Here is a 56868-nt window from a genome sequence, read left to right on the forward strand (position 1 = left end):
ATCAGGATGCGGCTGGCGTCCTTGTCGAGGATGATCGCGCCGTCCATCTTGGCGAGCTCGCGCAGGCCGGTGGCGGTGAAGGGCACGTCGAGGCGGAAGCCGCCGGTCGAGATCGCCTCGATCTGGCGGTCGAAGCCGACGACGATGAGGGCGCCGGTGCGTCCGCGCAGGATGCGCTCGAGTCCTTCACGCAGGTCGGTGCCGGGCGCGACGGACGCCAGCGTGGCACGCAGCCGCGCTGCGGAGTCTGCCTTGTCGGCGCCGCGCTCTGCCGGAGTTGCCATCTCGTCCTTCACCCCCTCACCTGAGTCCACGACAGTCTAGGCGACCTCAGTAAGGCGGAGGCGAATCGAGGCAGCTGACCGCCTCGGCAATGGTCTGGACGGCGGAGATCTTCATCGACCCGGTGAAGTCGCCGATGCCCTCGGACCCGGCGGGCACGACGGCACGCGTGAAGCCGATGCGTTCGGCCTCCCGCAGCCGGACCGTGAGGTTGCTGACCTTGCGCACCTCGCCGGCCAGACCCACCTCGCCGAACGCGACCAGGTCGGCGGGAGCAGCCTTGCCGTTGTGCGCGGATGCCGTGGCGATCGCGACGGCCAGGTCGACCGACGGATCGGTCAGCCGGGCACCGCCGACCGTCGCGGTGTAGACGTCGTGGCGGGACAGGTCGATGTGGCAGTGCTTGGTGAGCACGGCGAGGATCATCGCGACGCGGGAGGAGTCGAGCCCGCTGGACGTACGCCGTGGCGACGGGTTGGACGTCTCGACGCTGAGCGCCTGCACCTCCGCGAGGAGCGGTCGACGGCCCTCCATCGTGACGGTGACGCAGGTGCCGGGCACCGGCGTCTCGTGCCGCGACAGGAACAGGCCGGTCGGGTCGGGCACCTCGACGATGCCGTCGCCCGTCAGGTCGAAGCAGCCGATCTCGTCGACCGGCCCGAAGCGGTTCTTGACGGCACGCAGCAGCCGCAGCCGGGAGCTGCGATCGCCCTCGAACTGCAGCACGACGTCGACCAGGTGCTCGAGGACGCGCGGACCGGCAACCGACCCGTCCTTGGTGACGTGTCCGACGAGCAGGGTGGCGATGTTGTCGTGCTTGGCGCGCTGGATGACGGCTGACGCGACCTCGCGCACCTGGGTGACACCACCGGGCACGCCCTCGACGTCGGCCGAGCCGATCGTCTGCACCGAGTCGACGATCAGGAGCCCGGGCCTGACCTGCTCGACGTGGGTGAGGAGGCCGCCGAGGTCGGTCTCGGCGGCGAGGTAGAGGAGGTCGTGGACGGCGCCGGTACGTTCGGCGCGGAGCCGCACCTGCGCCGCTGACTCCTCGCCCGAGACGTAGAGCGTGCGGCGGCCGGCGCGCGCCCACCGTGCGGCGACCTCGAGCAGCAGTGTCGACTTGCCGACACCGGGCTCACCCGCCAGCAGGAGGACCGCGCCGGGCACGACGCCGCCGCCGAGCACGCGATCGAGCTCGCCGATGCCGGAGGTCTCCGACCGTGCCGACTCGATCGTGACCTCGCTGATCGGGATGGCGGGTGAGGTGACGGGCGCCGCCTGGGTGCGGCCCGTACGGGCGGGGGCGGCGATGTCGACCGTGCCCCAGGCCTGGCACTCACCACACCGGCCGACCCATTTGCTCGTGGTCCAGCCGCAGTCGACGCAGCGGTAGGCCGGTCGAGCGGTCTTGGTCGTCGCCATGCCCACACGCTAGGCGAGACCTCTGACGAAACCGTTCAACCGTTGGCGCGCTTGCGAAAGATCAGGTAGTGCTCGCCGATATCGACCTTGTCGTAGTGAGCGTAGAAGTAGTCGACCAAAGGCTGATCGGCCCTCCATTGTTGCTCCCCGAGGTCTGCCACGCGGGTACCGCCCTCGCTGATGAACACAACGTCTGGGAAATCGTCCGTGCGTTCGAAGAAGTCGATGGTGAACTGGGTGCTGGGACCGTCCGTTGGCATCCAGATGATGTTGGTGTCGATCCGGCCGCGTACATACAAATACGCGCTCACGCTTCCGTAGGCGAACACGCTGTCGTCGGGCCCCGACCAACGTCGGATCACTCTGCGCTCGGTCTCGGCCAAGGTGGCGTGCTCGGAGGTCGTACGAATTCCGGCGTACGCGCCCGCTGTGATTCGCGTGGTTGTGTTCCACGGTGCCGGATCGCGGAAAGAGAACAAGGTCTGCACGCCCATGGCGGCAACGAGGGAAACCCCCACGAAGCAAGCCGCGACTGCTTGCGTTCGATGTGGCGCCAGTATGGCTGGCATCGCCACAATCGCCCCGAAGGCGGGCGCAAGACCTAGGACGGCGACTCCCCAGAGGGGGGAGGCCGAGCTCACGGCGGCTGTCACCGGGAGGGAGAGCAACGCCGGTGGGAGGGCTAGGACCAATAGGGTCCGCACGTGGCCGTCGCGCGACCGGAACCCCTCGACAGCCACGGGGACAAGCAACACAATCATCACGATCGTCGCGTAAACACCGCTGTACCGGCCGAACGGAAATGGCGGCAGATCGGTTGCACCTGATAGGAGAAGCGACGGCACCGCCGCGGCAACGACCACTGCTACCAGGAGAGTTGCTCGCACGCGCTCGCCGATCCTCGGCACAAGAGCCATCACGGCAAGGATCCACATCGGTAGGTAGCGCCATGAGACCAAACCGTTCTCGAAGGTCCGTAGGAAGACCTTGATGCGTTCGACTGGGTGCGGCCTCACTGCTTGGTAGTCCGACGTGTAGGTGAGTGTGTCCCGGACGTTGGACACTCCGACGACGACTACCAGCCAGGCAAATGCCACAAGTACGACGGCAGCCGCGCCGACAGATAGCAGAAGGCGGACACGCCGGTCGCGAGCGACCACGAAGCAGATGACGAGCAACAGCGCAGCAGGCGGGATCGCGGCAGGATGGGAGAACCCCGCAATTGCTGCGGAGGCTCCTGACACTGCCGCCCATCGACCAGAATGCCGGACGATCGCCGCATGTGCGGCCGCTGTGGCGACCACCAATGTGATGCTCGGAGCAGTTGTGTAGTTGACCAGCATGAGGTTGAAGCTGGTCGGTACCAGGGCCGCGGCGGGAATCGTGAAGGCGACCCAGGGCCGGAAGCTGGGGCGCAACGCGCGGTAGGCGATGTAACAGGCGGCCGCTGACAACGCCACGAAGAACAATCGGGAGGCAAGAACGATGCCGTCGAGGCCTACGACGTGGACCCACAACCAGGTGAACGGTACGGCGAGGAACGACCCGGTGGCCTGTGCGTTCATCTCGTCGACGAATGGCACAGCACCGTCGGCGAGGCGGATCGCCATAACGACAGAATGGGCGCCGTCGCCTCGGTCGGCCCCGAACTGTGTGCGCCACAGTGCCCACACAACGAGGATGAGCGCAGACGAGGCGACGCCGACTCGTTCTGCGCGGGACGCCTGTTCCCCGCCCGCTTTGATCTTCATTTCATCCCGTCGCGTTCCACGATGTCGGGACGAGCATAGTCTGCGGCGATACTGCTCAGGTCGTGAGGAACGGCGCGATGCGTTCGGCGACGATGTCCCCGGCGACGTCGTGACCAGCCCCGACCATGTGATCGAGGGCGCCGTTCGGCAGCGCCTCGACCAGCTGTCGGGCAACATCGATCATGAACCCGTGATCGGCCCCACCGACCAGCACGAGGGTCGGTGCCGTGACGCGGGCCAGCAGGTCGATCGGCACGACTCCGCCGTGCTCGTCGCCCATGGCGGCCGAGTCGTACGCGAGGGTCGGCGCCACCTCGGTCATCGTCGCCCAGCCCAGACCCTGCTGCATGCCTGTCACGACCTGCTCCGGCACGCCGACCAGCTTCATGAACTCCACCATTGCGTCGCTCGGTCGGTCCTCGGCGAGCAAGGTGTGCAACCGGGCGTGCCAGTCGACACCGGCCTGTTCACCGCCGGCGAGGTTGTAGGGCGCATCGTGCATGACGACACGGTCGATTGAGAGTCCGCGCGCTGCCGCGTTCATCGCGAGGGCCGCACCCGAGGAGTGGCCGTAGAGCGAGGCGTGCCCGCCGACCGCCTCGATCAGGGCTGCGATGTCCTCGACCTCGCGCTCGACGAGATAGGGCGGGTGCTGACTCGCATCGTCGCTCTCACCGCGACCGCGGCGGTCGACGTTGATCACGCGGCACCGCGCGGCGAGGGCATCAGCCAACGGGCGCGTCACCCCGCGAGTGCACGTGGCGCCGGCGAGAACGATCACCGCCGGGCCGTCGCCGAGGTCGTCGTACGCGATCCGGGTGCCGTCGGCGGATGTCACAGATGCCATACGCCGACACCAGGTGACTCACTAGACTCGCCGGGTGGATTCGGTCCGGTTGCAGCGAGTTCTGTCTGCCGCCTCGGCCGTGGTCAGCGCCGTGATCGTGGGCGTGATGCTCGTCGCGTGCACCCGTGGATTCGACTTCACCGATGAGGGCTACTACGTCGTGTCGATCGCGGATCCGGGCCTCTACTCGGCCGGTGCCACACAGTTCGGCTTCGTCTACCATCCGCTGTTCGAGCTCCTCGGATCCGACATCGTCCGGCTGCGCCAGGCCAACGTGGTGCTGACATTCGGGCTGGCCTGGCTGCTCGCGTACGTGTTGCTGCGCAAGCTCGTCGACGTACGCGCGCAGCGGCTCGCGATCTCGGCCGCCGTCGCCACGGCCTCGATGATGATCTTCGCCATCTGGGTCATCACGCCCAGCTACAACAGCCTGGCGCTGCAGGGGGTGATGGTCACGATGCTCGGGGTCGCCCTGGTCGAGGAGCGCTGGTGGGCGTGGGCGTTGATCGGGCTGGGAGGTGTGATCGCCCTGCTGGCCAAGCCGACGACCGCGTTGGCACTCGCCGCGCTCGTGCTGCTCTGCCTCTTCGCGATGCGTACGTTCCGCTGGCGGGGCGCGCTTGTCGTGGGGGCCGTGGCCGTCGGAACGCTCGCGGCCTGCGCACTCGCGATCGACGGATCGCTGGTGGAGTTCTGGCAGCGCACCGCGGACGGTGCCGACCAGATGAAGCTCCTCGACGCTCGACATGACGTGTCCGCGGCGGTGCGCATCGATGCGATCGAGCCGGGCGAGCGACTGCTCCTGCTGGCGTTGGCATTCGCCGGGATCGTCGTCGCCGTTGCGTACGCCAGGCGCCTCACCGCGGCGGTGATCGTGGTCGCCCTTGCGGCAGTTGCGGTCCTCGCGGTGTACGGCCACGTCGCCGAGGTACTCGGCACCAACCCGCAACGCGCGCTGCTGTTCCTCGCCATCCCGGCAGCGGCACTACTCGTCCTCGACCTCAGGCGTGCGGCGCTCGCCGTCACGCTCCTGCTGCTGCCGCTGGCGTACGCGTTCGGGTCCAACGGCAACTACTGGCAGGTCGGCGGCAGCGCTGCCGTGCTGTGGGTGCTGGCTGGCGTGGTCGCGGTCGGCAGGCGTTCACTGCCGGCTTTGGCGGCGGTCGGGATCGTCAGCCAGGTGGCGATCGTGGCGCTCCTGGCAGCAGGCGATCCCTACCGTCAGCTCGACCCGCTCGCGGACCAGACCATCGCGACCGGGATCGGCTCGTCGACGATCCATCTTGGCCCCGGCGTCGCCGCCTACGTACGTGAGGCGTCCCGGGTCGCCCGCGATGCCGGGTTCGAGCCCGGCACGCCCATGATCGACCTCACGGGGAAGTCGCCAGGCCTCCTGTACGCACTCGACGCCGAACCGATCGGGCAGGCGTGGATGATCGGTGGCTATCCCGGCAGCGACGAGCTCGCCATCGAGTCGCTCGAGCTGTCAGGGTGCAAGGACGTCTCGACATCCTGGATCCTCACCGAGTTCAGCGGCGCCCGGAGCCTCTCGGAGTCGGTACTCGTTCCGTTCGGCGCAACTCTCGCCGACGACTATGAGGTCGCCGGCTCGTGGGACACCGCACCCGGCGTCGCCGGATTTGCCGACCCCGTACGGCAGGTCCTGTGGCGGCCCACCCGTTCTTCGCAGGAGGCGCTGTCGGCCTGCCAGAGCGCGAGTTGAGTCCGTCGCCTCACGCTGGGATATTGTTCGGAGTCGACCGCGACCCTCACCGAGAAGGCACCTGTGACCACTGACGAAGTCTCGACGCCGATCTCGGTGTCCGTGGTGGTTCCCGTCTACAACGGGCAGGCGACACTGGGCGCCCTGGTCGACGAGCTCGCCGCCCTGACGACGCCCCAGCAGACGGGGGGCGGTCTGACGTACGTCGTCGATTCCGTCGTGCTCGCCTGGGACCACGGCAAGGACGCCAGCGACGAGCTCATCCGCGAGCTCGCGGCCGAGCACTCGTGGGTCAGGCCGGTGTGGCTGTCGCGCAACTTCGGCCAGCATCCCGCGACGTGCGCCGGCATCCTCGCCACCGGGTCCGACTGGGTCGTCACGATGGACGAGGACGGCCAGCACGATCCCGCCTACATCGGCGCGATGCTCGACCGCGCCTACGAGACCCGCTCCCAGCTCGTCTACGCCAACCCGTCCAACCGGCCGCCGCACAGCTTCCTGCGCAACCTCGCATCGCGTACGGCCAAGCGGGTCTTCAAATGGCTCATCGGCAATGCGACCGTCGACGTCGACTTCCACAGCTACCGGCTCATGGCCGGAGGCGTGGGCCGGGTCGTCGCCGCGTCGATCGGCCCCGGCGTCTATCTCGACGTCGCGCTGGCCTGGGTCGTGCCGACCGTGACCAGTGCCGACGTGCCGATGCGCACCGAGGGCCGCCCGGCCACCAGCTACACCCCTCGCCGCCTCGCCTCACACTTCTGGCGCCTCGTGCTGTCATCGGGCACCAAGCCGCTGCGCGTCATCTCCGGTGTCGGCGTGATCTCGGCCTTCCTCGGTTTCGCCCTCGGCATCTTCTACGTGATCCAGAAGGCGACGGGTGACGTGCACGTGCAGGGCTGGACGACCGTCATGGTCGGCGGCCTCGTCGGCGGTGGCCTGATCCTGCTCTCGCTCGGTGTGATCGCGGAGTACCTCGGGATGATCGCGGCCCGGTCGATGGGTCGTACGAGCTATCTCGTCGTCGCCGATCCCCAGACGGCGTTCCCGGGCGCGACCGACTCCAAGTGACGCTCAAGGCCTGGGTCATCGGCGCCGGCGGTCTCGTCGGTTCGGCTGTGGCCCGCAGCCCGGGCCTCGACGTGTTCGCAGCGGCCCCGGTCCCGTGGGGCACAGCCGAAGCCGCCGACGTGCTGGGCGCAGAGCTGGACCGGTTCGCCGACTGGACCGGTGACGACGAATGGGGCATCGTCTGGGCCGCCGGCGCCGGGGTGATGCTCACCAGCCAGGAGTCCCTCGACCTCGAGCTGGAGCTCTTCGACTCGTTCTGCGCGAGTCTGGCCGCCAACCTGCCCACGGGCCGCGGTGGCTTCTATCTCGTGTCGTCGGCCGGTGGCGTCTATGCGGGTTCGTCGCAACCACCGTTCGGCCCGGCGACTCCGCCCCGGCCGCTCAACGCGTACGGGCGCATGAAGCTCGCCCAGGAGCAGCGCGCCGTCGACACCGTGGCCTCGCTGCTGCCCGTGACGATCGGACGGCTGTCCAACGCGTACGGGCCGGGCCAGGACCTGTTCAAGCAGCAGGGCCTGATCACCCAGCTCGGGCTCAGCGCGCTGCTGGGCCGTCCGGCGACGATCTTCGCGCCACTGCCCACCTTGCGCGACTACATCTACGTCGATGACGCGGCACGCTTCGTGGTCGCCGACCTGCATCGCATGACGGGTGCCCGACTCGGCGCCACCCGGCGGGTCGTCAGCTCGGGGCGGGCCGCGAGCATCGCCGAGCTGATCTCGATCGTCGAGCAGGTCACCGGACGTACGTTCCCCGTCATGCACCGTCTCGCCGGAGGTCCGTACTTTCTGGACCTGCGCCTGCGGACCTCCGACCAGGTCGGCGTCGCTGGACAAGCCACGCTGCTCGAGACCGGCGTCGCGCTGGTCTATGACGACCTGGTGCGTCAGCTCGCCGACGGCCGTCTGGCCGCCCTCGTCTGAGCACTAGAGTTCTCTCCATGGATCCCGTCGAGATAAAGCAGATGGCTGTCATCGAAGAGAGCCACTGGTGGTTCCGCGAGAGGCGGGCTTTGATCGCCCGCGAGCTCCGACGGGTGACCCCCGGCAAGGCGATCGACATCGGTGCCGCAGCCGGTCGCAACACCAGCGTGCTGGTCGATCTCGGCTGGCAGGCATACGCCCTCGAGTACGACGAGTCGGGCGCCGAGATGGCCAAGGAGCGCGACATCAACGTGGTCCGCGGGGATGCCACGCTGCTCCCGTTGCCGTCGTCGACGTTCGACCTCGCGGTCTCGTACGACGTGCTCGAGCACATCGAGGACGACGCCGCCGTGGCCCGCGAGATGCTTCGGGTGCTCAAGCCCGGTGGCCGGGTGCTGATCGCCGTGCCGGCGGACCCCAAGCTGTGGAGCGAGCACGACGACGCCGTGAGCCACCTGCGTCGCTACACGCGCGAGTCGCTGACGACGTTGTTCGAGGACGCCGGATTCGACATCGAGAAGGTCAAGTCGTGGAACGTCATACTGCGCCCCGCGATCGCCTGGAAGCGCGGCCGTGAGTCCAACTCCGGCAGCGACATCGAAGCGGTGTCGAAACCGCTCAACCGGGTGCTGCACGCGATCGTGGGCGCCGAGCGCTACTTGCCGACCGGCAAATTACCTGGCGTTTCACTGATGTTGCGGGCCCGCAAGCGCTAATCTGCGGCGGTGCGCCCGCCGGTACCCGCGTCGAGACCTGAACGGTTCGGCGCCTATTCCTTCGTCTGCGGCGCGGTGGGTCCGCCAGACCCGGCGGTGTGGCAGCGGTTGATCACATCCGCTCCTGTCGCTCTGCCGACGTTGGAGTCCGGGCCGACGTTTGCCTTCGCCTCATCGGCGGCCCCAGACCTGGTCTGTGCCGGCGGTCGAGCCTGGACCTGGGGCAACGCGCGGCCCGATCCGTCCATACCGGCGAACTGGCGTGGGGCGGCACACGATCGTGGTGCGGCGGGATTGTGGGTCGAGGTCGACTCCGTACGCCTCCACACCGATGGCTTGGGGATGCATGACGTCTTCATACGTGAGGTTGGCGAAACCACCTACTTCGCCAACCGCATCACACCCCTGACAGGGATCGCCGATGCGCTCCTGACGACCGACTGGGACGCCTGGGGTGAGCACCTTGCGTTCGGCGGCATGATCGGGGATGCGACGGGCTTTTCCGAGATCCGTCGGCTCAGGTTTGGCCAGTCCGTGGTGCGTGCTGGCGCAAGCCAGACGATCGAGACCGAGCTGCCCCCATGGGCAGAAGGCAATGGGCCGGAGCTGTCGTCAGCCGCGCTGGCTGCTGCGCTACGTGATCAGCTTCCGGGAAGAAATGGTGAGGCGACTGCGATCGCCCTCAGCGGTGGGTGGGACTCGCGCGTCATCGCCATGGCCCTGGCAAGGAACGGCGCAAGGAGGCCTCTCGCCTGGACCATCTCCCCGGACAACGGTTTCGACGATGACCTCCTCATGTCGGCAGGTGTCGCGAAGGCGCTTCGCCTGAAGCAGAGGGTCGTCTCGCAGGCCGCCGAGAGCTGGACGGTGCATCGCCCCGCAGCGCTGCTGCGTATGGAGCACCAGTCGTGGATGCACACGTGGATGGCTCCACTCGGGACGGCGGTCGCGAGAGCCGGCCGGCCGGTGTTCGACGGGCTTGGTGGTGACCTCCTCCTGCGGAACCGGTTTGGAACAGAGGCTGTCCTGGATGCCCCGAACCCGGCGGTTGCCGAGGAGCTCCTGTTCAGGTGCTTCGGTGGTGCGCGTGTCGCGGCTGACAACGTTCTTGCCGAGCCCTGGGCAGATCGCTGGCGGACGACGACGAGAGAGAGCTCCCGGCGTGAAGGTCGGCTGTGGGACGGACACCCGTCCTCCGTGACGATGCGGGTTCTCGCCGGCCGGACCAACCGGTTGATCTCGATCGCGCCCCTTCGCCATTTCGGTCCAGAGGTTGCGGTGCTGCTGCCGATGGTCGCGGGGGACTTCATCGGAGCGGCGCTTCGCGTGCCGACTGAACGCAAGCGAGACGGCAACTTCCTTCGCGAGGTCATGGCACATCTCGATCCGAGGACTGCTGCGCTGCCCTCGACCAACGATGGGTTGCCCAAGACCACTGCCCGCAGTCCCCGGACCGAGCGGACCGCGACGGCGTTCGCCTGGATCGCCGAACAGATCCATGCAGATCCGCAGGTGCAGGAGATCCTGCACCCGGTCCTTCTGGACGCGATGGTCGATCAGGAGCAGCAGCGCAGGCTGGGAGACGGACCGCTCCGGGTGCTGCAGTGGGCGAGCACGGTGGCGCACTGGCGAGCGACACACCAAGGAGTGCTTGCCGAGGTCTGAGGACTCAGACGCGTACGGTGCCGGCCGCGGTCGCGAACTCGGCCGCGAGGATGCCGGGGGTGCCGTGCGGGGCGACCCAGCGGACCTCGATCTGCTCGAGTGCCTCCACCGCGGGCTCGCCGAGGTAGGTCGCGAGTCGCTGCGGGTCGCCGGCGATCTCGAGCGCAGTGAGGCTGATGCCGGTGTCGGCGGCGGTCGACGGGTGCTCGGACATGTCGATGTCCCAGCTGATGACGAACGGCAGCTGCGGGTCGGACTTCATCCCGCTGGTGCCGATCTGGCGCCACTCGAGGTTGAAGCCGTCCGGACGGCGCCGGTTGCCCGGCACGGCGTGGCGGCCCATGCGCTTCTCGACCTCGCTCATGTCGTCGACGGCGAGGCACCAGCCGAGCCAGCCACCGCCGGCGTCGGAGCGCTGGCGTACGGCCTGGCCGAATGCGGCCTTGTCGGCAGCAGGGTGGTCGAGGACTTCGACGACCTCGAGGTACTGCTGGTTGTCGAGCGGCAGGATCATGTTGCGCGTGCCGAAACGGGGGTGCGCGCCGCCGTTGACGAAGGTGGCACCCAGCAGCTCTTCGAGCTTGGCCGTCGTGCCGGCAAGGCCGTCAGCGCCGACGGCGAAGGAAACGTGATCGAGGTGCATACGGCATTGTTGCCTGACCCGGGAGCACGCTATTCCGGGGGGTTACCGGTCGATAGCGAAATGGCGTGGTGTATTGCGTCTCACAGGCTTGCGGCGTGGGGGTTCGGCGCCCCGCCGGCTTCGTGTGCCTCGCACTGGCGGACCAGCTCGGCGTAGCCAGCTTCGCCCATGAGCTCGGTCAGCTCGTCGCGGTTGGAGACGTATACCGGCTCCATCCCGACGTGCGCCTCGGTGTTGGAGGAGCAGTACCAGTCGAGGTCGGCGCCGCCCGGCCCCCAGCCGGCGCGGGTGTATTCGCCGATCTGCACCTCGGTGTAGGTCGATCCGTCGCCGCGGTCGACGTCGCGGAACTGGCGACGCAGCGGCAGCTGCCAGCAGACGTCGGGCTTGGTGGTGTGCGGCTTGATGCCCTCGGCCAGCGCATAGCCGTGCAGCGCGCAGCCGTAGCCGCCCTCGAACCCCTTGGAGTTGTGGAAGATGCAGGCACCCTCGTACGCGCGGGTCTTGAGGTCGCCCTCGTCGTCCTTCTCGGTCCAGCCGCGGGCGTGGCCCTCGTCGTGGTGCTCCCACTGCGCCGGAGTGAGCTTCTCCATGACGGCCTCGACACGCTTGGCGTCGTCGTCGTCGGAGAAATGCGCGCCGAGCGTGCAGCAGCCGGCATCCGGGGAGGTGTCGTAGATGCCGGGGCAGCCAGCGCCGAAGATGCACGTCCAGCGCGACGTCAGCCAGGTCAGGTCGCAGCGGAACACCTCCGTCTCGTCGGACGGATTGGCGAACTCGACGTACGTACGGGGGAATCCGAGCTCTACTTCAGGCACCACGCCACAGTAGTCGCGACGGTCAAGACCAGCGCGCAATGAGACAATGGGGCCCATGCGCATGGGTGTGCTCGACATCGGGTCCAACACGGGCCACCTTCTCGTGGTCGACGCCTTCCGTGGTGGTCCTCCCGTTCCCGCGCACTCCTACAAGGAGCCCCTGCGGCTGACCGATCATCTCGACTCGACGGGTGCCATCAGCGAGGACGGAGTCGCCCGGCTCGGCAAGTACATGATCGAGGCCAAGGCGGAGGCAGAGGACAAGGGCTGCACGCAGATCCTCGCGTTCGCCACCTCGGCCGTACGCGACGCGATCAACGCCGATGACGTCATCAAGCAGGTCAACAAGGCCAGTGGCCTCGACCTCGAGGTGCTCGGCGGTGCCGACGAGGCGCGGCTGACGTTCCTCGCCGCGCGTCGCTGGTTCGGCTGGTCGTCGGGACGTCTCGGCGTGTTCGACATCGGCGGCGGCTCCCTGGAGCTCGCGGTCGGGTCCGACGAGTCGCCCGACGTCGCCACGTCGGTACCCCTCGGTGCCGGCCGGCTGACCCGCGAGTGGCTCAACGCCGGCAGGAGCGGCGCCGACCTTCGTCTCCACGTGCGCTCCTCGATCGCCGACGAGGCGGGCGCGATCCTGCGCGGCGGTGGCTTCGACCGAGCCGTCGCGACCAGCAAGATGTTCCGTTCGCTGGCGCGCATGTGCGGCGCACCAGCCTCGAGCGAGGGCCAGTACGTACGCCGCACGTTGCGCCGTGACGACCTGGTCCCACTCGTCGAGCAGCTCGCGGAGATGCGACCGGACGACGTGGCAAAGCTCCCCGGTGTCTCGGTCGACCGTGCCGACCAGATGTATGCCGGCGCGATCGTGGCCACGGCGACGATGGACCTGTTCGATCTGGAGGAGCTCGACATCTGTCCGTGGGCGCTGCGCGAAGGCGTTCTCCTCGAGCATCTCGACCAGCTGTAGGCCCGGCGATCTAGTCTGGACAGCGTGCCCGAACCCATCCGCGTCTCGATGTCGACCTCCTCGGTGTATCCGGGGTCGACGGCCAGCGGCTTCGAGGCGGCGGCGCGGCTTGGCTTCGACGGTGTCGAGGTGATGGTCGGAATCGACGACGTCAGCGCCGACATCACCGCGATCAAGGCGCTGAGCGCGTTCCACGAGATACCCGTCGTGTCAGTACACGCTCCCTGCCTGCTCGTGACGCAGCGCGTGTGGGGGAGCGACCCGTGGGGCAAGCTCGACCGCAGCGCCGACATGGCGCACGAGGTCGGTGCCACCACGATCGTGGTGCACCCGCCGTTCCGGTGGCAACGTGACTACGCGCGCGGGTTCGTCGAGGGCATCGCCGGCATGGAGGCCAAGCACGGTCTCACGTACGCCGTCGAGAACATGTACCCCTGGCGCACCGGCAAGCGTGAGTTCCAGGCCTACGCGCCGGGCTGGAACCCGGTCGAGCAGGACTACGCCCACGTCACGGTCGACCTGTCCCACAGCTCGACGGCGGGCCAGGATCCCGTGCAGATGGCCGAGGACCTCGGAGACCGGCTGGCCCATGTCCACATCACCGACGGCTCCGGCTCCGCCAAGGACGAGCACCTGGTGCCCGGTCGCGGGACCCAGCCGTGCGAGGCATTCCTGGCCGCGGTCGCCGCCTCCGGCTTCGGCGGCGAGATCGTCGTGGAGATCAACACCCGCAAGGCGTCCGACCAGTCCGCCCGCGAGGCGGACCTCCTGGAGGCCATGGCGTTCACCCGTCTCCACGCCGCACGAGAGGTCTCGTCATGATCACCGCTGACCAGCTGCTGGCGTTCGGGCTGGCCGCGCTCATCCTCATCGCGATTCCCGGGCCCAGCGTCGTCTTCGTCATCGGGCGTGCCCTGTCGTACGGGCGTGGCATCGCGCTCGCCACCGTCGCCGGCAACTCTCTGGGCCTGCTGGCGATCGTCATCCTCGTCGCACTCGGGCTCGGTGTGATCGTCCAGGAGTCGGTGCTCGTCTTCACGATCCTCAGGTTCGCCGGCGCCGCCTATCTCGTGTGGCTCGGAATCCAGGCGATCCGCCACCGCAAGGGGTTCGACGTGGGCAGCGCCGGTACGGGTGTCGCTCCGGGGCTCTCGACCGCCACGGCGGTGCGCCAGGGCTTCATCGTCGGGTTCTCCAACCCCAAGGCGTTCATGATCCTCGGCGCCGTCCTCCCGCAGTTCGTCGACCGGGGAGCCGGCCACGTGCAGATGCAGATGCTGCTGCTCGGTCTGCTCGCATTCGGCATCGGCATCGTGTCCGACAGTCTGTGGGCCGTGATCGCCAGCCAGCTGCGCTCGTGGTTCAACGCCTCGCCCAAGCGCGGTGAGGCGATGGGTGTCATCGGCGGCACCTCGATGATCGGCCTTGGCATCGGTCTCGCAGCGACGGGCAACAACCACCACTAGTCGCGCCATGGTGGAGGGCGGTGGATATGCAACCCCATGGCGGCTCATACGGTTGACGCTGCACCGATCGAGGCTGCAAGCCTTCATACGGTTGAGGATCCACCGCTCCCGGGCCGGATCGTCTGACTAAGGTGGATCGCATGAGTCAGCGCATCGCGGTCCTCGGCGCGGGCGTGATGGGCGAGACGCTCCTCGCCGCGATCCTCAGCCAGGGACACCCCGTCGCCGACCTCGTCATCAGCGAGAAGCGTGACGAGCGCGCCGCCGAGCTGCGCGAGACGTACGGCGTCGAGGTCACCGGCAACGCGGAGGCCGTCACCGGCGCCGACACGATCCTGGTCGTGGTCAAGCCGCAGGACGTGCCGGCGCTCCTCGCCGAGATCAGCTCGTCCGTGGCCGCGAGCTCGACCGTCGTCTCACTCGCCGCCGGCATCCTCATCGAGACGCTCGAGTCGGCGCTGCCCGATGGGGTCGCGGTCGTACGCGCGATGCCCAACACGCCGGCGCTCGTCGGCGAAGGCATGTTCGGCATCTCCGGCGGCTCGGCCTGCTCGGCGGAGCAGCTCGCTGCGGTCACCGCCCTGCTGGAGTCGGGCGGCAAGGTCGTCACGGTCGACGAGGCGCAGCAGGACGCCGTCACGGCGGTGTCCGGATCCGGTCCGGCCTACGTCTTCTACCTCGCCGAGGCGATGATCGCCGGTGGCGTCGAGGCCGGGCTCGACGAGCCAACCGCCCGTACGCTCGCGGCCCAGACCCTGGTCGGCGCATCGAAGCTGCTGGCGGAGTCCGACGACACCGCCGAGGAGTTGCGCCGCCGCGTCACCTCACCCAACGGGACGACCGCAGCGGCGATCTCCACGTTCGACGACCGCGGTGTCAAGGACGCACTCATCGCCGGCGTGAAGGCAGCGGCCGCGCGATCCACAGAGCTGTCGAAGCCATGACGGACGCCAAGGCGGTGCTCGTCTTCGACGAGACCATGACGAGCTACAACTTCGGCCCGTCGCACCCGATGGCGCCCGTACGCATCGAGCTGACCATCGAGCTGGCCACCGAGCTCGGCATCCTCGACGGCATGAGCGTCGTCGGCGCAGCGGCGGCAACCGAGGACGACCTCAACCTCATCCACTCGGCGCAATACATCGAGAAGGTCCACAAGCTCAGCGACCACCCGATACACGCCGACCCGTCGATCGGGCTCGGCACGTCCGACAACCCGGTGTTCCTGCACATGCACGAGGCCAGCGCCCTGGCGGCGGGCGCGAGCGTCGAGGCGGCGCGACGTGTCTGGACCGGTCAGGCGCCTCGCGCGGTCAACATCGCCGGTGGTCTCCACCACGCGATGCGCGACCACGCCAGCGGCTTCTGCATCTACAACGACGTGGCCCTCGCGATCCGCTGGCTGCTCGACAACGGTGCGCAGCGGGTCGCGTACGTCGACGTCGACGCCCACCACGGTGACGGCGTGCAGTCGATGTTCTACGACGATCCCCGGGTGCTCACGATCTCGATCCATGAGGGACCGCAGACCTTGTTCCCGGGCACCGGCTATTCCACCGAGACCGGGGGAGAGGGTGCTGAGGGTTCATCGGTCAACGTCCCGCTCCCACCCGGTACGTCGGATGCCGGCTGGCTGCGGGCGTTCCACGCCGTCGTGCCACCGCTGGTTCGCGAGTTCAAGCCCGACATCCTGGTGACGCAGCACGGCTGTGACTCCCACATGGACGATCCGCTGACCAACCTGATGCTCAGCGTCGACGGCCAGCGCGCGTCCTACCTGGCGTTGCGGGAGCTCGCCGAGGAGGTCTGCGAGGGCAAGTGGGTCGCCACCGGAGGCGGCGGCTATGCCGTCATGGACGTCGTGCCGCGGGCCTGGGCACACCTGCTCGCGATCGTGTCGGGCGAGCCGCTCGATCCGCAGTCCGCGACTCCGGCCGAGTGGCGAGCTCGCATCCACAAAATGCGCGGCATTGCAGGTCCGCAGCAGATGACGGACGGCCGTAGCCCGGCTTATCGCGCGTGGGAGAACGGATATGACCCCGACAGCTGGCTCGACCGTTCCATCCAGGCCACCCGGACGGCCGTGTTCCCGCTGAACGGTCTCGATCCGCAGCCCTGACACCGCCGAAAACAGGTGACGTTCCCCACCTGGACCGATTTTGGCCAACTACTGTCACCGGGGCCTCATTTGCCACTAGTGTCGACGCAAGCACGCGCGCTGCATCTCCGGTGGGGAAGCCGGAGAGCGCGCGTGCCCTGAGTCGATATCCCCAGATAGTAGGTGGCGAGATGGCATCCGGCCCGACATTCATGACGGTCGCGGAAGTCGCGACGCAGATGCGCGTGTCCAAGATGACCGTCTATCGCCTCGTCCACTCCGGTGAGCTCGAGGCCGTACGCGTGGGTCGCTCCTTCCGGGTGCCTGAGAGTGCCGTCGAGGAGTTCCTCGCCAAGTCCTACTTCCAGGCCGGCTGAGACCGCCGGGCACGTGCCCGTCATCACGTGGTCGGCCGGATTCGGCGCCGCTGGCGGCGTGTAGGCTGTGGGACAGCCAAAAGTGGCTATTGAGACGTTGCCGCGCAGGCTCGGCGGACCATCTTTCGTGCACACAGCCACCACCGTGTGGCCAACAGGAATTGAGTAGTGACCCGTGGGTTCAGTCATCAAGAAGCGTCGTAAGCGGATGTCGAAGAAGAAGCACCGCAAGATGCTGAAGCGCACCCGAGTGCAGCGCCGCCGTCTGGGCAAGTAACCCCCATGGGCAGGGTCGTCCTCGTCACGGGAATCGCCAGCAGCTTTGCTTCCCAGTTCGCCAACCGCATTGCCGAGTCCAAGGGCATCGACAAGGTGGTCGGCATCGACACGATCCTGCCAAAAGGTCAGCTTGAGGGCGTCAAGTTCGTCCGCGCTGACATCCGCACCCCGGTGGTTGGCAAGGTCATGGCCGTCGAGGAGGTCGACACCGTCGTGCACCTGGGGGTCGGCCCGCCGACCAAGGGTCGGTCGAGTGCTGCCAAGGAGCTCAACGTCATCGGCACGATGCAGCTCCTGGCCGCCTGCCAGCGCGCCGCCGGGGTCACCAAGTTCGTCCTCGGCTCCTCCACCGCGGTCTACGGCACCTCGCCGCGCGATCCCGCGATGTTCACCGAGTCGTCCCTGGCACGTGGCGGCGTACGTTCCGGCTTCCCCAAGGACATCGTCGAGGTCGAGTCCTACGTACGCGGCTTCGCCCGTCGACGCCCCGAGGTCATCATCACGACCCTGCGCGGGGCGCAGCTGCTCCACCAGGACATCGACACCCCGCTCCGCCACTACTTCGACAGCCCGGTCCTGCCGACCGCATTGGGCTTCGACCCGAGGTTGCAGTTCCTCCACGTCGAGGACGCCATGAATGTGCTGGTGGAGTCGGTGGTCAACGACCGTCCCGGCACGTTCAACGTGGCTGGAGACGGTGTCGTCATGCTCAGCCAGGCTGCCCGCCGACTCGGCAAGCCGCTCATCCCGCTGCCGTCATTCGGATTCGCCGCCGGGGCCCGGCGCGTCCTGAAGGCGATGGGCTCAGACCTCTCACCCGACCTGCACCGCCTGCTGACCTACGGTCGCGTCGTCGACACGACGGCGCTGCGTGACATCTTCGGCTATGAGCTCAAGTGGACCTCGGAGCAGGCGTTCGAGGACTATCGAGCAACGGCACGTCCCGGCATCCTCTCCTCGATCGGAGGTCGAGCATGAGCGACGACAAGCTCCAGGGCATCGGCACGAAGGGCAAGGCGGGACGCGGCAGCCGCGCCGAGTCGCCGTCGAGCGCCGCCCGCGCGTTGGCCGGCGGTGCGCAGCCCAAGAAGCCCGTCAAGAAGGCCAAGACCGCCGCACCCGCCGCTGCCAAGAAGGCAACGGCAAAGAAGGCACCGGCCAAGAAGGCCCCAGCTCCCAAGAAGGCAGCCCCGGCGGCCGAGAAGCCGCGCCTGCGAGCCGTCACCGACGAGGATGCCGCTCGCGCGGCGGCGGAGGCGGCCGAGGAGGCCGCGCGCAAGACACGTACGGCCGGCGCTGCGCCGTTGGCAGCGGGCATCCCGATCGACGAGATCTTCGTGGCCGTCATCCAGGCCGCACAGCGGGTTCTCGGATCCGACTGGGAGAAGCGCCTCGCCACATTGCTCGCGACGATCCGCACGCGCCTGGAGGGTGACTACGAGGTCGACGAGTTCGGCTTCGACCCGCAGATCACCGAGGTTTTCACGGCAGCCGTCGAGCCGCTTGCCGAGAAGTGGTTCCGCCTGGAGGTGCGCGGTGTCGAAAACATCCCCACCGAGGGCGGCGCGCTCCTGGTGGCCAACCACTCCGGCACGGTCCCGCTCGACGGGTTGATCACGGGCTACGCCGTCAAGAAGTACGCCGGACGCAACCTTCGGCCCCTCGGCGCCGATCTCGTCTTCTCCCTGCCGTTCGTCGGTCAGGTTGCCCGCAAGGTCGGCGCCACGCTCGCCTGCTCCGAGGACGCTGAACGGCTGCTGACCACCGGCGAGCTCGCCGGGGTGTGGCCCGAGGGCTTCAAGGGCATCGGCAAGCCCTACGCCGACCGCTACAAGCTGCAGCGCTTCGGCCGTGGTGGATTCGTGTCATCGGCGATGCGGGCGCAGGTCCCGATCGTGCCGGTGTCGATCGTCGGCGCCGAGGAGATCTATCCGCTGGTCGGCAACGTACCGTCCCTGGCGCGCCTGCTGGGCCTGCCCTACCTCCCGATCACACCGTTCTTCCCGCTGCTGGGCCCGTTGGGTCTCATCCCGCTGCCGAGCAAGTGGATCATCGAGTTCGGTGAGCCGATCCGTACGGACGCCTACGAGCCCGAGGCAGCAGACGACCCGATGCTGCTGTTCAACGTGACTGACCAGGTGCGCGAGACGATCCAGCAGACCCTCTACAACCTGCTGGTGGACCGAGGCAACGCGTTCTTCTGAGGGCTGAAGGCGCTCCGCGCCTGAGCGTCGAAGAAAGCTAGGGAGCGAAGCGACCGTGAGTGGAACACGCCGAAGGCGTCAGACTACGAAGCTTTGGTGAGCTGACTACCCAACGTTGGGAACTGACCGCAGGCAGATCAGCCGTGCGAGTTATTTGCCTCCGCCGAGCAAACCGTTGAGCAGGCTCGGGACGAGGCCCTCTTCGCCCAGGAGCCCGTCGATCAGCGGGTCGGTGACGGGACTGAGGTCGATCGGGGGCAGGGTGACCTGAGGCGAGGTCGGCTTCGGTGCGGCGGGCGTCGAGCCACCCGTGGCGCTGGTCGTCGGCGTCGGCGTGGGCGTGGTCGGCGCCTTGGTGGTCGACGACGGCTCCGTCGTGTCGGTGGTGTCGGTGGTCAGTGCCGTGACGGCGTTGACCAGCGACTGGGCGTCGGCCGACGAGCAGGAGGAGCAGAGTGACGACGCCTGGACCGCGAGATCACTGATCGTTTGCGCGGCCGACCTGAACGCGTCGTCCGCGCCCTCGGGCAGGAAGCTCGACAGGGCGGCGAGCTCGGTCGCGGCGGAGGCGGCGAAGTCGTTGACCTTCTGGATCGATGTGGTCTTGCCGTGATTGTCGAAGTCCTCGAACAGCGAGCTGGAGCCCTTCTCGGCCTGGCTGCTGAAGTCGTCGAGAGTGTCGGCGATCAGGGCATCGGTGCGCGAGGACGGGTTGTCGCTGAGCTTGCGGGCTTCGGCGAGACGTTCGGACGCCTGAGCGAGCTGGTAGGAGCCACGTGAGCTGTCACCCTGATGGAGGGCGAGCTGCACGGACTCGACGCTGCGCTTGACCGGGTAGAGCATCTCACCGGGGACCGCGGAGGCGCTGGACGAGACCAGCCCGACGACACCGGCGGAGGCCAGTGCGGCAGCGGTCAGTCCGGCGATGCGGCGGCGTACGGGTCGGCGGGCAGGCGCAGGGCTGATGGTTCGGACCCCTGAAGTGCCCGGAGCCGGTGTCCCAGCTGGGACGAGAGCTGTCTCGGCCTCCGTCATCAGGGCGGAGCGAAGCGAGAGGCGGAATTCGGGAGTCGGCTCGGCGACGGCGGACTCGCACAGGATCTCGGCGACCCGGACCAGCTCGGCGATCTGCTCGTCGCGGGGCGCGCGACCGCTCCAGGCCTCGTCAAAGGACTGGGCGTCGTCAGCTCGACGGCCGATCATGAAGGGTTCCTCCCGATATGTGGTTCTACAGTCATGTCAACGAGTTCGCCGGGTCGGAAGTTACGGGAATTCACCGTGAGGTCGCTCATCGGACATCCTCCGAAACCGTCTTGGCCAGGCTGCGTACGGCACGCAGCTGCAGCTGCTTGACGGCACCTTCGCTGCGACCGAGGGCGGCGGCGGTCTGCGCGATCGACAGGCCCTGGATGAATCGCATCAGCACACAGTCGCGCTGCTCGTTGGGGAGTGCGTTGACCGCCTCGAACAACATCTCGTTGGAGATCAGCGAGAGGACTTCCTGCTCGGGACTGGCGACGACCGTCTTGCCCTCGGGGATCGTCTCGGAGACGATCTCGAGGCGGGCACGGCTCGACTTGAAGTGGTCGGCGACGAGGTTGCGGGCGATCGTCGTCAGCCAGGCGCCGAAGTCCTTGCCCTGCCAGTTGAACCGCTGGATGGCGCGGAGTCCGCGTACGAAGGTCTCGCTGGTCAGGTCCTCGGCGAGCTGCTGGGAGCTGACGCGATAGTAGATGAAGCGGAAGACGCCCGACACGTAGTGGTCGTACAGCTGACCGTAGGCCTCGGCGTCTCCGTCCTTGGCGAGGTCGACGAGTGCGCGCAGGCGGGACGCCTCGGGATCGAAGCCCTCGTCCTCGGGGCCGGGCGAACCGTTGGCCGGCGCGTAGGCAGGAGAGTCGGCGACCGTGAGCGCAATCGCGAGCTGACGATCATCGAGACCCATGAGGGCATACGACAATGCGTCACGCAACGCAGTCGTTGGAAATGTCACAGGCCCTCCCTGATCACAGGGAGTCTAACGTGTCGGCGGGCCAGTGTCAGGATTACCGTTTTTTCTGGCGGCGCAGGAATTTCACCGCTCCGCCAGCCGCCCCGGCGACGAGCGCGCCCTTGGCGCTGGCGACGGCGACCTTCCGTCCCGTGCGGTAGTCGCGGATGCGCCATCCGTTGGCCTTCGCGTGAGCCCGGAGCACCTTGTCGGGGTTGATCGCACACGGATTGCCGACCATCGACAGCATCGGCAGGTCGTTGCTGGAGTCGGAGTACGCGTAGCAGTCGTCGAGCACCAGCCCGTCACGGCGGACGATCTCGCGTACGGCGACCGCCTTGCTCTCCCCGTGGAGCATCTCGCCGACCAGCTCGCCGGTGTATACGCCGTCGACGTGCTCGGCGACGGTGCCCAGCGCACCCGTCAGGCCGAGGCGGCGGGCAATCGTGTTGGCGATCTCGACGGGTGCGGCGGTCACCAGCCAGACGTTCTGGCCGCGGTCGAGGTGCCACTGGGCGAGCGCGCGGGTGCCGGGCCAGATCTTGTGCGCCATGTTCTCGTCGAAGATCTCCTCACCGACCTCTTCGAGCTCCTGGACCGTGTGGCCCTTGATGAACGCCAGCGCCGACGAGCGGGCCTTGGCGATGTGCTCGGGGTCCTCGACGCCGGCGAATCGGAAGTAGAACTGCTGCCACGCGGCCTTGGCGATGTCGGCGGTCGTGAAGAACTTGCGACGGTGCAGGCCACGGGCGAGGTGGAAGATCGAGGCGCCCTGCATGATCGTGTTGTCGACGTCGAAGAACGCCGCGGCGGTGGTGTCCTTGCCCGGATCCAGCGCGTCTTCCATCTCAGAGCTGGACGCGGCGGCCTGGCCCGCGAGCAGCGAGCGCGACTGCAGGTTGCGCGGTTCGCTGGGGTCCTTGGACATGAACCGACAGTAATGGCTATGAGCGCTGGCACGCTGTGGTTGACTCAAAGGGTGACAGTCAATGTCAGCGAGTACCTCCGCGAGGCCGCGGTGCGCGACCCTGACGGTGTTGCACTGGTCGAAGGTGTTGCTCTGAAGGGCGGCAAGGATCGACGTCAGCTCACCTGGAAGCAGTTCGACCAAGCGGCCGATGCCGTCGCGCGCGGACTTTCGGGCCGCGGGCTTCGCGCCGGACAGCGCGTCGCGATCGTCATGGCCAACCGGATCGACCTGCCGATCGCCTACTACGGCATCCTCCGTGGCGGGATGGTCGCCGTACCGATCAACCCGCGGTCCACGACGGGCGAGATCGACCGCATGCTCACCGACTCGCGGAGCAAGGTCGTGCTGTGTGACGAAGCCGGTGTGGCGCAGGTGCGTGAGGCAGTCACCCAGGAGATTGCGGTGATCGTCGACGGCACCGAGGCGCAGGGTGACGAAACCCCGTTCGCCGACTTCCTCGCCGATGCGACGGGTACGGACCCCGCGGCTCCGCCCGACGCCGAGGCGCTCGCGGTCGTCCTCTACACCTCCGGCACCAGCGGCAAGCCGCGCGGCGCGATGCTCAGCCACCGGGCGCTGATCGCCAACATCGAGCAGGTCTCCCGCATCGAGCCCGCGCCGGTCACGGCCGACGACGTGTGCCTGGGCCTGCTGCCGATGTTCCACATCTACGGTCTCAACTGCGTTCTGGGCCAAGCCGTGAAGCAGGGTGCCTCCGTGGTGCTGGTCGACGGCTTCGACCCCGGCGGACTGCTCGACCAGATCAAGGCCGAGGGTGTGACCAACCTTCCCCTGGCACCGCCTGTCGTCGCGGCGTGGGCCGGACGTGACGACCTGCGCGACAAGCTCGCCGGCGTCAACCTGATCCTGTCGGGAGCGTCGACGCTCGATCCCGAGCTTGCTGACTCGTTCTACTCCTCGTCCGGCAAGCACATCGAGCAGGGCTACGGTCTCACCGAGACCGCCCCGGTCATCGCCGTCACGATGGGCGCTCAGCGCGCCGAGGACGGTGGGCCTCGTGGCGGCATGGTCGGTCGCCCGCTGCCCGGAATCGACGTACGTATCGTCGAGGCCAGCGGCGAGGACGCTGCGCCCGGCGATCCCGCCGAGATCTGGGTCAAGGGTGACAACCTCTTCAAGGGCTATTGGCCTGATGGTGTCGACGGTCCGCGCGACGACGGGTGGTACCCCACGGGTGACGTCGGCTACCTCGACGAGAACGGCGACCTCACCCTGGTCGACCGTCTGCGTGAGCTCGTCATCGTCTCCGGCTTCAACGTCTATCCGTTCGAGGTCGAAGACGTCATCTCAGAGGTCAACGGTGTCGCCCAGGTCGCCGTGGTCGGCCTGCCCGACGAGGAGACCGGTGAAGCCGTCGTGGCCTTCGTCGTGGCCGAGTCCGGTGCCGCTGACGACCAGCTGCTGAGCGAGTCGGTGGAGGCGCACTGCCGTACGCGGCTCGCCCGGTTCAAGCAGCCCCGTCGCATCGTCGTGGTCAAGGGGCTCCCGCACTCCGCCACGGGCAAGGTCGCCAAAGGGCGTTTGCGCGCCCTGGCCCGCAGCGAGTCGCTCGGCCTCGAGACGTCGTGACAGGGCCGGCTCACGCCGACGACGCACGCGTCGTCGTCTATTCGCGCGCCGCATGCCACCTCTGCGAGGCGGCCGAGGCGTTGGTTGCCGAGATCTGCGCCGACACGGGCGACACCTGGACACGGGTCGAGATCGACGGCGATCCCGATCTGGTCGAGCGGTTCACCGAGCAGGTGCCGGTGACGTTCGTCGACGGCAAGCAGCACGACTTCTGGCGCGTCGACGAGCGCCGACTGCGGGCGGCGCTGGGCAAGTAGCGCCGTCGTGCCGACGGGAAGCCCGCCTGTTCCTCGCGTTCGCGTGGTGACGTAGGTCACGTGTCTCACCTGGTTTCGACCTTCCTGACGCCTGCGGCGTTGTTCGCGCCCCCTGCTCGCCCACGTGAATGGCTGTTTTGCGGCGAATTCTGGGGGCTCGTGGGGGGACCCCCAAACCTCGACAAGCGTTCGCTCGCAGAGCTCGCTCAGCCTTCGGATTTTGAGAACGCGTTCACAAACTCTTAAACTGAGGTCGCGCTGCGTGCCATCCCGTCAGGGATAATCCCCGGCCGCACAGCGCAGGAGCACTGTGACCATTCTTCGCAACAGGCCTTCGGCCGGTTCGCCAGAGCGTGGCATCCCTGATGCCACCGTGGCGCGGCTTCCGGTCTACCTGCGCGCCCTCAACGCTCTCGCCGAGCAGGGCATCGCCACGTGCTCGTCCAACGACCTCGCAGCGCAGGCCGGAGTCAACCCCGCCAAGCTGCGCAAGGATCTCTCACACCTCGGGTCCTACGGCACCCGCGGAGTCGGCTACGACGTCGAGTACCTCCGCTACCAGATCGCCCTCGAGATCGGCCAGAACCAGGACTGGGACGTCGTCATCGTCGGCGTCGGCAACCTCGGCTCGGCGCTCTCGGCCTACCAGGGGTTCAGCACTCGCGGCATCCGCGTCGCTGCCCTGGTCGACAGCAACCCCGAGCGTGTCGGCACGACGATTTCGGGCATCGAGGTGTCGGCGATGGGCGACCTCAAGAAGGTCGTCGCCGAGCGTGAGATCTCGATCGGCATCATCGCGACCCCGGGCGAGGCCGCCCAGGAGGTCGCCGACCGTCTCGTCGAGGCCGGCATCACCAGCATCCTCAACTTCGCGCCTGCCCTCGTACAGGTGCCCGACAACGTCGACGTACGCAAGGTCGACCTGTCGATCGAGCTCCAGATTCTCGCCTACCACGAGCAGCGCAAGGCGGGGGAGGCAACAGCATGAGTGTTCTTGTCGTTGGCATGAGCCACAAGTCGGCGCCCCTCGAGGTGCTGGAGAAGGTCGCGCTCGACACCGGTGCGTCGGTCAAGCTCTCGCAGCTCGTGCTCGACACCCCGTTCGTCACCGAGTCCGTCGTGGTGTCGACGTGCAACCGCGTCGAGATCTATGTCGAGGCCGAGCGGTTCCACGGTGCCGTCGAGGAGGTGTCCCGCCTGCTGGCGGAGCACGCCGACCTCGGCCGCGAGGAGTTCGTGCAGAACGTCTACGTCCACTTCGACGAGGCCGCCGTGGCTCACCTGTTCGGTGTGGCGGCCGGCATGGACTCGATGATCCTCGGCGAGAGCCAGATCCTCGGCCAGGTACGCGAGGCGCTGCTCACGGCCCAGAACGAGGCCACCGTGGGCCCGGCGCTCAACGCGCTGTTCCAGCAGGCTCTGCGCATCGGCAAGCGCGGTCACGCCGAGACCGGCATCGACCGCCTCGCGCCGTCGATCGTCACGGCTTCGTTCGCCGCTGCGGGCGACGTCGTCGACGCCACTGACACCCGCTTCCTCATCGCGGGTGCAGGCACGATGGCCAAGCTCGCCGTCCGGACGCTGGTTGAGCGTGGTGTCGACGCGGACCGCATCGCCGTCGCCAACCGTACGTACGAGCGCGCGCAGGATCTCGCGATCGAGTCCGGCATCCGCGCCGTGCTGTGGGACGACGTCGACAGCGAGCTCGCCACCGCCGACGTGCTGATCAGCTGCACCGGCGCCAACGGCGTCATGTTCGACCGTGCGCGTATCGAGGCCGCCGGCGGACGCCTCACCGTGCTGATCGACCTCGCGCTGCCGCGTGACATCGACGGCGCCGTGCGCGACATCGACGGCATCTCGCTGATCGACCTCGTTGTGCTCTCCAAGCTGACCGAGAACGCCGAGCTGGCCGCCGACGTGCAGCAGGTGCGTTCGATCGTCGACGAGGAGGTCCGTACGTTCCTCGTCGCCAAGGCCGCGTCGCAGGTCACGCCGACCGTGGTCGCGCTGCGCACCATGGCGACCGACGTCGTGGAGGCGGAGGTGGCTCGTATCGAGTCGCGCCTGCCCGACCTCACGCCCGATGAGCTGGCCTCCGTACGGCAGGCGCTGCGCCGTGTCGCCGACAAGCTCATCCACACGCCGACCGTCCGCGTGCAGCAGCTGGTCGACGGCTCCGGTGGCGTCACGTACGCCGAGGCGCTCGCCGATCTCTTCGCCCTCGACCAGGCGGCCGTGGCGGCTGTCACGAAGGTCGGAGGTGAGCCGGCGTGAAGACGATCAAGCTCGGGACCCGTGCCTCAACGCTCGCCGTGACCCAGTCGACGACCATCGCCGACTGGCTCCGGGCCAACGCCGGCGTCGAGGTCGAGCTCGTGCACATCTCCACCGAGGGCGACCGCAGCACCGAGGTCGTCTCCGGCATGGGCGGCCAGGGCGTTTTCGTGGCTGCGCTGCGGGAGGCACTGATCAGGGGCGAGATCGACATCGCGGTCCACTCGCTCAAGGACCTGCCGACCGCCCCGCACGAGCATCTGACGATCGCCGCGATCCCGCAGCGCGTCGACCCCCGCGATGTGCTCGTCGCCCGCGACGGACTGACCCTGGGCGAGCTGCCCCAGGGTGCTCGGGTCGGCACCGGCTCCACGCGTCGTGCCGCCCAGCTCAACGCGCTCGGACTCGGCGTCGACGTCGTACCGATTCGTGGCAACGTCGACACGCGCCTGGCCAAGGTTGCATCCGGCGAGTACGACGCCATACTCCTCGCTCGTGCTGGTCTGCTGCGGCTCGGCCGCGCCGATGAGGCCACCGAGCTCATCGATCCCCTGCAGATGCTTCCTGCCCCCGGGCAGGGTGCTCTGGCCTGTGAGTGTCGCGCCGACGATGTCGCGACGATTCACCTCCTCGACGGACTCGACGACAGCGACACCAGGGTCGCCGTGTCCGCCGAACGCAGCCTGCTTGCCGCACTCGAGGCAGGTTGCAGCGCACCAGTCGGGGCTCTCGCGGAAGTCGCCACCGGCGACGACGGCGACGAGCTGTGGCTTCGTGCGGTGGTCGGAGACATCTCCGGCTCGCCCACCATCCGACTGTCCGCGACCGGCTTGCCGTCCGAAGCCGCCGCGGTCGGAGAGCGTCTTGCTGCCGAGATGCTCGCCGAAGGTGCCGACACCCTCGTGGCCGTCGCCTCACCAACCCCAGGCAGATAGAGAAAAGGAACACCGTGACAATCACCAACGCGATGCCAGCATCAACGGCTCCCAGCCCGAGCGCACGCAAGGCCCCACGTGGCCACGTGGCGTTCGTCGGCGCGGGACCGGGCGATGCCAGCCTGCTGACGGTGCGTGCTGCTGAGCTGCTCGCCCAGGCTGATGTCGTCATCACGGAACTGCCCGAGCAGGAAGTCCTCGTCACCAACGGCGCCGAGATCGTCGACGGCGGCGTGGGGGAGGACGGTGAGCAGCTGACACATGCGGCGCGCGCCCGCCTCGTCGTACGCCACGCCAAGACCGGCGCCAACGTCGTACGCCTGATCTCCGGCGACCCGTTCACGTACGCCACCGGGCCCGAGGAGGCGTCGGCCTGCACCAAGGCCGGTATCGGCTTCGAGATCGTGCCGGGCATCTCCTCGGTCTCGGCGGTTCCCGCGTACGCCGGTGTGCCGCTGACCAACCGCACGCATCGCGAGTACTCCGTCGTCAGCGTCGGCGACTCGACGATCCACTGGGGCGAGCACGCCGGTCAGCAGACCCTGGTCCTGCTGTCGGCCGTCGCCCGCATCGGCGAGGTCGCCCGCGGACTCGTCGAGGCCGGGCGCTCGCCCGAGACGCCGGTCGCCATGACCCGGGTCGGCACCACGACGGAGCAGACCACGGTCGTGTCGACGCTGGCCGACATCGCAGCGGACGCCAAGGCTGCCGGCATGACGGCTCCGGCGATCACGGTCGTCGGCGAGGTCGTCACGATGCGTGAGGCGCTGTCGTGGTTCGAGACCAAGCCGCTCTACGGCTGGCGCATCCTGGTGCCCCGCACCAAGGAGCAGTCCGCCGGACTCGCGACCCGCCTGCGCGGCTACGGCGCGATCTCCGAAGAGGTCCCCACGATCTCGGTCGAGCCGCCCCGCAACCCGCAGCAGATGGACAAGGCCGTACGCGGTCTCGTCGAGGGTCGCTACGAGTGGATCGCGTTCACCAGCGTCAACGCCGTCAAGGCCGTCCGCGAGAAGTTCGAGGAGTACGGGCTCGACGCTCGCGCGTTCTCGGGCCTCAAGGTCGCTGCCGTCGGTGACAAGACCGCCGAAGCCATTGCCACGTGGGGCATCCGTGCCGACCTCGTCCCGTCGGGCGAGCAGTCGGCTCGCGGACTCCTCGAGGACTGGCCGCCGTACGACGACCTGCTCGACCCGATCAACCGGGTGTTCCTGCCTCGCGCAGACATCGCCACGGAGACGCTGGTTGCCGGGCTCATTGATCTGGGCTGGGAGGTCGACGACGTCACGGCCTACCGCACCGTCCGGGCAGCGCCGCCGCCGGCGCCGGTCCGCGAGGCGATCAAGACCGGCAAGTTCGACGCCGTGATGTTCACGTCGTCGTCCACGGTCCGCAACCTCGTGGGCATCGCGGGCAAGCCGCACACCTCGACGATCATCGCGTGCATCGGCCCGGCCACGGCCAAGACTGCGGAGGAGCACGGCCTGCGGGTCGACGTCCTCGCGGAGTCGCCGTCGGTCGACGTACTCGCTGATGCGCTCGCCGAGTTCGGTGCGGCTCGTCGCCTGGCGTTCCTGGACGCCGGTGAGCCGGTCACCAAGCCGTCGCAGCGTCGTCCTTCGACCCGGCGCAAGGCCTAGTCATGTTCCCCACTGACCGTCCTCGTCGCCTGCGCCAGTCGCCGGCGATGAGGCGGTTGGTGGCGGAGACACATGTCGAGGCGTCGCAGCTGATCCTGCCGCTGTTCGTCGGCGAGGGGCTCAAGGAGCCGAAGCCGATCTCGAGCATGCCGGGCGTCGTCCAGCACACGCGCGAGACGGCTCGCAAGGCGTACGCCGAGGCTGCTGCTCTTGGACTCGGTGGCGTGATGTTGTTCGGCGTCCCCGAGCACAAGGACGCTGTCGGTTCGGGTGCGCTCGATCCCGACGGCATCCTCAACGTCGCCTTGGCCGACGCGCGCGCCGAGGTCGGTGACTCGCTCGTCGTGATGGCCGATCTGTGCCTCGACGAGTTCACCGATCACGGTCACTGCGGAGTGCTCGATGATCAGGGTCGGGTCGACAACGACGCCACGCTCGAGATCTATGCACAGGTGGGTGTCATCCAGGCTGCTTCAGGTGCTCACGCCGTCGGTCCCAGCGGGATGATGGACGGCCAGGTCGGTGTCGTACGTGAGGCGCTCGATGCTGCCGGTCACACCGACACGGTGATCCTCGCGTACGCCGCGAAGTACGCCTCCGCCTTCTATGGCCCCTTCCGTGAGGCTGTTGACTCGTCGCTGCAGGGCGATCGCAAGACCTACCAGCAGGATCCCGCGAATGGCCGCGAGGCTGTACGCGAGGCGCTCCTCGATGTCGCGGAGGGCGCCGATATCGTCATGGTGAAGCCGGCGCTGTCCTACCTCGACCTGATCGCCGATGTACGTGCCGCCGTCGACGTACCCGTCGCCGCCTACAACGTCTCGGGTGAGCTCGCGATGGTCGAAGCCGCAGCCGCCAACGGCTGGATCGACCGCGAGCGCGCGATCGACGAAGTGCTGCTCTCGATCCGCCGCGCCGGCGCCGACATCATCCTGACCTACTGGGCCACCGAAGTAGCCACCCGCCTGTCGCGCTAGGCCAGCAGGGATGAGTCGAGATACCCCGTTGCGTCGAGCACCTCGATGCCGAGAAGCCGTCCGTTCGAATCGAAATCGAGGTTGATCATCCCTCCGACCTCGAGCGGATCGCAGGAGTACGTCTTGGCGGCTTCGCCGAAGCCGATCTCGTCAACGAGGTAGATATAGGCGGCGTTCACGTCGGGATCGAACGTGATCTTCAGCGGGACCTGCTTTTCGCTCATGCGGGAAACCTACTGCGTGCAGGCCTATTCCCGATGACGCTCAGGCAGCGCGGTCGCGCATGGTGAAGTCGGTGGGCTCGGCGATCTGCATGGTCTTGATGTTGTGATGCCGTCGGCAGAGTGCACGAAGGTTGGCTCCGTTGGTGGGTCCGTGGTGTCGGGGAATCTCGTGGGGGTCGCGAGTTGGGCAAACAGAAGGGCCCCGATCCGGGGATCGGGGCCCTTCCAAGGTTCAGATCAGCTGAGCAGCGAGGTGATGCAGTTCGTGAGCTTGACCAGGTCGAGGGCGGAGATGCCATCAGCGAGGCACTTGGTCTTGGCCTGTGCCCAGGTCAGCGTGGCCGAACCACCGGTGCTACCGCCGGTGCTGTCAGTGCCGCCTCCACCGAGGTCGGTGACGAGTCCGCCGAGGAGACCGGTGACGCCGCCGCTGACGGTGCCACCACCGCTGGTGCCGCCGTCACCCGGCGAGCCGGGCGTACCGGGAGTGCCCGTACCGGGCGTGCCGGGCTTGGGCTTCTCGTTGGCCTTGGTCTCAGCCTTCTTGGCCTTCTTGCGCTGCTCCGGCGTGAGGGTCTGGTCGTTGCTCTGGCTGGTCAGGACCGAAGCGGTCGAGAAGCCGTCTGGCGACTGCGTGAACTCACCCGCGGCGTAAGCAGCCGAGACCTGCAGGACCAGGTCGACGTAGGACTGCGAATGGTTGTAGCGGCGGACGGCCGAGGCGGCGCCCTCCGGGGTCGCGAGGTCGCCCGGACCGGCGCAGAGGTAGATGCCGGCTGAGGTGGCCGCGTCATCGATGTCCTGGGGGTTCTTCATGCCGTCGTTGTCGGAGTCGACCGCGACAGACTTCCAGGTGTTGGGGATGAACTGCATCGGTCCGACGGCACGGTCATAGACCGAATTCTTGTCGATCGCACCGTTGTCGGTGTCGTTGATGCGAGCGCGACCGTCGTTGCCGTCGAGCGGCACACCGTAGATGCCGGGCTTGGCGATACCGTCGGCGTTGAGGGCGTTGCCGTTGCTGCGTCCGTGGTTGCTCTCGACGCGGCCGATCGCGGCGACGAGGTTCCACGGCAGGTTGCACGAGGCGTCAGCCTTGCCCAGAAGGGTCTCGGCCCGGCGGTAGGCGAACAGCGCCGACGATGGGATGCCGTTGGTCGACAGCGTGGCGATCGTGCCGTTGAGGCCGGCGCGGGGGTCGATGCCACCGGGCGTCGGCTGGACGCTGGCGGGCTGCTCGAATGCCGTTCCCGGGACGTCGGGCACGGCACCGCCGCCCGTACCGTCCGAGGCGGTGGCGAAGCTTGACGAGTTGAGCGCCGCTCCCCAGGCGCCAACCAGAATTGCCATCGGGACCAAGGCGCTGGCCTTCTGCCACCGAGTGAGCTTGCGTGCTCCCATGTGTATTGCCCTCCAACTACCAATGCGTAACTCGATGTTACAGCGATTCGGGTTCCATGTGGAAAGTTCCCCGACATGTGAACAACGATCTGTCCAGCGGGTTGTTACGCGTAAGAGACGCCGCCGATCGGGGTTCATGACGCGATTGGGACAATGGTCCGGTGACCTCTCCGCCGACCTCCCAGCAGCTGTTCGATCGAGCCCTCGCTGTGTCACCCGGCGGCGTCAACTCGCCGGTACGCGCCTTCCGCGCCGTCGGTGGCACCCCGATCTTCATGAGGTCAGGCTCCGGCGCCTGGCTGACCGACGTCGACGGCCACCGCTACGTCGACCTGGTCGGCTCGTGGGGTCCCATGCTGCTCGGCCACGCACATCCCGAGGTGCTGGCCGCAGTCAACGACGCGGTCACCCGCGGTACCTCGTTCGGCACCCCGTCTGAGCCCGAGGTCCTGCTCGCCGAGGAGATCGTCGCCCGTACCCCGGTCGACTCCGTACGTCTGGTGTCGTCCGGCACCGAGGCGACGATGTCGGCGATCCGGCTCGCCCGCGGGTTCACGGGTCGCACCAAGGTCGTGAAGTTCGCCGGGTGCTATCACGGCCACGTCGACGCGCTGCTGGCCGAGGCAGGCTCGGGAGTCGTCACGCTCGGCATCCCCGGTACGCCCGGCGTCCCCGCGCACGTCACGGCCGACACGATCGTGCTGCCGTTCAACGATCGCGCCGCGGTCGAGGCGGCGTTCGGCGAGTACGGCGACGACATCGCGTGTCTGATCACCGAGGCCGCTCCCGGCAACATGGGCGTCGTCCCGCCGGCTCCGGGCTTCAACGCCCTCCTCTCCGAGATCTGCAGGCGCAACGGTGCGCTGTTCATCAGTGACGAGGTGATGACCGGGTTCCGCGTGACGGCATCGGGCCACTGGGGCGTCGACGGCAAGGTCGAGGGCTGGAGCCCCGACGTGGTCACGTTCGGCAAGGTCATGGGCGGCGGCTTCCCGGCGGCGGCATTCGGCGGCCGTGCCGACGTCATGAACCTGCTGGCGCCAGTCGGCCCCGTCTACCAAGCAGGGACGCTGTCGGGCAATCCCATCGCCACCACGGCAGGCCTCACCACCCTCAAGCTCGCCGACGCGCAGGCGTACGAGCGACTCGACGCTGCGTCCGCCGAGCTGCAGCGCTTGGTCGGCGACGCCCTCACCGCCGAGGGCGTCACGCACGTCATGCAGAACGCCGGCAACATGTTCAGCGTCTTCTGGGGCATCGACTCGGCGACCAACTTCGCCGAAGCGCAGGCGCAGGAGGCCTGGCGCTACAAGGCGTTCTTCCACGCGATGCTCGACGCCGGCGTCTACCTCCCGCCGAGCGCATTCGAGTGCTGGTTCGTCTCGGCTGCGCACGATGCAGACGCACTCTCTAGAATTGCCGAGGCGCTCCCGCGCGCCGCGCGCGCCGCCGCCCAAGCCAAGGAATCCACATGACTGAACGCACCATCGTGCACCTGATGCGCCACGGCGAGGTCCACAACCCCGACGGTGTGCTCTATGGGCGGCTCCCCGAGTACTTCCTGTCCGACCTCGGCCACCAGATGGCCGCCGCTGCTGCGGACTGGCTGGCCAAGAACGAGATCGTCCACCTGGTCGCGTCACCACTCGAGCGCGCCCAGCAGACCGCAGAGCCGCTGTCCACGATCCTCGATCTGCCGATCACGACCGATCCTCGCGTCATCGAGGCCGGCAACCAGTTCGAGGGCAAGACGTTCGGGGTCGGCGACGGCGCCCTGAAGCGTCCGCAGAACTGGTGGAAGCTCCGCAACCCGCTCCGCCCGTCATGGGGTGAGCCCTACAAGGAGATCGCGGCCCGCATGAAGGCAGCCGTCGACGACGCCCGCGAGGCGGCGCGCGGTCACGAAGCCGTGATCGTCTCGCACCAGCTGCCCGTGTGGACGGCTCGTCGCTACTACGAGGGCAAGCGCTTCTTCCACGATCCCCGCAACCGCGAGTGCTCGCTCGCCAGCCTGACCAGCCTGACGTTCGACGGCGACGAGTTCGTCGGCCTGACCTACGCAGAGCCGGCCGGACACCTGATCCCGGAGTCGTTGCGCAAGAAGTTCGCCGGCGGCGCCTAAGTGCACCGACACCGACTCCTGACAGTGGCGGTGCTAGCCCTAAATCTTGGGGTGGCACTCGTCCTGGTCGCCGGGTGCAGCGGCGCCGGCAACCGCGGGTCGACGGGTGGCTACGTCACCGCCAACGGCCAGATCACCAAGGTCGACGAGGCCGACCGCAAGCCGGCACCGACGCTGGAGGGCGAGGACCTCGAGGGTCGGCCCTTCACTTCCAAGACCTACGCGGGCAAGACGATCGTCGTGAACGTGTGGGGTTCGTGGTGCCCGCCGTGCCGCAAGGAGGCGCCGGCTCTCAAGCTCGTTGCAGACGAGTACGCCGACAAGGGCGTGCAGTTCATGGGCATCCTCGTGCGCGACGACGCTGCGTCGGCCAAGGCGTTCAACCGCAAGGTCGGCATCAGCTACCCCAGCATCGACGACTACTCCAACCGCAACAGTCTCGGTTTTGCGTCGTCGTTGCCGGCGCAGGCGATCCCGACGACCTGGATCATCGATTCGCAGGGGCGTGTGGCCGTACGCATCGTGTCCGAGAACCTCACCGCCTCGACGCTGTCCGGCCTGATCGACGACGTACTGGCCGGTGACAAGTGACTGACTGGTTCGTCGACACGGTCGGGTCGGGTTCCCTGGTCCTTGCCGTACCGATCGCCGTGCTCGCGGGACTCGTCTCGTTCTTCTCCCCGTGCGTGCTGCCGCTGCTTCCCGGTTACCTCTCCTACATGACCGGTGTCGGCGTGCAGGACCTCGACACCGCCAGGCGCGGTCGCATGCTGATCGGCTCGACGCTGTTCGTCCTCGGTTTCTCAGTGGTGTTCGTCACCGGGGGACTGCTGTTCGGGTCGATCGGCGCCAGGCTCGCCGAGCACCAGCGACCCATCTCCATCGTCATGGGCGTCGTCGTGATCCTGCTGGGCCTGGTGTTCATGGGGTTCATCCCGCTCATGCAACGCGAGTACAAGATCCACGCCGTGCCGGCTGTCGGCCTCGCCGTCGCCCCGCTGCTGGGTGCACTGTTCGCATTCGGCTGGATCCCGTGCATCGGACCAACCCTCGGCACGGTGCTGACCCTCGCCAACACCGAGGGCACCGCGGCGCGCGGGGCGTTCCTCTCCTTCACCTACTGCCTGGGCCTCGGCATCCCGTTCGTCGTCGCCGCCCTCGGCTTCGGCCGGTTCATGAACGCGATGGCCTGGGTCAAGCGCAACCAGCGCACGGTCAACGTCGCGGGTGGCCTGCTGCTCGTCACGGTCGGGCTGCTGCTCGTCACGGGCGCGTACGACTCGATGGTGGAGAGTCTCCGCAGCACGTTCGGCACCGGGACGGCGGCGATATGAGCGAGAACGCGGTACCCGCACTCGGCAGCCGCGAGTTCACCCGGTGGTTCTGGCGCCAGCTGACCTCGATGCGTACGGCGCTGTTCCTCCTGCTGCTCCTGGCGATCGCGGCCGTCCCCGGCTCCATCGTGCCGCAGCGCAGCGTGGACGCACGCGCCACCGAGGCCTATCTGATCGACCACCCCAAGCTCGGGCCGATCCTCGACAAGCTCGGCTTCTTCAGCGTGTTCACGTCGCCGTGGTTCAGCGCGGTCTACCTCCTGCTGCTGGTGTCGTTGGTCGGCTGCATCCTGCCGCGGTCGTTCGTCTATCTCAGAGCCCTGCGCGCTCGGCCGCCCAAGGCGCCCAAGAACTTCGATCGCCTCCCGGCTTCCGCATCGTTCGAGACCGGATCCTCCGTGGACGAGGTGACGGCCGCCGTCCGCCGCGCTCTGCGCGGCGCCCGCCTCGACATCGTGAACGACGGCGACCTGGTCGAGGTCCGGGCTGAGAAGGGCTTCCTGCGCGAGGCCGGCAACCTGATCTTCCACATCAGCGTCGTCGTCGTGCTGATCGGAGTCGCCGTCGGCACGCTGTTCGGCTATCGCGGTACGTCGATCGTGACCGAGGGTGAGGGGTTCTCCAACGTGCTGACGCAGTACGACGAGTTCGGATCTGGTGCGCTGTTCGACACCGACGACCTGCCGCCGTTCTCGTTGACGCTGGACGACCTGACCGCGAAGTTCCAGCCGCTCGGCAGCGTCCAGCCCGGTGCGCCCAAGCTGTTCCGCGCTCAGGGCACATATGAGTCGAAGCCCGGCGACGGCGCCAAACCGTACGACATCAAGGTCAACCACCCGTTGTCGATCGACGGCACCTCCGTCCACCTGGTCGGCCAAGGCTATGCGCCGGTCATCAAGGTCACCGACGCCAAGGGCGTTGTCGTGTTCGAGGATGCTGTCCCGTTCCTGCCGACCGACCCGTCGTACACGTCCAACGGCGTCATCAAGGTGCCGGGTGCCCAGCCTGAACAGCTCGGCTTCCAGGGGTTCTTCCTGCCCACTGCGATCACGGGGAAGGACGGGGTCTCGATCTCGGCGTTCCCGGGTGCGGCCAACCCGCTGCTCGGTCTGTTCGTCTGGCACGGCGACCTGGGCCTTGACGACGGCACACCTCAGTCGGTGTACGTGCTCGACAAGACGAAGATGAAGCAGTACCTGGGGCCGAACGGCAAAGGTTTCCGCATCAGCCTGAGCCCTGGTCAGGAGACGGACCTGCCTGGAGGCGGCACGATCGAGTATGTGAACACCGCTCAGTTCGCGCGCTTCCAGTTCAGCTCGTCGCCGCTGGTGAAGGTCCCGCTGGTCGGGATCTCATTCGGACTTCTCGGACTCGTCCTCTCGTTGTTCATCAATCCGCGCCGTACCTGGGTGCGGATGCGGCGCGACGACTCACGTACCGTTGTGGAAGTTGCCGCGCTGGACCGTAATCCACGCGACGGCCTTCCCGCCGACCTGGACGACTTCCTGACCAGACTGCGTGGGGGACTCGACAAACCGAAGGAGTCGTCATGAGCCTCGCCGATCTGGCGCAGATCTCCAACTACGCCGTTGCCTCCGCAACCGGAGTCGTAGGTCTCGCCTTCCTGGCTCACCTCGCCGAGTGGGGCTTCGCCAAGGCCCCGGTCCCGGTCAGCGTCGCCGCCGGACAGGCCGAGTCGGCTGAGTCGGCTGAGTCGGCCGGGCCCGAGCGGGTCGACGCCAGCACCGTGCTGTCGTCGATCGCCGTCTCACTCACGGGCCTGTCGATCGCGCTCCTCGCAGTCGGATCGTTGACCCGTGGACTTGCCGCGGAGCGCGTGCCGTGGAGCAACATGTACGAGTTCGCGCTGACCGGCTCGCTGATCGCCTTGACGGTCTACTTCGTGCTGGTCCGCATCTGGGACGCGGCGTGGCTTGGCATCTTCGTCACCGGCTTCGCCTTGGTCCTGCTTGGCATCGGCTTCAGCGTGTACGTACCCGCTGGCCCCGTCGTCCCGGCGCTCCACTCGTACTGGCTCGTGATCCATGTCGCCGCGGTCATGATCGCCGGCGCGCTGTTCCTGGTCAGCGCTGCCGCATCGGTGCTCTTCCTGCTCAAGTCGCGCGCCGAGGAACGCAACACCGTCGGCACGTTCCTGGCTCGCGTTCCCGAACCCATGGTGCTTGACCGGGTCGCCTTCCGGGTCATCGCCGTCGCGTTCCCGATCTGGACGTTCGGTGCATTGATCGCCGGTCCGATCTGGGCGTACGACGCCTGGAGCCGCTATTGGGGATGGGACCCCAAGGAGGTCTGGGCCCTGATCACCTGGATCGTCTACGCCGGCTTCCTTCACGCGCGGGTGACGGCGGGGTGGCGAGGACGCCGGGTCGCGATCCTGTGCCTCATCGGATTTGCCACGTTCCTGTTCAGCTTCTACGGCGTCAACCTGCTGTTCGGCGGCAGCCAGCACACCTACGCCAAGTAGCGCCGCCAGACTAGAGGCCGTGGAGGTAGTCGGGGTCGTCGTCGGGACCCTTGGGACCGGGTGGGCGGTGCGGGGGAGCCCAGCCGCCGCTCGGCTTGGGCGGCGCCGCGGGCTTGGTGCGCCCGAAGGCAAGCCACAGGGCCGGGCCGACCAGCGGCGCCAGCAGGATCACGAACCACAAGGGCTTGGGCAAGACCTTCACGCGGTCCTTGGGCGTCGCGATCAGGTCGAAGATCGCAAACACCAGCAAGATGATGGCGAAGACGATGATGACGAACTTGCCCATGCCTGCAACCGTACCGGGCAGGCCGCAACCGACGGGTCACGTCGTCCCTGCAGCGATTAGGCTGCGCACATGAAGCCATTCCTGACATACACCGCCGCACGATTCGCAGTCTTCGCGGTGACGTTCGGCGTGGTCTGGCTGATCGCGTCGATCTTCTTCGAGTCGAGCACCAACCTCACCCTGCTGGTGCTCCTCGTCGCGTTGATCCTGTCGTCGGTCGCGTCGATCTTCCTGCTGGCCGACCTCCGCAACAAGCTCGCGCTCAACGTCCAGCAGCGCGCCGAGCGGATGACCGAACGCCTCGAGGAGTCGCGTCGTGCCGAAGACATCGACTGAGGATCGGGCGTGGATCGCCGAGGCGATCCGCCGCGTGGACGCTGACGCCAACCGCAGCGCCGACACGCACCTGCACCCGCTGCCGATCCCGGTGCCGGGGATCGACCTCTACCTCAAGGACGAGTCGGTCCACCCGACCGGCAGCCTCAAGCACCGGCTGGCGCGTTCGTTGTTCCTGTACGCGCTGTGCAACGGCTGGATCGGTCCCAAGTCCACAGTCATCGAGGCGTCCAGCGGGTCCACCGCGGTCAGTGAGGCGTTCTTCGCCCGGCTGGTCGGCCTCCCGTTCGTCGCGGTCATGCCGGCGACGACCAGCCCCGAGAAGATCGCCCTGATCGAGTTCTATGGCGGCACCTGCCATCTGGTCGACGACCCCGCGATGATCTACGACGAGGCCCGACGCCTCGAGTCGGAGTGCAACGGCCACTACATGGACCAGTTCACGTACGCCGAGCGGGCGACGGACTGGCGCGGCAACAACAACATCGCCGAGTCGATCTTCGAGCAGATGCAGGCCGAGCCGCACCCGTGCCCGAGCTGGGTCGTGGTGGGTGCGGGTACCGGTGGCACCTCCGCGACGATCGGCCGCTTCGTGCGCTACCGCCGCTTCAAGACCAAGATCGCCGTCGCAGATCCCGAGAACTCCGCGTTCTACGGCGGCTGGCAGACCGACAGCTCCGACGTCACCACCGACACGCCGTCACGCATCGAGGGCATCGGCCGCATGCGCGTCGAGAAGTCGTTCGTCGGCGGTGTCATCGACGACATGGTGCAGGTCCCCGATGCCGCCTCGATCGCCGCGATGCGCTGGGTCTCCGACATCCTGGGCCGGCCGGTTGGCGGCTCCACCGGGACCAACGTCTGGGCGTCGCTGCAGCTGATCTGCCAGATGCGTGAGGCGGGCGAGGAGGGCAGCGTCGTCACGTTGCTGTGCGACGGCGGCGAGCGTTACGCACACACGTACTTCGACGAGTCGTGGCTCGAGTCCAAGGGGCTCGACATCGCCCCGTACGCCGACGCCCTCGCCGAGTTCGACAAGACCGGCGTCCTGCCGAGGGTCTAGGGCACCCTAGGCGCCGAGGGCGAGCCCGAGCGCGAGGCCGGCGGCATACACGAGCTCGGCGAGGCCGGTGTCGCGCAGGACAGGGATCAGCGCCATCCCGCCGGCGCCCGACGCCACGACCTGTCGGGCGCGGACGGCGAGTGGGACGAACACCAGGCCGAGCAGCGCCCACGCCGTGAACGCCGATGCCCAGACGAGACAGCCCAGCGCGACCAGCAGCAGGAGCACGTAGAACCGGCGGGTGTTCGTGTCACCGAGGAGCACCGCGAGGGTCCGCTTGCCCGACTCGGCGTCGGTCGGGATGTCACGCAGGTTGTTGGCGACGAGGATCGCGCAGGCCAGGGCGCCGACGCCGATCGCGACCGCGACCGCGAGCCAGGTGAGGTCCTCGATCTGTACGTACGCCGTGCCGAGCACCGCGACGAGCCCGAAGAACACGAAGACGCTGACCTCGCCGAGCGCGCGATAGCCGTACGGCGAGGGCCCGCCGGTGTAGGTCCATGCCGCCAGGATCGCGGCGGCGCCGACGAGCAGCATCCACCACGAGCTCGTCGCTGCGAGGGCGAAGCCGAGCACGCCACCGAGCGCGAGGAAGGCCAGCGCGGCAGACTTGACCTGCTTGGCCGGCACGAGGCCGGAGCCGACGAGCCGCAGCGGGCCGACGCGGTTGTCATCGGTGCCCTTGATGCCGTCGGAGTAGTCATTGGCGTAGTTGACGCCGATCTGCAGGGCAAGCGAGACGCCCAGGGCCAGCAGCGCCTTCCACCAGACGACCGAGTCGTAGAACGCAGCGACGCCCGTACCGGCGACGACGGGTGCGATGGCGGCGGGGAGGGTGCGGGGGCGCGCGCCCGCGATCCAGAGCTGAGAGCGGGTCGGGTTGGTCACGAGCGACAAGTCTGCCACCCGGAACGTTTCCCGGCCGGGCGAGGCCGTCAATGTCGAGTTGACGCGTTTGGAGCGTCAACCTACCGTTGACGGCATGGCCACAGAATCGCGAGAGCTCGCAGACCTGCTGGCACAGGCGATTGCCAAGATCGACCCGACGATCGCCCGCCGGCTCGAGACCGACCCGCAGGCGCACCTCGACCTGATCGTGCTGACCAGCCGCGCCCACGCCGAGACCCGCGCGATCAACCTCTCCGCCGTCTCCGCTGCGCGTTCGGCAGGCTGGAGCTGGGAGGCGATCGGCACCGCGCTGGGCATGAGCAAGCAGGCGGCGCAGCAGCGGTTCGGCATCAAGTCCGCCGACCACGAGGACTCCCCGGAGCAGCGCCGCATCATCGGGCTGATCGCCGCCAACGAGATCGAGCAGCTCAACGAATGGGGCGCCAGGGGCTGGCACTCCATCGCGTACGGGCCGGGGTTCCACGACATCGAGAAGTCCTCGTCGCGCTGGGAGCATCGCCGCGCCGTCGTCGGCAGCCGCCGCGCCCGTGACCTCGACTCCGCCGGGTGGGAGCGCATCGGCACGATGTGGTTCCCGTGGATCTACTTCAAGCGCAAGGTCGCCGGACCGCTCGAGCCGGACGAGGCGCTGTGAGCCTCCGTCCCGTCATCGGGTCCGCCCGCGAGGTGCTTGCCGAGCTGGAGCCCTGGGTGCGTGACGGAGGCGAGCCGATCGTCGTTCGTACGTCGGGCAGCACCGGCGACGCCAAGGACGTCGTCCTCTCGCACGCGGCAGTCATGGCGTCGGCGCGGGCCGCGCTCGACCGCCTGGGCGGTCCCGCACAGTGGCTGTCGGCGATTCCGGCAAGCGGTGTGGGCGGCCTCCAGGTGCTGGTCCGCTCGATCGTCGCCGGCATCGAGCCGGTGTTCGCCGACGAGCACGCCGACCTGCCGGCTGCCATCGCGGCGATGGCAGGGGAGCGTCGCTATGCCTCGTTGGTGCCGACGCAGCTGCACCGCCTCGCCGACGACCTCTCGGTCCTGGCTGGGTTCGATGCCGTGCTGATCGGTGGTGCTGCGACACCCGGTGACCTGCTGGCCCGGGCACGGGACGCCGGCGTCGCGATCGTGCGCACGTACGGGATGAGCGAGACCTGCGGTGGCTGCGTGTACGACGGGTCGCCGCTCGACGGTGTGAGGATGCGCGTCGACGCCGACCAGCAGGTGCACCTGGCGGGACCGATGCTGTTCGACGGGTATGGCGATCCCGAGATGCCGACCGGGATCGTCGACGGGTGGTTCGCCACCAGCGACCTCGGCGAGATCGAGGACGGCCGGCTGCGCATCACGGGACGCAGCCACGACGTCATCATCAGTGGCGGCGTCAACATCGCGCTGCCGGCGGTCACCGAGGCATTGCGTCGCCACGAAGGGGTGGGCGATGCGATCGCGGTCGGCGTACCCGACGACGAGTGGGGCGCCCGCGTCGTCGCCTACCTCGTACCCGCCGATGCTGTCTGCCTCGATGGTCTGCGGCTCGACGAGGTGCGCGACGCCGTCGAGGCGATGGGCCTCCCGCGTACGTGGGCGCCCCGTGAGGTCGTGCTCGTCGATGAGTTGCCGCTGCTGCCGGGCGGCAAGATCGACCGGAAAGCCCTCATGGGACGGGACTAGACCAGAGCAGAGATGGCGTCATCGATCGGTGTCGAGCCGCCGACGACCTCCCACTGCTTGCCGATCGTCGACGGATTGTCGAGTGCCGTGACGATCAGGGCGGCGACGTCGGCACGGGGGATCTTGCCGCGTTCGACTGACTCGGCCAGCTCGATCTGCCCCGTTGGGTCGTCGTCGGTGAGACCTCCGGGTCGCACGATGGTCCAGTCGAGCGTGCTGTCGCGCAGGGCGATGTCGGCGTCGCGCTTGGCGTTGACGTACGCGACCCAGGTGTCGTCGGCGCCATCGGCGACGGGATTGTCGACGGCGATCGCCGAGATCTGCACGAACCTCCGAACCCCGGCGCTCGTTGCTGCCGCGATGGACTTGACCGAGCCGCCGAGATCGACGGTCTTCTTGCGCTCGATGTTGCCGTCGGCACCACCGCCGGCGGCGAACACCACGGCGTCGGCGCCCGCGAACGCCGCGGCGAAGACATCGACGGTGTCCTGTTCGATGTCGAGGATGCCGACCTCGGCGCCGAGATTCTCCAGCTCCTCGCGGTAGTCAGGGTTGCGGACCAGCGCCACTGGCTGGTGTCCGGCGTCGACCAACTGGGGGATGAGGAGGCGGGCAATCTTGCCGTGGCCTCCGACGATCGCGATTCGACTCATGCCTCCACCGTAGGTCGGTGCCGGTAAGTTGCCTGACGTGCAGTTCCGGACCTACTCGATCGCGATGCCGACGCCGTTTCGCGGCATCACCCGGCGCGAGGGCATGGTCGTCGAGGGCCCGGCGGGATGGGCGGAGTTCAGCCCGTTCCTCGACTACGACGCTGCCGAGTCGGTGCCCTGGCTCGCCGCCGCGATCGACTCCGCCGAGCACGAGTGGCCGCAGCCCGTACGTGATCGCATCGCCGTCAACTGCACCGTCCCCGCCGTCGGACCTGATGAGGCGGCGCGGATCGTACGAGCGAGCGGCTGCAGCACCGCCAAGGTCAAGGTCGCCGAGAAGGGCCAGACGATCGCCGACGACATCGACCGCGTCGAGGCCGTACGCGACGCGCTCGGTCCTCGCGGCAATGTGCGCGTCGATGCCAATGGCGGCTGGTCCGTCGACGCGGCAGTGAGCGCAATCGCTGCTCTCAACATCGCCTCACACGGTCTCGAATACGTCGAACAACCCTGCGCGTCGGTCGAAGACCTGGCTGCCGTACGCCGGAAGGTCGGCGTGCCGATCGCCGCCGACGAGTCGATCCGTCGGGCGGCCGACCCCATGCGGGTCGTCGAGCTCGAAGCCGCCGACATCGCAGTCCTCAAGGTCGCACCTCTGGGCGGGGTCCACGCGTGTCTCCGGATCGCCGAGCAGATCGGCCTGCCGGTCGTCGTGTCCAGCGCGGTAGAGACGTCGATCGGCCTCGCCGCGGGTCTCGCCCTCGCCGCTGCCTTGCCTGAGCTGCCGTACGCCTGCGGCCTCGCAACGACCTCGCTGCTCGACGGCGATGTCGTCGCGTCGCCGCTGGTGCCGGTGGACGGCTTCCTCCCCGTCGGTCGCCTCGCCGCGGATGCGTTCGAGTCGGCGGCGGCCGATGAAGCGACCGACGCGTTCTGGCAGCAGCGCCTCGCCGACGTCCAGGCGGTCCTCGCATGAGCTCGACCTCGACCGTGCAGAGCCTGATCCGTGACCTGATCGCGCATGGCGTGACAGACGCGGTGCTCGCTCCCGGTTCCCGCTCGGGTCCTCTCGCACTGGGCCTTCACGCCGCAGATCAGCAGGGCCTCATCCGCCTACACGTACGCGTCGACGAGCGCGAGGCGGCCTTTCTAGCGTTGGGTCTTGCCAATGCATCGCGCCGCCTGGTGCCCGTCATCACGACATCGGGCACCGCCGTCGCGAACCTCCACCCGGCAATGCTCGAGGCTCTTCACGCGAATGTCCCGGTGTTGGCGATCACCGCGGATCGCCCCGGTCGCCTTCGCGGCACGGGAGCCAACCAGACCACCGAGCAGCGCGAGATCTTCCCCGGTGTGCCCACTGTCTCCGAGCCGGTTGGCATCGACGGGCCGGCGCACCTCAACCTCGAGCTCGATGAGCCCCTGATCGAGCCGACCGAGTGGGACTTCTCATTCGACCCTGCGCCGATCGAGAGGATCAACGGTCAGACTCTCGTCGAGTCGTTCGACGAAGCCCTCCGAACCGTGGTGGTCGCGGGCGATGACGCGCGACAGCCCGCGCGGATCCTTGCCGAAGCTGCCGGCTTTCCGCTCCTCGCCGAGCCAACCTCCGGCGCGCGCAACGGTGACAACGCACTCATCGCCTACCGGCTGTTGCTGGGGCACTCGCCGCTCGCCGAGCAGATCGAACGGGTCGTCAGCTTCGGCCACACGACGCTTTCCCGTCCGGTCACGCAGCTGCTCAGCCGTACCGACATCGAGATCGTCCACGTCGGCGACCAGTCGACGTTCCCAGTCCCCGCGGGGAAGAACGTCACTTTCGTGAGTGATGTGGTCGCCGATCCGGATGATCCGGCGTGGCTGAGCTCGTGGCTCGAGGCGGACAGGGCAGCGACGGCTGCCATCGATGGGGTGCTCGACGGGACCACCCCGTACGACCTCGCCCGAACGATCAACCAAGCCGTGCCGGCGGAGGGGCTGCTCTTCGTCGGCTCCTCCAACCCGATCCGCGACCTCGACCTGGTCGCCCGGCCTTACCCGGTAGGCGAGCGACGACTCATCATCGGCAACCGCGGGCTGGCCGGCATCGACGGCACGCTCTCGACCGCGATCGGAGCAGCACTGGCCAGGGAGTCGAGCCGCGCCATCGCGTACGTCGGCGACCTGACGTTCCTGCACGGCAGCAACGGCCTGCTGATCGGACCCGACGAGCCGCGCCCCGACCTGACGATTGTCGTGGCGTCCGACGACGGCGGCAGCATCTTCTCGACGCTCGAGCAGGGTGCACCGGAGTACGCCGACGCGTTCGAGCGGGTCTACGCAACGCCGACGGGAGCAGACATCGGCTCCCTTTGCAGGGGATATGGCGTCCCGCACCGCACCGTGTCCATCGCCGAGGTCGCTGCAGCACTCGACGAGCCGGCCAGCGGTATCCGCGTGCTGGAGGTGCCCGTCGACCGCCTCGGTCGCCAGGACCTCGCGACCCGGATCGACGCCGCCGTACGTGCTGCCGTTCGACTCTGACACCTGTTGTGTCATGGTCATGCCGGCAGTAGGTTTGTGAGGCGCATCACGCGCCACGGCGAGAGGTGACACGTGCCCGACGAGACATTCGACTACATCGTCATCGGATCCGGAAGTGCTGGCGGCGTCGTCGCAGCGCGACTGACCGAGGACCCGAGTGTCTCCGTCCTCCTGCTCGAGGCAGGTCCCGAGGACGACGACGACATGATCCACCTGCCGGCGGGATTCCCGACGCTGTTCAAGACCAAGTGGGACTGGGGCTACAAGACGACGCCGCAGAAGCAGCTCGCCGGCCGCCGCGCCGACTGGCCGCGCATGAAGGCGCTCGGCGGCTGCTCGTCGATGAACGCCATGATCTACATCCGGGGCAACCACGCCGACTACGACGAGTGGCGCGATGCCTATGGCGCGACCGGCTGGGGCGCAGGCGACGTGCTGCCCTACTTCAAGAAGGCCGAGGGCAACACTCGGCTGGGGGATCCGTTCCACGGCACTGACGGCCCGCTGCACGTCGAGGACCGCCGCTACTCCCACGAGCTGAGCAACGCGTTCGTCGAGTCGGCCGTCGCGGCGGGCTTCAAGCGCAACGACGACTTCAACGGCGCCGAGCAGGAGGGTGCCGGCCTCTACCAGGTGACCTGCAAGAAGGGCCGGCGCTGGTCGGTCGCCGACGCCTACATCCACCCCAACCGCAACCGCCCCAACTTCACGGTGCTGACGGAGGCATTCGTCACCAGGATCGAGCTCGAAGGTACGCGCGCCACCGGTGTCACTTATCGACGTGGCGGCGTGACGCAGACCGTACGCGCCGACGCCGAGATCATCCTGTCGGCCGGCGCGATTGCCAGCCCGCAGCTGCTGATGCTCTCGGGCATCGGCCCCGGGGCGCACCTGCGAGAGCACGGCATCGACGTCGTGGTCGACTCACCTGGCGTCGGGCAGAACCTCCAGGACCATCCCGTCTCGGGAGCGCTGTTCTACACCAAGAACACCACCGACCTGGCGGAGTACCTCTCGCTCGGCAACGTCCTCAAGGCACAGAAGGCCGGCCGGGGACCGTTGACCTCCAACGTCGGCGAGGCGGGTGGCTTCTTCAAGACCCGCGACGACATGGCCGCGCCCGACATGCAGTTCCACGTCGCGCCGTCCGGCTTCTACGACAACGGTCTGCACGAGCCGACCCGCCGCGGCCTCACGATCGCGTCGACCCTCGTACGCGTCGAGAGCAAGGGCTCGATCAAGCTGCGGTCGGCCGATCCGACGTGGCACCCCGAGATCGATGCCGGCTACTTCGACGACGGTGCCGATCTCGACGCCATGATCGCCGGCTACCGGACGGTCAAGGACATCATCAGCCAGGGCCCGCTCGCCAAGCTGGTCGACGAGCCGTGGATCCCCGCCTCGATGGACCCGAGCACCGACGAGATCGTCGCCGCGATCGGCCAGCTCTGCCAGACGCTCTACCACCCCGTCGCCACCTGCGCGATGGGCACGATCGAGGGCAGCGTCGTCGGCCCCGATCTCTTGGTCCACGGTGTCGAGGGCCTCCGGGTCGCCGACGCCTCCGTCATGCCGCGCGTACCCCGCGGCAACACCAACGCACCCGCCATCATGGTCGGCGAAAAGGCTGCCGACCTCATCAAGGAGTCACGATGACCGCAACGCTGGACAACCCCACCGCAACCGCGTCCGCCCCGACGTTCGACTCGCTCAACCCGGCCAACGGTGACGTCGTCGGTACGTATCCCATCGCCAGCAAGGCCGACGTCGACGCTGCCGTCGCCCGCTCCCGCGAAGCGGCAGCCTGGTGGGGCGCACTGTCGTTCGCCGAGCGCGAGGACTTCCTCCTGACCTGGCGCAGCGTCATCACCCGCCGCATCGCCCAGCTCGCCCAGGTGTCACACCTCGAGACCGGCAAGCCGCACGGCGACGCCCAGCTCGAGATCATCATGGCGATCGACCACATCGCGTGGGCTGCCAAGCACGCCAAGAAGATCCTTGGTCCGCAGAAGGTCAAGTCCGGTCTGCTGATGGCCAACCAGGCCTCGACCGTCGAGTACAAGCCGCTCGGAGTCGTCGGCGTCATCGGCCCGTGGAACTACCCCGTCTTCACGCCCTGCGGCTCGATCGCGTACGCACTGGCCGCGGGCAACACCGTCGTCTTCAAGCCGAGCGAATACACCCCCGGTGTCGGCCAGTGGCTCGCCGACACGTTCACCGAGGTCGTCGGCGGTCGTCCGGTGCTCCAGGTCGTGACGGGGCTCGGCGAGACCGGCAACGCGCTCTGCACCGCCGCCGTCGACAAGCTCGCGTTCACCGGATCCGGTGCCACGGGCAAGAAGGTCATGGCCGCCTGCGCGACCAACCTGACACCGGTCATCATCGAGGCCGGTGGCAAGGACTCGATGATCGTCGACCAGGACGCCGACATCGAGAAGGCAGCGGAGGCTGCTCTCTGGGGCGGCATGTCCAATGCCGGACAGACGTGCATCGGCACCGAGCGGGTCTATGTGCACGAGAAGGTCTTCGACTCGTTCGTCGCCGAGATCACCAACCAGGCCAAGGACCTCAAGGCCGGGGCCGGTGAGAAGATCGGCCCGATCACGATGCCGTCGCAGATCGGCATCATCAAGAGCCACATCGACGACGCCATCGCCAAGGGTGCCACTGTGGTGACCGGTGGGGCCGACGCCGTCGGCGAGCGCTTCGTGCAACCCACGATCCTCACCAACGTCCCCGAGAACTCCACCGAGATCACCGAGGAGACCTTCGGGCCGACGCTGGCGATCAACCCGGTCAAGAGCATGGACGAGGCAATCGAGCTGACCAATGCGACCAAGTACGGTCTCGCGGGCGCCGTGTTCGCCAAGAAGAACGGCGTCGACATCGCTCGCCGCGTCCGCTCGGGCATGACGTCGGTCAACTCCGTCGTCGCGTTCGCCGGCGTTCCCGCCCTGCCGTTCGGCGGGGTGGGGGAGTCGGGCTTCGGCCGCATCCACGGTCCCGACGGTCTCAAGGAGTTCACGTACGCCAAGGCCATCACCCGGCAGCGCATGAAGCCGCTGATGATGCTGACGTCGTTCGCCCGTGACGCCAAGACCGACGGCAACGTCGCCAAGCTCATCACCGTGATGCACGGCGGCAAGAAGACGCTGAAGTAGAGCGAGCTCTGCGAGCGAACACTTCAGCGCGCTAGCGAAAGCGTCACGCGCCGAAGGCGCGGGCCTGCGAAGCGCGGTGAGCTGAGCACCCAACTCACCTAAGGCACGCCGTGCGTGAAATAGGGCATTCGTCCGATGTGGGCGACTACCTCAGACGGCGAGGATCAAGTCATGATCCTCAATCCGGAAGCATTCGTACGAGCTGACCTCCAGCGCCGCCTGGAGGTGTCCGCCAAGCGCCATCCCGCGCCGTCCGAGACCCAGTGCACCCCGTGCCGCAGCGACGTGCCGAGGATTCGACTCCTCGGTGCGCTGCACGACCTGTGGCTGGGATCTCGGGTCAGGGTCTCGTGACCGCTGGCACGGCCCACAAAGAGTCGGTCAAGTCCGGCATCATGGGTGGCATGGCCGCCGACCGGAGTCCCGTGACCCCGCTGGTCGGGCGAGCCGCCGAGCTCCAGCAGCTGCTCGTCGCGGCGGGCATCAGCGACAGCCGCAGTCGTGACGCCGTACTGCTCGGTGGTGACGCCGGCATCGGCAAGACCCGACTGCTCCGTGAGCTGGTCGACCGCGCCGACGCCGCTGGGCATCGCGTGCTCGTCGGCCACTGCCTCGACCTCGGCGACAGCCACCTGCCGTTCCAGCCGTTCGTCGAGGCGTTCGGCGTGCTCGACGACGACGAACGCGACGAGCTTGCCGCGAGATTCCCCGCGCTGGCTCCTCTCCTGCCGTGGAAGGCCGTCGACGAGTCCAACGAGGTCGACCGCACCGAGCTGTTCTCGTCCGTCGTTGCCGGCCTCGACCAGCTGGCGACCGAGCGCCCGATCCTGTTGGTTGTCGAGGACGTCCACTGGGCCGACGGCTCGACCCGCCACCTGATCCGTTATGTCCTGGCCCACACGTTCAGCCAGTCCGTGCACGTCGTCGTGAGCTATCGCGCCGACGACCTGCACCGTCGCCACCCGTTGCGCCAGGCGGTCGCCGAGTGGGTGCGCCTGCCGGGCGTGCGCCGCATCGAGCTGAGCCCGCTGCCCGATGCCGACGTACGCACGCTCATCACGGCTCGCGGCGCCGGCGACCTCGCCGACGAAGGGGTCAAGGCGGTCGTACGCCGCGCCTCCGGCAACGCGTTCTATGCCGAGGAGCTCCTCGATGCCGGTCTCGCCAACCTCCAGGCCGCGCTTCCCGAGACACTTGCCGACCTCCTCCTCGTCAGGCTCGACCGACTCGACGACGATGCCCGCCTCGTCGTACGTGCCGCGTCGTGCTCGGGTGGTCGCGTCACCGACCAGGTCCTCGCCGCCGTGGTCGGGCTGCCCCCCGCGCAGCTGGATGAGGCGCTGAGGTCTGCCATCGACCACAAGGTGCTGTCACAGGTCGCGGGCGAGTCCTACGGGTTCCGCCATGCATTGCTCGCCGAGGCCGTCCACGACGACCTGCTGCCCAGCGAACGCCGGCGCATCAACCTCGCCTACATCAGCGCGCTGACCGCCGACGGTGCCAAGGGGCCTGCGGCCGAGATCGCGATGCATGCCGCGGCGGCCGGCGATCTGACGCGCGCCTTCACCGCCAACGTCGAGGCCGCCGAGGACGCCGTACGCGTGGCGGGCTACGACGAGAGCGCACACCACTACGAGAACGCCCTCGAGATCGTCGACGCGGCACCCGAGGGCACCGACATCGTCGGACTCGTCGTGGCTGCAGCCGACGCCGTGCTCACCGCGGGTCACCTCTATCGCTCCCTCGCACTGCTGCGCGACCACCTCGACCAGCTCCGCGCTGATGCGCCGACCGAAGACCGCGTGCGCCTCCTTCTCGCGATCGGCAACACCGCGTTCTATGCCGGGCTCGATCCCGAGGCTCAGGCCACCAGCTCCGAGGCGCTCGAGCTGGTCGGCGACGAGCGCACCGTGCTGCGCGCCGAGGCCGAGGCCCTGGGTGCCCGCATCGCCTCCGACCAGCGCAAGGACGAGGAGGCCATGGAGCGTGGCGAGTTCGCTGCGACGCTGGCCGAGGAGCTCGGTGCCGCGCACGTCATCGCCGATGTCACGACGACGCTGACCCGTCTCGTCGCACGTACCGGCGGCGCCAATCTCGACAAGGCCCGCCAGCGCTACAACGATCTGGTGGCTGCCTCCCGCGCCGACGGCAACATCGCCGGAGAGCTGCGTGGCCTGCACAACCTCGCGTTCGTCCTCTACAACGCCGGCGAGCTCGACGACGCCGAGCAGGCGTTCCGTGCCGCGATGGCGCGAGCCGAGAAGACGGGTCGACCGTGGGCCCCCTACGGCTTCGACGGCCGGGCGTTCGCCGCCATCATCTGCTACGTACGGGGCCGTTGGGACGACGCGGTCGAGCTCTGGAGCGTCGGTCCCGATGCTCCACCGCTGGCCGAGGCGATCCTGTCCGCAGGCGCGCTCCAGGTCGCCGCAGGTCGTGGTGAGTTCGCCGCGATCGCCCACGAGCAGCGACTTCGCGACTACTGGGAGCAGGACGTCGCGATGACGGTGCACAGTGCGTCCTCCCTGATCGACCTGCACGGTGACTCCGGCGACCTCACGTCGGCACTCAAGGTGCACGACGACGTCGTCGAGACGCTCGACCGCGAGTGGGACGGCCGGCTGTTCCCGGCCCGCCTGCGCTTCACGGGACTGATCGTCGGCCAGTTCGCCAATGCTGTCCCGCGCCTCGCCAAGTCCGAGCACCCCGCGCTCGTACGTCGCGCGACCGAGCTCGAGGCCGAGACGGCCGAGACCATGGCGGCCTATCCGATGATGGGTCCCGAGGGCCTGGCCTGGTACGCCCGCGTGTCCGCCGAGCTCGCCAGGCTCCGCTGGCTCACCGGCATCGACTCGCCGCCCGAGGACGAGCTGCTCAAGCTCTGGCGCGAGTCCGTCGAGGGTTTCGTGGCAGTCGGCCAGCCGTTCGAGCAGGCACGCTCGGCCGTACGCCTCGCCGCGGTCCTCCGTGCTGCGGGACAGGACGACGAGGCCCGCAACGCCCGAGCGTCGGCCCGCGAGATTGCCCAGCGACTCGGTGCCAAGCCGCTGCTCGCCGAGATCGACGAGTCGGGCGGTCGCGCGTCTCGACCCGACGACGAGCTGACTCCGCGCGAGCGCGAGGTACTCACGCACGTCAGCGCCGGACGCAGCAACGGCGAGATCGCCGCGCTGCTGTTCATCAGCACCAAGACGGTGTCGGTGCACGTCTCCAACATCCTCGCCAAGCTCAATGCCTCGGGTCGCACCGAGGCCGCAGCCATTGCCCGCCGCCGAGGCCTCCTCGACTAGGCGACGAGTCGTCGGTTGCCCGACCGCACCGGTAGAATGATCTGGTGCAATTTCACCGCTATGTCGCCCTCGGGGACTCCTTCACCGAAGGTGTGGGCGACGTCGACGAGACGCTTCCCAACGGCGTCCGCGGCTGGGCCGACCGGATGGCCGAGGTCCTCGCCGCCCGTGACGACAGCTTCACCTATTCCAACCTCGCGATCCGCGGCCGCAAGCTGCTGCCGATCCTCGACGAACAGCTCGAGCCTGCCCTGGCGATGAAGCCCGACCTCGTCAGCATCTATGCCGGAGCCAACGACGTGCTCCGCCCGCGCATCGACCTCGACATGTTGGTGGAGGCCTACGACGAGGCGATCGGCCGGCTCGTCGAAGCCGGGGCGCACGTCGTGCTGTTCACGGCCTACGATCCGGGCCGGGTCCCGGTCTTCGCGGCTCTTCGCGGTCGGTTCGCGATCTACAACGAGCTCGTACGTCACGTCGCCGACACCCACGACGCCACACTGGTCGACTTCTGGCGCATGAGTGCCTACCGCGACCCGCGGCTGTGGGACACCGACCGCATGCACATGTCGAGCGCCGGACACCAGCTCATGGCGATCGAGGTGCTCAACGCCCTCGGCATCGAGCACGGTCTCGAGCCGCTCGAGCTCGGCGAGCGCGAGCGACTGTCGCTGGCGCAGCAGACGACGGGCCACGCACACTGGCTCCGCGCCAGCGCCGGTCCGTGGGTCAAGCGCCGGCTCACCGGCCAGTCCTCAGGCGACAACCTCGACCCGCGCTGGCCCGAGCTCGTACGCCTCGACCCGACAACGGCACTCGGCAGCTAGTGACATGATCCGTCTGCCCAAGGTGGGGCCCAGGCTTGCACCGCCGCCGACGGACCTTGATGACGACTCGATGGAGCGCCTCGACGCGTTCATCCGCATGACTGGGGGCGACAAAGTCGTCAACACCCGCCGCCTGCTGTGGCTCGCTGTCGTCTACTCCGGCAACCTCAAGCTCAAGGACGACCACAGCCCGAAGTCGACGGGCGAGACGATCGTCCTCACGCCGCACACCGTGGTGATGACGCCGCAGGAGTTCGTCGGGGTCGCGAAGGTCAACTACTACCTCACCGAGCTCAACGCGGGGGAGTCGATCAAGCCGGCACGTGTTGCGGAGGTCGGCGACGGCGACGGACTGTGGCACCTCGACGGACTGCACCGCCTCCTCGCTGCTCGCATCGTCGGCCGCGACCTCGAAGCCAAGCTCTGGCGCTGACGGGCAAGGCCAACCAGCAGCTGGCCTCCCAGGGTCATGCGGCGTGAGGTTCGGTATCGGTTGTTGCGCAGGGGTTTGCGTTGCGGGTCGATCGTTGGTGGTGGGACGTACTCGGGGTGGCCGTCGGCGGCGAACCAGACTTCCCATCCCCCGCCGCTATGCGCTCCCTTTGCGGGGGGACCCCCCATTTTGTGCGTGGATGATCCGGTGGCGAAATAATTCACTGAAATAACAGGCAAAAAGGCCGACAGAAATCGTCCGCTTCCAGACTACAGAACACCGCCGACGGTCCCGTCAGTCGCCACACCAGCCTGTGGAGATCAGCGCGGCGTCAGGGCGTCGCGTACGGGGATCAGCTTGGCGTTGGACTCGGCCAGCTCGTCGGCGGGGACGGAGTCGGCGACGATGCCACAGCCGGCGAACAGCCGCACCTGCGATCCGTCGGCCTCGACCTGAGCCGAGCGCAGCCCGATGCCCCACTCGCCGTCGCCCGAGGCGCCGATCCACCCGACCGGTCCGGCGTAGCGGCCCCGGTCGAGCTGTTCGAGCTCGGCGATCAGGGCGACCGCTTCTGGCGTCGGCGTGCCTCCGACTGCTGCTGACGGGTGCAGCGATGCCGCCAGGGTCAGCGCGCTGGCCTCGTCCTTGATGACGCCGGTGACATCCGTGGCGAGGTGCATGACGTTGGGCAGGTGCAGGACGAACGGTGCCTCGGGCACGTTCATGCTGGTGCAGTGCGGCGCCAGCGCGTCGGCGACGGAGCGCACGGCGTACTCGTGCTCCTCGAGGTCCTTGCTGGACCGCGCGAGCGAGCCAGCCAGCGCCATGTCGTGGCCGTCATCGCCCGTGCGGCGGATCGTGCCGGCCAGCACGCGGGAGGTCACCAGCCCGCGCTCGAGGCGTACGAGCATCTCCGGCGTTGAGCCGAAGAAGCCGTCGACGTGGAACGTCCAGCAGCTCGGGTAGTCGCCGGCCAGCTTGGTGAGCGGAGCGCGTACGTCGAGGGGCTCCGCGAGCGTGGCGACGAGGTCACGCGCCAGCACCACCTTGTCGAGCTCGCCGGCGGCGATGCGGCTGACCGCCTGGGCCACGAGCCCCTGCCAGGTGACGCTGTCGACCGGGCCGTCGGCGAACGTGGTGCCCTCGGCCGGCAGTGATGCGGGGGACGCCTCGAGGTCCGGGACCGATCCGATGCCGTGGCCGATCACGGTGATCCAGGCGACGCCGTCACGACGGCCGATGACGACCTCGGGCACGACCAGGATGCTGCCGTCGGCGTCGTCGCTGAACGTGAAGGAGCCGAACGTCACGAGTCCGCTGCCGGGAACGTCGACGTCATCGCGTACGACGGCGTGGGCGGCCAGCTCGCGCCACCACTCGGACGCCTCGGAGAAGCGTTCGGCACCGGACGTACGGAACTCCGCGGCGCGGCCCCAGCCGACGATGCCGTCTCCGCCGTGCACCCACGCGAGCGCGTCGTCGGGAGGTAGGAGTGCGAGCAGGTCACCTGGATCGTCGAGACGCGAAGACCGCACCACCAGGGGTACGGCCGCTGCGTCGAGTGCAGGGTTGCTCACAACCAATGAGCCTACCCGTGGCAAGGTGGACAGGTGAGTCGAGCCGGTCTGGACAAAGAGCCCCACGACGTCGCCCGGATGTTCGACGGCGTCGCCGAGAAGTACGACATCACCAACGACGTCCTCTCCATGGGACAGGATCGCCGTTGGCGCAAACGGGTCGTCGACCTCGTGGCGCCGCGACCCGGTGAGCTGATCCTCGACCTCGCCGCCGGTACCGGCACGTCGAGCCAGCCGTTCGCCGATGCCGGTGCGACCGTCGTGCCGTGCGACTTCTCGATCGGCATGCTCGAGGTCGGCAAGAAGGCTCGCCCTGCCCTGCCGTTCGCGGCCGGCGACGGGATGAAGCTGCCCTTCGGCGACAACGTCTTCGACGCCGTCACGATCTCGTTCGGGTTGCGCAACATCCACGATCCGGTCGAAGGACTCCGCGAGATGCTCCGGGTCACCAAGCCAGGCGGACGCATCGTGGTGTGCGAGTTCAGCACGCCGACGTGGGCGCCGTTCGACGCGGTCTACTCCAACTACCTCATGCGTGCGCTGCCGGCAGTTGCCCGCAAGGTCTCGTCCAACCCGGAGTCATACGTCTATCTCGCCGAGTCGATACGAGCCTGGCCGGACCAGAAGGGACTCGCCCTGCGGATGGTCGAGGCGGGTTGGGGCAAGGTCGACTGGCACAACCTGACAGGCGGGATCGTCGCCCTGCATCACTCGATCAAACCCGCGTCCTAGCGGCTAGGCGGGCTGTTCTTCGGGCTCCTGGACCTGGCTGGACTCTGTCGCGGCATGCGCTGGCTTGTGCGGCTCGCGCTCTGCCTCGTGCTCCTCGTCGAGCGGCTCGCCTCGATGGCTGTGCGGCTTGGTCATGATGTGAACCCCCATCCCTTTGGCCAAGAAACTACCTTCAGCAGGGCTCACGCGCGACCGGGGACTCTCACGTAGCCAACGGCCGCGGGGAGTTGGTCAGAAGACAAACTTTCGTTTACACCGTGAGGTCCTTCTGGTTCTGCCATTGTCTTTGCTACACACGCGGCGTGGGGCCGGGGTTTGGTGAGGGAGTCGTGCATGCGGTTCTACGTTTCTCGGGCGGGCGTTTGCGCGCCGAAATGGTTGTTCGCGCTGGTGGCGTCGTTCATTGCTGCGGTGTTGACGGTGACGTTGTTGCCGGCTGATGCGATGGCTGAGGAGACTTCGCCGGTCGAGCAGGCAGAGCCCGCGCCGACTGGTGGTGATTCCGATGGTGATGGGGATCTGGATCGTCCGGACACTGTGTCGGCGGCATTGTCGGCTCGGTTGTTGAAGAAGCCTGTGGAGGATTTGTCGAAGCGAACTGAGACGCTGCGCACCTTTGTGAACCCCGATGGGTCTCTCAGTGATGAGGCGTACGGCACGGCTGTCCGGGTTGAGGACGAGGAAGGGGTATGGGAGGACGTCAACTACGACCTCGAGCCCACCGACGAGGGATATGCCCCTGTCGCTGCAGCCCAGGATGTGCTCGTGGGTGATGGCGGGTCGACCGAGGCTGCACGCCTGACGCTTGATGATGGGTCGTCGTTGGCGGTGTCGTGGCCGGTGAAGCTGCCTGAGCCCACGATTGAGGGTGGTGTCGCGACGTACAAGATTTCTGACGCGACCGATCTGATCGTGTCGGTCACAGGTAGTGGTCTGGCGACGCGTATTCGTCTCAACTCCGAGCCGGCGGCGGATGATCCGGTGTTCACTCTTGGGTTGCGCGCCGACGACCTCAATATCGATCAGGTCGCGTCGGGTGGTTTGAAGATCACCGACCAGCACGGCAAGCAGGTGGGTGCGACGACGTCGCTGATGGCGTGGGATGCCGACCTCGACCACGGCGGAGACCCGGAGAACATCGTCCCGGTGACGGCAGAGCTCGAGGATGTGTCAACCAACGGTGACGTAGCGACCCATGACCTGAACCTGACGGTCGAGGATGGCTTCTTGTCGGATCCGTCGACGACGTACCCGGTCACGATCGACCCTGACCTGTCGGCGATCTCGGCGTTGAGTGACACGTGGGTGCGTTCTGGCACGACAGCTGTTCAGGGGTGGTCGTATCGGTTGTTGCTGGGCAAGATCAGCGGCGACGCCAACACCAACGCGGCACGGACGCTCCTTCGGTGGCCGTCGGCGCCGTTGACCGCTATCGCTGACAAGACGATCGTGAAGGCGAGGATGTCGCTGTTTCAGTATGAGTCCGGGTCGTGTGAGCCACGGTCGGTCTACATGTTCCCGTTGGACGCGACTTTCAACGAGAACACCACTGTGTACTCGAATGCCCCGGCCACCTTGGCTGGTACGGGTGATGAGGGGACGCTGTCCCAGAACAAGGGCCGCAACGGGTGTCCGGGCGAGGCGGGCACAAACGGTTACGTCGCGGTGGACATCTCCAAGATGGCCACCGCCTGGTCCAAGGGACCGTCCGATGGTGGCTATGCGAGCAACGGCATGCTGTTGACCGTCCCGGCCGCGTCGGTTGGTGATGCCACGTATGAGCGGCGGTTCTGTTCACGCAACCCGGATGCTGCTGATGACGTCTGCAAGACGGCCGGCACCACGCCGGTGCTCCATGTGACGTATAACGGTCCGCCTGCGGTGGCGATGACACCGTCGGTGGACACGTCGATGCCGTCACGTACGTGGGACGGCAAGCTGTACGTGGCATCGACGAAACCGCTGTGGTTG

General features: G+C 68.0%; 58 protein-coding genes (2 of these 58 only partly in view). 41 read left to right on the top strand and 17 right to left on the bottom strand.

The genetic code is table 11. The annotated features are described in order from the left end of the window. The 4 genes in view from disA to ABD683_RS10510 are tightly spaced (at most 55 nt apart) and all read right to left on the bottom strand, a layout consistent with a single transcriptional unit that may run on beyond the window. Positions 1-284, bottom strand: partial view of a DNA integrity scanning diadenylate cyclase DisA gene (gene disA, locus ABD683_RS10495; protein WP_344771588.1) — the 5' end (the start) only. Its footprint begins 817 nt before the window's first position; only the first 284 of its 1101 coding nucleotides appear in the window; its start codon is at positions 282-284; the stop codon falls past the left edge of the window. A gap of 46 nt (positions 285-330) precedes the next feature. Further along, positions 331-1707 carry a DNA repair protein RadA gene (radA, locus tag ABD683_RS10500; protein ID WP_344769752.1) on the bottom strand — a complete coding sequence of 459 codons (1377 nt, stop codon included), beginning with the start codon at positions 1705-1707 and terminating at the stop codon, positions 331-333. Between the two features lie 35 nt (positions 1708-1742). Continuing rightward, complete coding sequence (locus ABD683_RS10505) at positions 1743-3458, bottom strand: hypothetical protein (RefSeq protein WP_344769753.1); 1716 nt, start codon at positions 3456-3458, stop codon at positions 1743-1745. Between the two features lie 55 nt (positions 3459-3513). Further along, positions 3514-4305: an alpha/beta fold hydrolase gene (locus ABD683_RS10510; protein ID WP_344769755.1), complete on the bottom strand. Its 792-nt coding sequence runs from the start codon at positions 4303-4305 to the stop codon at positions 3514-3516. 34 nt (positions 4306-4339) lie between these two features. Here ABD683_RS10510 and ABD683_RS10515 point away from each other — a divergent pair, with 34 nt between their 5' ends. From ABD683_RS10515 to ABD683_RS10535, 5 genes are all read left to right on the top strand, one after another. Then, positions 4340-6028: a hypothetical protein gene (locus ABD683_RS10515; RefSeq protein WP_344769756.1), complete on the top strand. Its 1689-nt coding sequence runs from the start codon at positions 4340-4342 to the stop codon at positions 6026-6028. Positions 6029-6091: 63 nt separating this feature from the next. Beyond that, positions 6092-7096, top strand: a complete 1005-nt coding sequence (locus ABD683_RS10520) for a glycosyltransferase (RefSeq protein ID WP_344769758.1) — start codon at positions 6092-6094, stop codon at positions 7094-7096. Further along, on the top strand, positions 7093-8019 hold the full coding sequence (locus tag ABD683_RS10525) for an NAD-dependent epimerase/dehydratase family protein (RefSeq protein WP_344769760.1): 927 nt from the start codon (positions 7093-7095) through the stop codon (positions 8017-8019). Before ABD683_RS10520 ends, ABD683_RS10525 begins: the two co-directional genes overlap by 4 nt. A gap of 17 nt (positions 8020-8036) precedes the next feature. Continuing rightward, the gene (locus ABD683_RS10530) at positions 8037-8735 is read left to right on the top strand and encodes a class I SAM-dependent methyltransferase (protein WP_344769762.1); all 699 of its coding nucleotides are present in this window, start codon (positions 8037-8039) and stop codon (positions 8733-8735) included. A 9-nt stretch (positions 8736-8744) separates the two neighbouring features. Then, the gene (locus ABD683_RS10535; RefSeq protein WP_344769764.1) at positions 8745-10400 is read left to right on the top strand and encodes an asparagine synthase C-terminal domain-containing protein; all 1656 of its coding nucleotides are present in this window, start codon (positions 8745-8747) and stop codon (positions 10398-10400) included. A gap of 4 nt (positions 10401-10404) precedes the next feature. Here ABD683_RS10535 and ABD683_RS10540 read toward each other — a convergent pair whose 3' ends face one another. Further along, the gene (locus ABD683_RS10540; protein ID WP_344769766.1) at positions 10405-11043 is read right to left on the bottom strand and encodes a VOC family protein; all 639 of its coding nucleotides are present in this window, start codon (positions 11041-11043) and stop codon (positions 10405-10407) included. A gap of 80 nt (positions 11044-11123) precedes the next feature. Continuing rightward, positions 11124-11861 carry a DUF3109 family protein gene (locus tag ABD683_RS10545; protein ID WP_344769768.1) on the bottom strand — a complete coding sequence of 246 codons (738 nt, stop codon included), beginning with the start codon at positions 11859-11861 and terminating at the stop codon, positions 11124-11126. 55 nt (positions 11862-11916) lie between these two features. Between ABD683_RS10545 and ABD683_RS10550 the strand changes: the two genes are divergently transcribed. From ABD683_RS10550 to ABD683_RS10590, 9 genes are all read left to right on the top strand, one after another. Continuing rightward, positions 11917-12828: a Ppx/GppA family phosphatase gene (locus ABD683_RS10550; protein WP_344769770.1), complete on the top strand. Its 912-nt coding sequence runs from the start codon at positions 11917-11919 to the stop codon at positions 12826-12828. 24 nt (positions 12829-12852) lie between these two features. Beyond that, positions 12853-13650, top strand: coding sequence for a sugar phosphate isomerase/epimerase family protein (locus ABD683_RS10555; protein ID WP_344769772.1), 798 nt, complete (start codon positions 12853-12855; stop codon positions 13648-13650). Next, positions 13647-14294 (top strand): LysE family translocator, encoded by a 648-nt coding sequence (locus tag ABD683_RS10560; protein ID WP_344769775.1) that lies wholly within the window; start codon positions 13647-13649, stop codon positions 14292-14294. The genes ABD683_RS10555 and ABD683_RS10560 overlap by 4 nt, the downstream gene beginning before the upstream one ends. 140 nt (positions 14295-14434) lie before the next feature. Then, on the top strand, positions 14435-15238 hold the full coding sequence (gene proC / locus ABD683_RS10565) for a pyrroline-5-carboxylate reductase (protein WP_344769777.1): 804 nt from the start codon (positions 14435-14437) through the stop codon (positions 15236-15238). Next, on the top strand, positions 15235-16413 hold the full coding sequence (locus tag ABD683_RS10570; RefSeq protein WP_344769779.1) for an acetoin utilization protein AcuC: 1179 nt from the start codon (positions 15235-15237) through the stop codon (positions 16411-16413). Before proC ends, ABD683_RS10570 begins: the two co-directional genes overlap by 4 nt. Before the next feature lie 170 nt (positions 16414-16583). Beyond that, positions 16584-16769, top strand: a complete 186-nt coding sequence (locus ABD683_RS10575; protein WP_344769781.1) for a helix-turn-helix domain-containing protein — start codon at positions 16584-16586, stop codon at positions 16767-16769. Between the two features lie 175 nt (positions 16770-16944). Then, the gene (locus ABD683_RS10580) at positions 16945-17046 is read left to right on the top strand and encodes a 30S ribosomal protein bS22 (protein ID WP_019143756.1); all 102 of its coding nucleotides are present in this window, start codon (positions 16945-16947) and stop codon (positions 17044-17046) included. A gap of 5 nt (positions 17047-17051) precedes the next feature. Continuing rightward, positions 17052-18026 carry an NAD-dependent epimerase/dehydratase family protein gene (locus ABD683_RS10585; protein ID WP_344769783.1) on the top strand — a complete coding sequence of 325 codons (975 nt, stop codon included), beginning with the start codon at positions 17052-17054 and terminating at the stop codon, positions 18024-18026. Then, positions 18023-19252: a lysophospholipid acyltransferase family protein gene (locus tag ABD683_RS10590; protein ID WP_344769784.1), complete on the top strand. Its 1230-nt coding sequence runs from the start codon at positions 18023-18025 to the stop codon at positions 19250-19252. The genes ABD683_RS10585 and ABD683_RS10590 overlap by 4 nt, the downstream gene beginning before the upstream one ends. A gap of 150 nt (positions 19253-19402) precedes the next feature. Here ABD683_RS10590 and ABD683_RS10595 read toward each other — a convergent pair whose 3' ends face one another. The 3 genes from ABD683_RS10595 to ABD683_RS10605 all read right to left on the bottom strand — a co-directional run bounded on the left by ABD683_RS10595 (position 19403) and on the right by ABD683_RS10605 (position 22170). Next, the gene (locus ABD683_RS10595) at positions 19403-20455 is read right to left on the bottom strand and encodes a DUF5667 domain-containing protein (protein ID WP_344769785.1); all 1053 of its coding nucleotides are present in this window, start codon (positions 20453-20455) and stop codon (positions 19403-19405) included. Positions 20456-20540: 85 nt separating this feature from the next. Beyond that, positions 20541-21197 (bottom strand): sigma-70 family RNA polymerase sigma factor, encoded by a 657-nt coding sequence (locus tag ABD683_RS10600; protein WP_344769787.1) that lies wholly within the window; start codon positions 21195-21197, stop codon positions 20541-20543. Between the two features lie 100 nt (positions 21198-21297). Next, positions 21298-22170: an HAD family hydrolase gene (locus tag ABD683_RS10605; RefSeq protein WP_344769789.1), complete on the bottom strand. Its 873-nt coding sequence runs from the start codon at positions 22168-22170 to the stop codon at positions 21298-21300. Between the two features lie 51 nt (positions 22171-22221). Here ABD683_RS10605 and ABD683_RS10610 point away from each other — a divergent pair, with 51 nt between their 5' ends. The 7 genes from ABD683_RS10610 to hemB all read left to right on the top strand — a co-directional run bounded on the left by ABD683_RS10610 (position 22222) and on the right by hemB (position 29888). Further along, positions 22222-23802: a class I adenylate-forming enzyme family protein gene (locus ABD683_RS10610; RefSeq protein ID WP_344769791.1), complete on the top strand. Its 1581-nt coding sequence runs from the start codon at positions 22222-22224 to the stop codon at positions 23800-23802. Beyond that, on the top strand, positions 23799-24059 hold the full coding sequence (locus ABD683_RS10615) for a glutaredoxin family protein (RefSeq protein ID WP_344769793.1): 261 nt from the start codon (positions 23799-23801) through the stop codon (positions 24057-24059). The genes ABD683_RS10610 and ABD683_RS10615 overlap by 4 nt, the downstream gene beginning before the upstream one ends. Before the next feature lie 310 nt (positions 24060-24369). After that, positions 24370-25047: a redox-sensing transcriptional repressor Rex gene (locus ABD683_RS10620; RefSeq protein ID WP_344769795.1), complete on the top strand. Its 678-nt coding sequence runs from the start codon at positions 24370-24372 to the stop codon at positions 25045-25047. Continuing rightward, a complete protein-coding gene (locus ABD683_RS10625; RefSeq protein WP_344769797.1) occupies positions 25044-26336 on the top strand; it encodes a glutamyl-tRNA reductase in 1293 nt (430 codons plus the stop codon). Before ABD683_RS10620 ends, ABD683_RS10625 begins: the two co-directional genes overlap by 4 nt. After that, positions 26333-27271, top strand: coding sequence for a hydroxymethylbilane synthase (hemC, locus tag ABD683_RS10630; protein ID WP_344769799.1), 939 nt, complete (start codon positions 26333-26335; stop codon positions 27269-27271). The genes ABD683_RS10625 and hemC overlap by 4 nt, the downstream gene beginning before the upstream one ends. 14 nt (positions 27272-27285) lie before the next feature. Beyond that, positions 27286-28911: a bifunctional uroporphyrinogen-III C-methyltransferase/uroporphyrinogen-III synthase gene (locus ABD683_RS10635; protein WP_425548496.1), complete on the top strand. Its 1626-nt coding sequence runs from the start codon at positions 27286-27288 to the stop codon at positions 28909-28911. 2 nt (positions 28912-28913) lie between these two features. Continuing rightward, on the top strand, positions 28914-29888 hold the full coding sequence (hemB, locus tag ABD683_RS10640; protein WP_344769800.1) for a porphobilinogen synthase: 975 nt from the start codon (positions 28914-28916) through the stop codon (positions 29886-29888). Here the strand turns inward: hemB and ABD683_RS10645 are convergent. Next, positions 29885-30112 carry a DUF2283 domain-containing protein gene (locus ABD683_RS10645; RefSeq protein ID WP_344769802.1) on the bottom strand — a complete coding sequence of 76 codons (228 nt, stop codon included), beginning with the start codon at positions 30110-30112 and terminating at the stop codon, positions 29885-29887. The two genes, hemB and ABD683_RS10645, sit on opposite strands and share 4 nt — an antisense overlap. A 237-nt stretch (positions 30113-30349) precedes the next feature. Further along, positions 30350-31513 carry a lytic transglycosylase domain-containing protein gene (locus tag ABD683_RS10650; RefSeq protein ID WP_344769804.1) on the bottom strand — a complete coding sequence of 388 codons (1164 nt, stop codon included), beginning with the start codon at positions 31511-31513 and terminating at the stop codon, positions 30350-30352. Positions 31514-31674: 161 nt separating this feature from the next. On the opposite strand from ABD683_RS10650, the gene hemL reads away from it, so the two are divergent. The 6 genes from hemL to ccsB are packed head-to-tail and all read left to right on the top strand — an operon-like array spanning position 31675 to position 37454. Further along, on the top strand, positions 31675-32988 hold the full coding sequence (hemL, locus tag ABD683_RS10655; RefSeq protein WP_344769805.1) for a glutamate-1-semialdehyde 2,1-aminomutase: 1314 nt from the start codon (positions 31675-31677) through the stop codon (positions 32986-32988). Continuing rightward, on the top strand, positions 32985-33635 hold the full coding sequence (locus ABD683_RS10660) for a histidine phosphatase family protein (protein ID WP_344769806.1): 651 nt from the start codon (positions 32985-32987) through the stop codon (positions 33633-33635). Before hemL ends, ABD683_RS10660 begins: the two co-directional genes overlap by 4 nt. A 51-nt stretch (positions 33636-33686) precedes the next feature. Then, on the top strand, positions 33687-34226 hold the full coding sequence (locus ABD683_RS10665) for a TlpA family protein disulfide reductase (RefSeq protein WP_344769808.1): 540 nt from the start codon (positions 33687-33689) through the stop codon (positions 34224-34226). After that, on the top strand, positions 34223-34969 hold the full coding sequence (locus ABD683_RS10670; RefSeq protein ID WP_344769810.1) for a cytochrome c biogenesis CcdA family protein: 747 nt from the start codon (positions 34223-34225) through the stop codon (positions 34967-34969). The genes ABD683_RS10665 and ABD683_RS10670 overlap by 4 nt, the downstream gene beginning before the upstream one ends. Continuing rightward, a complete protein-coding gene (gene resB / locus ABD683_RS10675; protein WP_344769811.1) occupies positions 34966-36522 on the top strand; it encodes a cytochrome c biogenesis protein ResB in 1557 nt (518 codons plus the stop codon). The genes ABD683_RS10670 and resB overlap by 4 nt, the downstream gene beginning before the upstream one ends. Then, positions 36519-37454, top strand: a complete 936-nt coding sequence (gene ccsB / locus ABD683_RS10680) for a c-type cytochrome biogenesis protein CcsB (protein ID WP_344769812.1) — start codon at positions 36519-36521, stop codon at positions 37452-37454. The genes resB and ccsB overlap by 4 nt, the downstream gene beginning before the upstream one ends. A 10-nt stretch (positions 37455-37464) precedes the next feature. Here the strand turns inward: ccsB and ABD683_RS10685 are convergent, their stop codons facing one another. Further along, positions 37465-37740: a PLD nuclease N-terminal domain-containing protein gene (locus tag ABD683_RS10685; protein WP_344769813.1), complete on the bottom strand. Its 276-nt coding sequence runs from the start codon at positions 37738-37740 to the stop codon at positions 37465-37467. A 69-nt stretch (positions 37741-37809) separates the two neighbouring features. On the opposite strand from ABD683_RS10685, the gene ABD683_RS10690 reads away from it, so the two are divergent. Continuing rightward, positions 37810-38076 (top strand): DUF4229 domain-containing protein, encoded by a 267-nt coding sequence (locus tag ABD683_RS10690; RefSeq protein ID WP_344769814.1) that lies wholly within the window; start codon positions 37810-37812, stop codon positions 38074-38076. Further along, complete coding sequence (locus ABD683_RS10695; RefSeq protein ID WP_344769816.1) at positions 38057-39139, top strand: PLP-dependent cysteine synthase family protein; 1083 nt, start codon at positions 38057-38059, stop codon at positions 39137-39139. The genes ABD683_RS10690 and ABD683_RS10695 overlap by 20 nt, the downstream gene beginning before the upstream one ends. Before the next feature lie 6 nt (positions 39140-39145). On the opposite strand, the gene ABD683_RS10700 is transcribed toward ABD683_RS10695, so the two are convergent. Then, the gene (locus tag ABD683_RS10700) at positions 39146-40027 is read right to left on the bottom strand and encodes a 1,4-dihydroxy-2-naphthoate polyprenyltransferase (RefSeq protein ID WP_344769817.1); all 882 of its coding nucleotides are present in this window, start codon (positions 40025-40027) and stop codon (positions 39146-39148) included. Between the two features lie 94 nt (positions 40028-40121). Here ABD683_RS10700 and ABD683_RS10705 point away from each other — a divergent pair, with 94 nt between their 5' ends. Together ABD683_RS10705 and ABD683_RS10710 are read left to right on the top strand one after the other, a co-directional pair. Beyond that, positions 40122-40682: a hypothetical protein gene (locus tag ABD683_RS10705; protein ID WP_344769818.1), complete on the top strand. Its 561-nt coding sequence runs from the start codon at positions 40122-40124 to the stop codon at positions 40680-40682. After that, on the top strand, positions 40679-41701 hold the full coding sequence (locus ABD683_RS10710; protein ID WP_344769820.1) for an AMP-binding protein: 1023 nt from the start codon (positions 40679-40681) through the stop codon (positions 41699-41701). The genes ABD683_RS10705 and ABD683_RS10710 overlap by 4 nt, the downstream gene beginning before the upstream one ends. On the opposite strand, the gene ABD683_RS10715 is transcribed toward ABD683_RS10710, so the two are convergent. After that, positions 41698-42354 carry an SDR family oxidoreductase gene (locus tag ABD683_RS10715; RefSeq protein WP_344769822.1) on the bottom strand — a complete coding sequence of 219 codons (657 nt, stop codon included), beginning with the start codon at positions 42352-42354 and terminating at the stop codon, positions 41698-41700. The two genes, ABD683_RS10710 and ABD683_RS10715, sit on opposite strands and share 4 nt — an antisense overlap. A 37-nt stretch (positions 42355-42391) precedes the next feature. Between ABD683_RS10715 and ABD683_RS10720 the strand changes: the two genes are divergently transcribed. From ABD683_RS10720 to ABD683_RS10755, 8 genes are all read left to right on the top strand, one after another. Next, positions 42392-43330 carry an o-succinylbenzoate synthase gene (locus ABD683_RS10720; protein WP_344769824.1) on the top strand — a complete coding sequence of 313 codons (939 nt, stop codon included), beginning with the start codon at positions 42392-42394 and terminating at the stop codon, positions 43328-43330. Beyond that, complete coding sequence (gene menD / locus ABD683_RS10725; RefSeq protein WP_344769825.1) at positions 43327-44877, top strand: 2-succinyl-5-enolpyruvyl-6-hydroxy-3-cyclohexene-1-carboxylate synthase; 1551 nt, start codon at positions 43327-43329, stop codon at positions 44875-44877. The genes ABD683_RS10720 and menD overlap by 4 nt, the downstream gene beginning before the upstream one ends. Positions 44878-44949: 72 nt before the next feature. Next, positions 44950-46533 carry a GMC family oxidoreductase gene (locus tag ABD683_RS10730; RefSeq protein ID WP_344769826.1) on the top strand — a complete coding sequence of 528 codons (1584 nt, stop codon included), beginning with the start codon at positions 44950-44952 and terminating at the stop codon, positions 46531-46533. Continuing rightward, complete coding sequence (locus ABD683_RS10735) at positions 46530-48038, top strand: aldehyde dehydrogenase family protein (RefSeq protein ID WP_344769828.1); 1509 nt, start codon at positions 46530-46532, stop codon at positions 48036-48038. The genes ABD683_RS10730 and ABD683_RS10735 overlap by 4 nt, the downstream gene beginning before the upstream one ends. Before the next feature lie 171 nt (positions 48039-48209). Further along, the gene (locus tag ABD683_RS10740) at positions 48210-48392 is read left to right on the top strand and encodes a hypothetical protein (RefSeq protein ID WP_344769830.1); all 183 of its coding nucleotides are present in this window, start codon (positions 48210-48212) and stop codon (positions 48390-48392) included. Then, on the top strand, positions 48389-51328 hold the full coding sequence (locus ABD683_RS10745) for a helix-turn-helix transcriptional regulator (protein WP_344769832.1): 2940 nt from the start codon (positions 48389-48391) through the stop codon (positions 51326-51328). Before ABD683_RS10740 ends, ABD683_RS10745 begins: the two co-directional genes overlap by 4 nt. Before the next feature lie 44 nt (positions 51329-51372). Then, entirely contained in the window at positions 51373-52155 is a 783-nt protein-coding gene (locus ABD683_RS10750; RefSeq protein WP_344769834.1) for an SGNH/GDSL hydrolase family protein, read from the top strand. 4 nt (positions 52156-52159) lie between these two features. Beyond that, complete coding sequence (locus ABD683_RS10755; RefSeq protein ID WP_344769835.1) at positions 52160-52588, top strand: hypothetical protein; 429 nt, start codon at positions 52160-52162, stop codon at positions 52586-52588. Between the two features lie 320 nt (positions 52589-52908). On the opposite strand, the gene ABD683_RS10760 is transcribed toward ABD683_RS10755, so the two are convergent. Then, positions 52909-54165: an isochorismate synthase gene (locus ABD683_RS10760; protein ID WP_344769836.1), complete on the bottom strand. Its 1257-nt coding sequence runs from the start codon at positions 54163-54165 to the stop codon at positions 52909-52911. A 33-nt stretch (positions 54166-54198) separates the two neighbouring features. Here ABD683_RS10760 and ABD683_RS10765 point away from each other — a divergent pair, with 33 nt between their 5' ends. Next, complete coding sequence (locus tag ABD683_RS10765) at positions 54199-54897, top strand: demethylmenaquinone methyltransferase (protein WP_344769838.1); 699 nt, start codon at positions 54199-54201, stop codon at positions 54895-54897. Positions 54898-54900: 3 nt separating this feature from the next. Here the strand turns inward: ABD683_RS10765 and ABD683_RS10770 are convergent, their stop codons facing one another. Further along, positions 54901-55032 carry a hypothetical protein gene (locus tag ABD683_RS10770; protein WP_344769840.1) on the bottom strand — a complete coding sequence of 44 codons (132 nt, stop codon included), beginning with the start codon at positions 55030-55032 and terminating at the stop codon, positions 54901-54903. Positions 55033-55238: 206 nt separating this feature from the next. Further along, a complete protein-coding gene (locus tag ABD683_RS10775; RefSeq protein ID WP_344769841.1) occupies positions 55239-55511 on the bottom strand; it encodes a hypothetical protein in 273 nt (90 codons plus the stop codon). 4 nt (positions 55512-55515) lie between these two features. Here ABD683_RS10775 and ABD683_RS10780 point away from each other — a divergent pair, with 4 nt between their 5' ends. Continuing rightward, positions 55516-56868: the beginning of an RHS repeat-associated core domain-containing protein gene (locus tag ABD683_RS10780; RefSeq protein WP_344769842.1), read on the top strand. Its footprint extends 4845 nt past the window's final position; the window shows 1353 of its 6198 coding nt (coding positions 1-1353); its start codon is at positions 55516-55518; the stop codon falls past the right edge of the window.

It is taken from the genome of Aeromicrobium panaciterrae (assembly GCF_039537165.1).
GTDB classification, from domain to species: domain Bacteria; phylum Actinomycetota; class Actinomycetes; order Propionibacteriales; family Nocardioidaceae; genus Aeromicrobium; species Aeromicrobium panaciterrae.

Excerpts from the sequence above, each read along its gene's own strand:
- ABD683_RS10585 (WP_344769783.1), top strand. The coding sequence starts at position 17,052 with ATGGGCAGGGTCGTCCTCGTCACGGGAATCGCCAGCAGCTTTGCTTCC.
- ABD683_RS10650 (WP_344769804.1), bottom strand. The coding sequence starts at position 31,513 with ATGGGAGCACGCAAGCTCACTCGGTGGCAGAAGGCCAGCGCCTTGGTC.
- ABD683_RS10540 (WP_344769766.1), bottom strand. The coding sequence starts at position 11,043 with ATGCACCTCGATCACGTTTCCTTCGCCGTCGGCGCTGACGGCCTTGCC.
- ABD683_RS10625 (WP_344769797.1), top strand. The coding sequence starts at position 25,044 with ATGAGTGTTCTTGTCGTTGGCATGAGCCACAAGTCGGCGCCCCTCGAG.
- ABD683_RS10570 (WP_344769779.1), top strand. The coding sequence starts at position 15,235 with ATGACGGACGCCAAGGCGGTGCTCGTCTTCGACGAGACCATGACGAGC.
- ABD683_RS10530 (WP_344769762.1), top strand. The coding sequence starts at position 8,037 with ATGGATCCCGTCGAGATAAAGCAGATGGCTGTCATCGAAGAGAGCCAC.
- proC (WP_344769777.1), top strand. The coding sequence starts at position 14,435 with ATGAGTCAGCGCATCGCGGTCCTCGGCGCGGGCGTGATGGGCGAGACG.
- ABD683_RS10590 (WP_344769784.1), top strand. The coding sequence starts at position 18,023 with ATGAGCGACGACAAGCTCCAGGGCATCGGCACGAAGGGCAAGGCGGGA.
- ABD683_RS10550 (WP_344769770.1), top strand. The coding sequence starts at position 11,917 with ATGCGCATGGGTGTGCTCGACATCGGGTCCAACACGGGCCACCTTCTC.
- ABD683_RS10575 (WP_344769781.1), top strand. The coding sequence starts at position 16,584 with ATGGCATCCGGCCCGACATTCATGACGGTCGCGGAAGTCGCGACGCAG.
- ABD683_RS10705 (WP_344769818.1), top strand. The coding sequence starts at position 40,122 with ATGGCCACAGAATCGCGAGAGCTCGCAGACCTGCTGGCACAGGCGATT.
- ABD683_RS10755 (WP_344769835.1), top strand. The coding sequence starts at position 52,160 with ATGATCCGTCTGCCCAAGGTGGGGCCCAGGCTTGCACCGCCGCCGACG.
- ABD683_RS10735 (WP_344769828.1), top strand. The coding sequence starts at position 46,530 with ATGACCGCAACGCTGGACAACCCCACCGCAACCGCGTCCGCCCCGACG.
- resB (WP_344769811.1), top strand. The coding sequence starts at position 34,966 with ATGAGCGAGAACGCGGTACCCGCACTCGGCAGCCGCGAGTTCACCCGG.
- ABD683_RS10605 (WP_344769789.1), bottom strand. The coding sequence starts at position 22,170 with ATGTCCAAGGACCCCAGCGAACCGCGCAACCTGCAGTCGCGCTCGCTG.
- ABD683_RS10770 (WP_344769840.1), bottom strand. The coding sequence starts at position 55,032 with ATGACCAAGCCGCACAGCCATCGAGGCGAGCCGCTCGACGAGGAGCAC.
- hemB (WP_344769800.1), top strand. The coding sequence starts at position 28,914 with ATGTTCCCCACTGACCGTCCTCGTCGCCTGCGCCAGTCGCCGGCGATG.
- radA (WP_344769752.1), bottom strand. The coding sequence starts at position 1,707 with ATGGCGACGACCAAGACCGCTCGACCGGCCTACCGCTGCGTCGACTGC.
- ABD683_RS10685 (WP_344769813.1), bottom strand. The coding sequence starts at position 37,740 with ATGGGCAAGTTCGTCATCATCGTCTTCGCCATCATCTTGCTGGTGTTT.
- ABD683_RS10510 (WP_344769755.1), bottom strand. The coding sequence starts at position 4,305 with ATGGCATCTGTGACATCCGCCGACGGCACCCGGATCGCGTACGACGAC.
- ABD683_RS10740 (WP_344769830.1), top strand. The coding sequence starts at position 48,210 with ATGATCCTCAATCCGGAAGCATTCGTACGAGCTGACCTCCAGCGCCGC.
- menD (WP_344769825.1), top strand. The coding sequence starts at position 43,327 with ATGAGCTCGACCTCGACCGTGCAGAGCCTGATCCGTGACCTGATCGCG.
- ccsB (WP_344769812.1), top strand. The coding sequence starts at position 36,519 with ATGAGCCTCGCCGATCTGGCGCAGATCTCCAACTACGCCGTTGCCTCC.
- ABD683_RS10645 (WP_344769802.1), bottom strand. The coding sequence starts at position 30,112 with ATGAGCGAAAAGCAGGTCCCGCTGAAGATCACGTTCGATCCCGACGTG.
- ABD683_RS10715 (WP_344769822.1), bottom strand. The coding sequence starts at position 42,354 with ATGAGTCGAATCGCGATCGTCGGAGGCCACGGCAAGATTGCCCGCCTC.
- ABD683_RS10505 (WP_344769753.1), bottom strand. The coding sequence starts at position 3,458 with ATGAAGATCAAAGCGGGCGGGGAACAGGCGTCCCGCGCAGAACGAGTC.
- ABD683_RS10595 (WP_344769785.1), bottom strand. The coding sequence starts at position 20,455 with ATGATCGGCCGTCGAGCTGACGACGCCCAGTCCTTTGACGAGGCCTGG.
- ABD683_RS10560 (WP_344769775.1), top strand. The coding sequence starts at position 13,647 with ATGATCACCGCTGACCAGCTGCTGGCGTTCGGGCTGGCCGCGCTCATC.
- ABD683_RS10600 (WP_344769787.1), bottom strand. The coding sequence starts at position 21,197 with ATGGGTCTCGATGATCGTCAGCTCGCGATTGCGCTCACGGTCGCCGAC.
- ABD683_RS10660 (WP_344769806.1), top strand. The coding sequence starts at position 32,985 with ATGACTGAACGCACCATCGTGCACCTGATGCGCCACGGCGAGGTCCAC.
- ABD683_RS10690 (WP_344769814.1), top strand. The coding sequence starts at position 37,810 with ATGAAGCCATTCCTGACATACACCGCCGCACGATTCGCAGTCTTCGCG.